Origin of the sequence: Rubrimonas cliftonensis, from assembly GCF_900107585.1 — a bacterium.
GTDB lineage: Bacteria > Pseudomonadota > Alphaproteobacteria > Rhodobacterales > Rhodobacteraceae > Rubrimonas > Rubrimonas cliftonensis.
On record NZ_FNQM01000014.1, the window covers coordinates 1 to 55,663 of the forward strand.

A 55,663-nucleotide genomic window follows, 5' to 3' on the forward strand; every position below is an offset into this window, starting at 1 on the left:
TTCCAAAGCCTGCCTGACGATCAGCGGTTGTGGCAAAAAGGCCAAACGCGGGTTCGCAATTTCAATCACTTAGCCAATCTGTTGTCGAACTTGGGAGATCTACACCGGTCACCTACCGCAGTCGCAAGATCCGACTGGGTCGCGGACCTTGCGGTCTTTCTCTAATAGAAGCGGAATGTCACCATTCTACGCAAATGCGCGCGTTCGTTGGAAGGGACGGGACTCGGGTAAAACGTTCTCACCCACAATGCCGCACCACAAGAAGTGGTACTTTTTCTCAAAACACATTGGACTGAATTAATTTAAGAAAAGTTCCATAGTGTATTGCGCCGCTCTGAGCAATTGAATCTTTGAAAATTCAACATAGAAAAGTTTATTTGCCGATGACAAAAAGCAGCCGTCTGTCAATTTTGACGAAGATTAAGAGTCACAAACATGACGTCGGCTGCTCCGGTCAAAGGATGCGTGGCGTAATCAAGGCCCCATTCATCAAGACGGGCGTCCTCCAACGCCTCCAGAAGGCCTCCTCGCGTCAAATTGCGACCGGCCGCCATGAGCGCCTCGGCCGTCGCAGCACCGATGCGTTCGCCATGCGCGATGATCGGATGTCCACCTGTCTCAATTGCGCGCCGCACGATCCACGGCGTCTCGACCACGGCGAAAAGAGGGTGGCCTCCCTCGAGGGCCCCGCCTGCCGCCTGGAGAGCGGACCATGACAGCCATACGGGCCCCGGCCAGCCGCGCGCCGCGTTCAGTCCATCCTCCGAAAGGATCACAAGTGCGTCACGATCCGTGGCCGCGTCTTTGCGCGCACCCGGCGAGATTCGGATTCGCTCCGACATGGCGGGGGATTCCAGCCGCAGCGCCAGGCCGAGCGCCTCGGCGTCCGCGCGCTCGCGGGTGTCTGGCGTGGCGATGATAGTCACCGAAGCTGGATCAGCCGCCGCGATCGCTCCGGCGAGCGCGGCGCGCACGCCCGCCCGCGACGGCGTCGCCGCGCGAACGATGCTGGGATCCTCGTCGCCTTCGAGAGCTCCCAGAGGAAACAGCGTGGGCACTCCCAAGGCAGCGTAGCCTGGCACGGCCTCGACGCGGGGGCTGAGTACCGCCAGCATACTCGGCGGAGGCGCCCCGTCCCGAAACGTCACGATCTCGACGGACCGTCCCCAGACGGTGCCGCCGCCCAACGCGTCGGCGAGTCCTGAGCGGATCGCCACGGCGAGTTCTTCCGTCAGAACGGGCGAACCAGGCAGTTCGGGCAAGCCGAACGTAACACTGTTGGCCGTCGCGCCGGTCCGCTGCTCGGCGCCAATGCGCTCGAGGTAGTCTTGCAGAGCGGCAATTTCGCCTTGACTGAAGGCGTAGCGCGGCATCAGGCGGCTCAACGCGCGCCCGCTGCTGTCGACGCCCTCGACCACCGCTCGCGCAAAACGCGCCTCGTCATATGCAAGACGGTCGATGGTTTGTCGCGATAGGACGCTCCAATCAATCGGCGGCGCGTCGCCCTCGACCCCGCCGCGCCCATCACGTCCGTGGCAGGAATGACACGGCGAGCGTGCGAGACGCCGCGCGGTCGCGCCATCCTCCAGCCCGACGACCGCTCCGGTAAAGATCGCCCGCCCATCAAGCGGTTCGGCGGCAGCGGCGGCGGCGCAAAGGAGCGACGCAGTTGCTGCAAGCCGCGCCAAGCAGGTCACGTTCCGAGGGTTGCAACTAGGTTGCGCAGTTCGTCAGCCGACGGCATCGAGAGCGAGCGGTAGAAGCGCCCGCTCTCCAGATCGCCGATCAGAAACACCGGGTCGTGCAACTCGAGATCGACGAAGTCGGCGTCGAAGGCCTCAAGCAGCCGGTCGATCTCGCCCGGGGCGCCGGTGAGCCAGAGCCAACGCTCGCTCGCGCCGAATGCGTCCGCCGCCTTGCGCATCATCGCCGGTGTGTCGCGGCCAGGATCGATCGTGATCGACAGAAGTCGTACTTCTTCCCCGGGAGGAAGCATTCCGTCCAGTTCCGCCATCACGTCGTTTCCGATCGGGCAGATAGAGTTACAGAGCGTGTAACTGAAATTGATCACCAGCAACCGCCCGTCCGTCAATGCGCCCTTCAAGCGATGACGCTCCGCGTTCTGATCGATCAGTTCGACATTTGGCGTTGAAAGCCGCTCAAGCGCGAAGTTTCCCTCTACGGGCGCATCCGACGCATTCCCTGATGACAGCACGAGCCATAGGCCCGCCGCGCAAACCGCAGAGGCGGCGAAGGCCAGGGCGACTGGCTTTTTCATCGTGTCTCTCCCGTTTCGTCAGCGGCAGTTTCGACGGCCTTGATCACCAATGCGGCGCTCAGCGCGAGGGGCGACGGCAGGTCGAGCGGGTGCACTGTGTAAGGCCCGGCGTGCGGCAGCGTTACGGTGGCGCGAAGCACGCCGGTGGAGTCAGCTTCCGCGACCACCCGTCCGGCCCAGCTTGAGACCATGCTTGGAAAGGCCAGCGTCAACCGACGCACCGGTAGCGCGGCATCGTCCGGCCCGATCACGTGCAGGGCAATCTCGTGCTCGGCTCCGGCGATGGGCGCGGCGGAGCTCGCGCGGCTCAGCCGCACCGGGGTCAGCGCCTCGCGCTGCGCGTGACCACTGACTTCGAAAGGCAGGCAGGTCGAAAGTTGACCGGTATAGGTTGTCAGAACCAATTCTTGCGCTCCGGGCGCGAAGGCCCAGACGGTCTCAAACACTCCTGGCTCGACTTCCTCGAAGCGGCGCTCGGCGACGGCGACAGCCTGCGGCTGGCCGCCGCGCAGGCGGATAGACCGCATCGGCGGCATCTCGACCGTCGCACCCACCTCCTCGGCCAACCAGGCCGTCTGCCGTTCTGCATCGACCGCGAGAACTTGTGGGCGGGGCGGTAGCGGCGCGAGAAGGCGCGAGGGACCCTGCTCGACCACAGGCCGCGCCGAGCGGGCTCCCATATCGGATCGCTGCACGGTCGCCGCGCTGCCGACCGCTACTGCGGCGAGATCGATCGCGCCAATGAAACCGCCGTCATGACTGAGTATGAACGCTCGGTGATCGGTGAAGGCGACCTCAGAGACGGTCGCATCGATAAGCTCGATTGACTGGACAACGCGACCGAGCGCCATGTCAATCAACGCGACGATGGCGTCCCCCGGGCTCCAGACGACGCCGATCCGCGCGTCTGGCCCAGTCGAGATGCGCGCGAATGGCGCGCCGAGCGGGATCGCGAAAGCCATCTCCGGCGCGTCGTGGAAGCGCAACTCGGCCGCCGCGCTATGCGCCATCACGGCGATCGCGCCGACGCCGCCGAAAAAGCTCACATCAGCGATCGGAGCCGAGAACCGCGCGCGCATCAGCGTCTCACCAGTGGTCGCGTCGAGCATGACCGCCTCACCCTCGGCGGTGAAGGCGCCGAGCGTATCGTCCGCATCGTCGAGACGATGCCGGATCTCTACGGGCCCGCGCCCCAATTGAAGCGCGCTCATCCGCGCGCCGTCAGGCGCGATCCGATGGAGACGGCCCGCGCTGTCGCCGGCCCAGATGTCGCCCCTGCGCGAGACGGTCAGCGCGGCAACGCCCGGAAGCTCATCGACCAAGGTCTCGCTCTCTGGCCCGGTCAGTCTCGCAGCCTCGATCCGGCCGGATCCGGGCCAGGCGAACACCGCGCGCATGTGCCGGTCGTCGATCGCCATGGCTGCGGGCATCGTCTCGAGCCGGTGCGCAGCGACCATGTTCGATGAATAGAGATCGAGGGCTGGATCCACCACCGACAGCGTGGCGTCGCGATTCAGCGCGACGACCAGTAGACTGTTTAGGTCCACTGCGCCAAGCGGGATGCGCCGTGTCGCGCGGAAATTTTGAGCCGCGCGCGCGCAGCCTGCATCGCCGCGCTCGACGGGGCGGACCCAGCCGAGCAGATCGATCCCACGGGGCGGGCGGCCTGTCGCAGGGTCGGTCAACGCCACACGCAGCCGCACCGGCGCGCCACCTTCGGCCTTGACTACGACCCCGCTGACCGGGTCTCGCAGCGAAAGGGAGGCGGTTAGGCTCGCCAGCTGCTCCGCCCACGACGCTCCTGCGCTGGCCGCGATGATCAGCGCGGCCAGCGTCCCGCCAAACAGCCGGACCTGTGTCATCACTCTGGCCTGCGCGCGCAGGATGTCGCTTCGGGATCGTCGATATCCTCGACGACATCGAGCAGACCCCAAACGCCTCCCGCGCGCAGGTGCAGCGGGCCGTCGAACCACAGATAGCAGCCCGGCTCCGCCGGTTTGGTCAACGAGACGGTAATCGCCTTGCCCGGCGCCAGCAGCGCCGCCCGGGGGAAGCCGAAACTGGGGAATAGATCGTTGTAATCCTGCCCAATCGTCGCGAATGCTCGCTGCCGCGCCCGCCCGCCCGGATGCACGACATGCACGACGACCTCCTCTCCGGCGGCGGCGCGGAGCACCGGAACCGGCGCGTCATCCCAAGTCGGAATCTCCTTCGGCTTCAGCCGGAAAAACTGGTCGCCGAACTCGGCCCGGTTCAGATCCGAATGGCTCTCAAGCGGGAAGGAATGGGTATCGCGCAGCCGCACATGGAACGGCTCGGAGCGATAGCTCGCCCCCTTATCACCGAAATCGTAACTGTCGTCGCAAACCTTGCAGTCCTTCATCAGGTCGAGGTCGATCCCTGCCACGACATAAGCGTCGTCCGAGCCCGGATCACGCAGGTTCAACCCATCCTGCCAGAACAGCGTGAATTGCCGGATCGCGTGTCGAGCGCCATTGGGGTCGACGACGTCGAGACGCGCCGTCCACATCGGTCGCGACGTCTGAGCCGCGCCGCGCAGAGGCTGCGGCGCGATCACGAAAGTATCGCAGCGCGTCACGACGCCCGGCGCGCGCAGCCACTCAGCGGCGATCTCCGGCCGGATGTCAGAAAGACGCAACGCCGGCCGCACGCCCCGCGGACCGATCAGCTTGTTGTCGCAGCCGAGGGCCGTGCGCGGCGCGCGTAACTCTGTCGCCCGCGCTCCGCGCGGCGCAACCGTGACCGCGCCTACCAGACCATGGGTGGGATGGCCTATCACGTCGCCGAAGGACTTCAACGGAAGCGCGCCGAAGGCGTAAGGTAGATGGTTCGCGTCGAGCTTCGCGAGAGTTCCGTATTCGAAGATGTTCTGGTTTAGCGCCTGCACGCGGCCGACATAGTCCGACAGGGCGCGGTCTCCGATCTCGACCACTCGGCGCTGCGTCTCCGCATCGATGACGCCGCCGGCTCGCAGCACGTCGATCGCGTCGGCCATCGGCAGGACGATACGGTCCTCCAGACGCGGCCCGACGGAGAGTTCTATGGCCATGATGGACGCTGGATCGCCATCGGCGGGCGCGGTTGGCGGCGTCGGGCCGACGCGCTGAGGGGTGATGCGCGCCCTAAGCGCGGGATCGCGGAGCATCGGTTCGAGCGCCGGCGAGGCGCCAGGTTCAAGCAGCGCCCCGTCCAGCGTCTGCGCGAGGCGCTCGGTTACGACGGCCCGGTCTTCTTGCAGCGCGACGATCTGCTCGCCGAGGATCTGCGCGTCAGCAGCGCCGAGTTCGGGCCGTGCGGGCAACCGCGCGACGCCGTCTGGCAGCGTCGGCCCGCCCTCTGCGCCCAGACGTGTCAGAATGAGGTCGGGCAGGAGGATGTTGACGGCGTCGGAGACGCGCAGCGGCGCAGTGGTTCCGATCCCGGCCGGCGCGTAGACCAGTCCCGCATAGAACTCCAGCTGCTCGATCTGCGCCAGCCGCGGCCCCGGCTTTTCGAGGAGATCCGGGCGATCCTCAATCGAAAGGACCGCCGTGCCCATTTCCGCTGCATGCCTGTCGACGCCGGCGAGCGCCCAGACCGGATTGTCGCCATAGGGGCGCGCATAGGCCGACTGGCGCGTGAGCACGGGCAGCGGGAAGGATAGGGCGAGCCGGGCGGAGGGAATTGCGTCGCGCCGTCGATCCGTTCCGGCTGTCGCGAAGATCGTGCCGTCCGGTCGCTCGTTCTCGCTCCACGCCCGCTCGACGTCGAGCGACACGATGGGCGTCATGTTGGCGTCGCCGGGGATGTCCGACAGGCCCGGCGACGCCCCCCTTCGGCTGCGCAGCGCGTTCAGCACCGTCATGTGCACGCAGTCGCCCGCGTTCACGTTGATCACCAGCGGTTCGGGCCGGTGATATGTCGCGCGGATCAGATCGACGATCCGGGGCAGCGGGATCGCGGTCCAGTTCGCGCGATCCTCAATCTGGACGTCGGTCACCCTCTCGGGGCGCTCGGGATCGACCAAGGCACGCGGATCGACCAGCGCGAAGAACAGCCCGTTGCCGTCGAGAAGCTCTTCAGAATAGGGCGTTCCGGGTTGCCCGGACGGCGTCGTACCGCGGAACACGGTCTCGGCCTCGATGGCGACGATCGCCGCATAGACGCGCGGTGCGCCTGGTTCGCATTCGGCAACTGGACGATAATCCGGGATCGCCGTCTCGGGATCCGGCGGGGTTCGAAGCCGCCCGAAAAGCTCGGCCAGACGCTGAGCGGTCAGATCCTCGATCTCGACGCGCCCGGCTCGTTCGAGCCGTTCGACGAGCGGCGCGAGTTGGTCGGGCGGGGCGGCCTCGATGGCGTCGATCGCCTCGTTGCGGAAGCGCGTGAGCGGCTGGACCACGGCTCCTTCTTCATCCGCCCCACCCTCTCTTGGCTCCTGGGTCGGCTCTGCGGGCGGGGCTGAGCGGAGCGCGCGCGGCGCGGTCAGCAACGCTGCGTCCGGGCCGAGTTCGGGCCGCCTCCGCAGCGTCTGCCCGAGCGGATCGGCCAGCAGCGGGTCGAGCCTTCGGCGCAACGCGTCGGGGACGATCGCGCCCGGATCGTCGCGCGTCAGTGATTCGAGCTCGACCGCGCGCTCCGACAGATCGCGTTCGAGCGCGCGGAACAGCTCGAAGCGCCGGGTCTTTGCGCCGACGCGCACCAGCCCCCACGCCCCGTTCCAGAGCGCGTCCTGCGAGCCGAAATGATAGGGCGTGTCCAGCGTGCGCAGTTGCAGCCGCGTCAGACGTTGCAGCGCCCGAACATCCTCCAGACGCGTCGCGGCCGAGACTGTCTCGCCGGTCCGCGCTTCGGCGCGCGCGACCAGTTCCTTCGCAACGGCTTCGAAGTTGGTGTCGTAGAGAAACGCGCTCTCGAACTCGAAATGTTCCGAGATGCCGACTTCCTGCGCTGCGATCCGGCCGTCATTGTTGAAGCAGAGCGCGATCTGCTCCTCCATGTCGCGCCAGAAGTTTCGGTCGGCGGTGGCGGAAAACCCTTGCCATCCATGCCGCTGCCATGCCCGATACTGATCGGGCCGACCCGCTGAGGCCATGCGAACCCCCGAAAGCGGCCCGCCCTCCAGCTCGCAACGTCGCGCCAGCGTGGCGACCGGCGTGTCGTCCTGCCAGGGCCGCGTTTGCGCGGCGGGGAAGGCCTGGTCGACATTGCGCGGCCAAGTGTAGCCCTCCAGCGTGAAGGTGTGCTGAACCTCCTGCGCCCCCTGGATCAACCGGAACTGCAGATGATCGCCGTCGAAGGCTTCGATGATCGGCGTCGCCGGGTCTCCGTGCAGCGCGCTGAGCATCACGTTGGCGAAGTCGCCCTCGTCGCCCGGACGCTGGCGGCTGATCGAGCAGCGCTCGGTCACGCCGGACAGCAGGGGGGAGACCCAGTCTTCCGGCTTCGCCTTCAGGTTGCAATCCGGACTGGCGCTCGAGTCCACGCCAATCCTCAGCGGCAGCGGCTCTCCGCGATAGTTGATCAGATAGGGGTCGTGATGATCGACCGATATACTCTCGGGTCGCTGCGGCGGCGCGACCGGACTGGCGAGGCGAGCGCGCGGGTCGTCGGCGGCGTAGCCCGCTGCGGCGGCGCGATACTCGGTCAGATGTTTGAGCAGATAGTCGTCCGCGGCGAGCGATGCGCCCTTGTGGATCACGCGGAGGTCAGCCAGCAGATTTGTCGTCAACCCAGTCTTATGATCGGAGCGGTCGCCGGGCCGGGCCGCGGCGAGCCACGCGGGCGGCGTGTCGCCGTCTTCGGCGAACCAGAACCCGTCCGAGTCCTCACCGAGAGCGGAATCGCAGAACGCCTCCATCCGGGGCGCGCTTTTCGCGATCCCGTAGCGCGCCTCGCAGAACAGCGTAACCATACCCTTCATGCGCCGCTCGCGCGCCGCCAGCGCCTCGATGTCATCCTCGTCGGCGAGGGTCTTGGACAGCGTATCGATCTCCGCGGCGCTCATTGTGTCGCGCGGGTCATAGAGCAGGGCGAAATCGGCGATCGACAGGGCGTATTCGCGGTACTCAATCAGATCGCCGGGCTCGGGCGTCAGATTCACGATGACCTTGCGCGCGCCGATATCCGCCTCGCCCGCCACGATCATGCTGCGATCCGCCCGAGGCGCTGTGCAGGACAGCGGAGAGTCGTCGCAGATCTGCGCCGTCGCCGGCTCGATCAGCAGCGCGGTGTAGAAGCCGTGCTGCTGGATAGAGGACGGGCCGAAATGGTCGTGGCTGAACACGGTGCGAAGAGTGCGGTCGGCGTTGCCCGCCTGCGCGCCAGCGCCGTCGTCGGGCGCGCGGATGTCCGACAGGATCGGGTCCGCGAACCAGCGCTGGGTGGTGGTCTGGAAGAGATCGGGCTGTGCGCCGCGCTTCATCCGCCAGATCTGCTTGTCGAAGGCGCTAGACACTTTCCACAATCCGGTCTTCTCGTCGAAGACGCACAGACCTTCGAATTCACGCATCGCCAACTCGCCCGGCGCGCGGTTGGAAGTGACGTCGCTCGCCGAGGGCGTGTTCTTGGCGGCGCAGATGCGCACCGCGATCTCGTCAGGCGCGAAGGTGCCGTCCTCGTAGTTGAAGCCGTTGCCCGATCCGTCCGACGAGGTGACATCGAACTTCACCAGATGGATGTGTTGGCCGATCGTGTCCGTCGGCGTCTTGACCTGGAAATCGTCGAGCTCAAGCTCCTTGGGCAGTTCGTTGGTGTGGCGGAACTCGATGCACTCGCCCGACAACGCGCGGAAGAAGAACGGCTCCTCGCTCGCCGTCACCTTGGGCGAGATGCGGCCCTTGCCGTCCTTGTAATCGTCGGATTTTGCGGTCAGCACGTTGATGCGCGCCTGCGGGTCATGCCAGCCGGCGCGGTTGGTGATGAGATCGACCTGCACTGCCGAAGCCTCGTAGCGGCGATAGCCGATCACCGCTGGGTCTGGCGCGAAGGTTGGATCCAGCAGCCCGGCGACGAAGGGATCCTGTTCCAGCATTAGCCCGGCAACGCTGAGCCGCCCCATCCCGGTCGGCGCTCCGCACGGGTCTGCGAAGGGCGCGCCGGGCTTGGCCGGCGCTGCGTTTACGGTGAACAGCCCTGAGCCGCCGAACGTCTTGTAGCCCCCTTCCTCGGCGACGAAGGTGGCGGGCGAGCCGTCGGGCGCTCGCACATCGAGCGCCGCGCCGCCGCCATGGACGGTTCCGTCGTGGTGAAACGCCATCGCGGCCCGTTCGATAGGCTCGCCGTCATAGGCGAGCAGGTCGAGTTCGGCTTCCTTGAACTTCATCGACATGTCGCCAAGCGCCAGAGCCGCCGCGATCACCTGGCTCTGTAGCGCCTCGCGGTCCGCTAGATCCGAGTCGGTCAGGGCGTCGGCGAGGTTGCGGGCCTGAGACGGCTTGGCCAGCCTTTCCGTCACATTGGGCGGCGCTTCGAACGGCAGGTCGCGCTTGGCGTTGTCGGTGACGACATGGCGCGGCAGCCCGCCGTCGAGATACTCTCCGGTGACCAGATCGCCGGAGAGCTTGCGGGCGATGTCCATCGGCGCCTGCGGCGGGCGATGCCCCGGACGCCCCGCGATGTAGAACGGGTACCCGGGAAAGGCGGTGATCTCCGTCCCCTCGGGCGCCGGCTCCGTCTCGACCACGGCGACGGTCGCCCCGGCCCCGTCCTCCGCGACAGTCAGCGTCGCCTGACCCTCGTCATAGGTCGGCAGGACAGGCCAGGGCTGGCCGCGAAGCGGCGTCACCGCGGGAATCGGCGTCCCGACATTGCGGGGCGTCAGCCCGTCGCCGGGCGCGATCCACCGCCCGGTCGCCTGGTCCACCGATCCGGGGCGCTTCATCGCGCGGATGTCGGGATGCATCTCGGCGAGCGAGAGGGTCGGCTCCCACTGACCGTCTGGCAGCTTGCGCGTCCCATCCTCAAGCGTGTCGTGAACGCGCCAGAGCTCCCACATGCCTTGCGCGAAATGCGGGTAGAGGTGGCAGTGGAAGATCGAGTCGCCCACCGTGCGGTTGCGATTGCCCGAACCGAGCGTGTCGAACCAGCCGGTCTCGCCTGCCCGCGCGCCGCGCCGGTAGACCTCCATGCCGCCGCCATAGATGTCGTAGCTGAACCCCTGCTGCGGCGCCACGGTCTGGCTGTCGAGATAGGCTCCGCGGCCGCCGTCATTTCCGGTGAACCATTGATGCGCGTGTAGATGGAAGACATGCGTCTCCTTTGGCCCCGCATGGTAATTGCGGAACACCACGGCGTCATTGAGATAGGAATGGTGGACGTTCGAAGGATCGTCGCTGAAGTGCTCCAGCAGCGCCGGATCACCGTTGGCCCAGGATGTGAGGAAGAACTCCTCGTACAGACATTCGAGACAATTCGCGGCCGGACCGATGCCTTTTCGGTTCGCCAGCAGCATCCCACCCATGCCGCCCGCACCGTAATTGATCCCGAAGCCGTCCCGCACCCCGGCGAGCTGGCCGCCGCTAAAATCTCCAAGTTCCTCGAAATTGCGCGGATAGAAGGTCTTAAGCTCGTCGTGGAAGAAGACCGAGAACTCGCGGAAGCTGAGCGCGGGCTCCTCTTCGAAGGCATCGCGCCAGATTACCGCGTTGAGGTCTGAATGGATGATCTCGAAGGCGTCTTCCGCGTCGTCGACCGCGCGCAGCATGTTGAGCACGGGCACGCCGCTCTGACCTGAGACGGGGTCGTCGAGAGTCAGTTCGTAGCGTGTCTCGTCGGCGATCTGCGCAGCGTCGACGGCGTGGCGCACGCCGACGCCGGCGGGGTTCCAGACCCTCTCGAAAGCGGTGCGCGTGATCTGACTGCGATACCAGCGCGCGTCTGTCTTTTGCACGTTCACGGCGCCGAACAACCCGTGCGTGAGACTGCCGCCGTCACCCTGCCCGCCCGAGGGGGCGCCGGTGCTCGCCATGAAGAATGGCCCTTCGCGCTCGACGAGGAAAAAGCAATCGACCGTCTCGCCGGGCGCGATCACGCCAAGGCCCGTGCAGGCGTCATGCGGCTCCGCGCGGATCGCCCGCCGGGCGGCGTCGAGGCGGGGCGTCCCGTCAGGGTTGCGCGCGAAATTGATCGCGGCGAGACCCTGGATAGCGAGGTTCGCCCCACGGGAACGGGGCCAGTTCAGATCGTCTTCGGGGCGGCGCGGATCCTCGCTCTGCTTGATCGCGCAGGCGACTTCGCCGTGTTTGATCTGGTGGGCTTCGCCTTGCGAGACCCATTGACGAAGCTTGTGATAAAGCAAGCCGAACGGCCCGCCTTTGGCGCTCCCCTCGGCACCGCAGTAGTCTCCCGAGAAAGACGGATCGTGCTCGCGCAGCAGGTTCGACAGGCGGATATGAAGAACGTCGCCGACATTGGCGCGCAGCGTGAGCGGGCGAGGCCGCTTGCAATCCTTGAGCCGGACTTCGCCCGGCGCAAGCTCGCCGCGCCAGCCCTCGACGCCGGTCGTCTTGTCGCACGCATCGGCGTCTATCGCGTCGGGCGCGATGGCGACGGGGGTGAGGTCGCGGCGCAGCGCGTAGATCATGCCATAGGGGTTGAACGACCCAAAACGGTTGTAGACCAGCATCTGGTCGACCGCCGCCACATCGGCGCAGATCGTCCTGCCGAACCTGCCGCGCTGCGCGTCGCCCACCAGCGTCGAGACCGCGCCGTGGACAGGCGCGCAGGTCATCGGATTTTCGATGCTCTGGGCGACGGCGGGCAGGGTGGCGGAGAGCGAAAGCGCAACAATCGAAATAATGCGCCCGACGGACAAATAGTGCATGCCTGATCTCCAATGTGAAGCGTTGTAAAATACCACCTTTACACCAACACCGGGTGTAGATTACCACAAAGTCGGTTGAGAGGGATGCGTAATCTGAGATCAATAATCTGAAAGCATATCAGATGTTTAACAGAGGCAGTTTGCGCAAGATGTCCCCGAGACGCCTTTCAGGCAGACCGAACCGATTCGCAATCGGGTGGCGCTGCATATTGAGGGTGGCGGCGCGGCCTGCGTCAGGTAATGCCCCGTAGAATCCGTCTGAATACACGGGCGATAGTACGCAAGCCGGGATCGTCATCCGTCGACGCCTTTTGGCGTAGCCTCCCGACCAAGGTGCCATTGACTGACCGGGCGCGCCGGCGAAATTATTTGTGGGGTTTGCGTCAGCCACGGGCATCGATTGCGCGGTCGCCCTACGTCAAAGGGTTCAAATTGATTAGAGGCGCCGCGTTGCAGCAGTGTGGCCCGTCATGACGACAGTCCCCCCATGAGACCGCTCGCATATCGTGGCGTAAAGCTGGTCCTTGCGGCGGTCGCCTCAGCCGCCCTGTTCGGATGCGCCCGGCCGCCGCTCGACGACCTGGCGAAGGAGTACACTGAAACGCTGGACGAGATCGGCTACGTCGCGGTCTTCCCGCCGCGCGAGGACATCCGCATAGGCGACATCTTCCTGCGTGCAGGCGAGCGCGACAGGCTCGACGATCCCGAAGCCTCAGTCCGCATCCACATTGGAACGATTGAAGAACTGAGTTGCCGCGCCCGCGTACTCGCCGCGTCGCGGCTCGCCTACGCCCCTACCACCGGCGACGGCAAAATGATCTCGCTCGCTCAGCCAGATCTACCGCAGTCGCGCTCTAGCACGCTGCCAGCGGTCGCCTTTCCCCAGGTCGTCTCCGCTGGGGCCGGTGCGGCGGCGGCCGGCGGCGGCGCCTTCGCAGGCCTCGTGTCGGCCAGCGGCGCGGGCGCGGAGCGCGTGGCCATGTCATTCGGCGCTGTACGCCACGCGAGCTCGGCAGCCTGGGCCTTTGACGGCCAGCCCATGCCCGCCTACCAGGCGCCCACCGGCGCGAAGTCGGTCCAAGACCAGCTCGCCGAGTGCGCCGCCCTCCCCGCCTTACGCTCGCGCGGCCGGAGCGCCGGGCTACGCGCCTACCACAGCACTGTGGAAACCTTCTGTCCTCATCTTGGTGCCCTGAACGTGACGGCGGCGGCCCATCGGCGCGCCTGCAGCGACCCCGGCAACAAGTGCGACTTCATCGTCGTCACCGACCTCTACCTCGCTCGGAGCATCGGCTACGGCTACGCCGACGCGGCCTCGGGCAGCTTCTCCTTCGCACGCGGCCAAGCGGCGAACCTCGCCGCCAACGCCACCGCCCCGGAACTCGCCGGCTCTCCCGGCGCGCCAGTTGCGGCCGGCGTGGCGACCGCCGCAGCCGCAATAGCCGCGCCAGGTGCGGCGGCCGAAATCTCCACGGCCCGTAGCTTCGCCTACGCGGAACCGTTTCCGAGGCCTGTCGCAATCGCCCTCAACGCGATCTACATCGACGCCGACCAGGCATGCGAGCAGGAGCAACGTCGGACGACTGCCCCAGGCACAGGCCAGGAGGACCCATCGCCATGACGACGCGACGCGATCAAACCCCGCAGTGCTCCTCCGCACCCGCCCGGCCGCACCCGCAGCTACGCAGCGCGAGCCATTTTCTGATCGGGGCGTTCCTCGTCAGCCTGTCGCCCTCCCTGGCCGTCGCGCAAATGTCCACGCAGCCCGAAGACCCGCGGGACACTGTCTTGCGCCTGCCGGTTGTCTCTTCCGGCGACGTCGTCGCGACCGCCCTGTTCTCCTTTCGCCAAGGCGTCTGGCCGACGTGCCCGGCTGCCGTGCAGCCTCCGTCGAACAATTCTGATACGGTCGAGATTGTCGGACCGGAGGCGCTCCGTCGATCCGACGGGCGCCCAGCCAAGCGCGAATGCTACGCCGATGACGAAGGCAACTGCTACTGCTTCGGCGACTCCAGCCCCACCGGAGAGCCGCCGGTTCTTCTGGTGCTGTCGCGCGACGTCATGGATGGTGTGCGCGCGCTCTGGAACGGCGAGAAGATAGAGGACACGCGCCTCCATCCTCTCGACGTCGAGGAGGCTCCGGCCGTGCAGCGGTTCCAAGCCGGTTCCCTTCGATGATCCTGCGAAAGCCGGCGCTTCTACACCATCGGGTGGGGCACTTCCCTCGCCCTTTCCGGCGGCGCCGCCATGTTGATTTCAGCGGGTGAGCATAACGCATATCTAATTGAGGAAGCCGAAGCCAGTCTCAACCCTCTGAGTTTGAACGCTGTGCTCACGTCACCGAAGCAAATGGCTTCGCTGTTTTCGTGTGTCCATCGGCCAGCCCCTCAATCTCGCGACCGACCTGCTCGAGCCGGGCCACATCCTCGCCGAGTTCGGCCAGCATCCGCCGCATCGCCGGCGTCAGGTCGTTGGTCTCGTAAGCAAGCACCCGCGGCAGATCGCGCCCGAAGACCCCGGCTCCCTGCCGGATCGCCACGCCTTATTCGAGGCAGGACGTCCGCGCCTGGTTGATGGCGCGTGTCCGGCTTTAGCATGTGTAGCGAACGACCGCTCCGACGCCGGCGCTGCAGCATCCGCCCTAAGTGTCGCGGCGGCGCAGAGTGTTGCACGCGCGTGCAGCATAATCAGGGTGTGGCGGGTAAGGGCTCGATCCAGCCCTCCGCCGCGTTCCGTATGAATGACCGTTCCGTGCGCATGCCGGCCGCCCGTCGGCGCATCCTGCGCAACGCGCGCCCGCCTCACGGTTCTTCCTGCGCGGTCGTCTTCGGCTCCCGGATCAGAGATACCCGGCGACGATCTCCGCCATGCGTTCCGGCCCGAGCACGGGCGGCAGCAGCGTCAGCACCTTCCCGTCGCCGCCCACGAGGTAGATGAACGAGCCGTGGCTGTAGACCGGCTGGCCGGCGGGATCCTCGAAGACGACTTCGGCGGAGACCTGGAAGGCGCCCCTGGCCGCCGCCAGCGCCGCCTCGTCTCCGGTCAGCGCCACGAGCCGGGGATGGATGCGCGGCGCGGCGACGGAGAGCGCCTCGGGCGTGTCGCGCGCGGGGTCCACCGTGATCAGCACCGGCGAGAGCGCCGCGGCGCGGTCCCCGAGCAGGTCGAGCGTCTCCGCCATCCGCGGCAGCGCGACCGAGCATATCGCCTCGCACTGCGCGTATCCGAAGAAGAGCAGCATCGGCCGCCCGGCGAAATCGGCCTCGGTGCGGCGCGCGCCGGTCTGGTCGATCAGGTCGAAGCGCGCCGAGATGGTCACGGGGAAGGGCGTTCGGGCGGGCGATCGACCAGCCGACCGCGCGGCGGGCGGGACCGCGGCGGCGACATGCGCCGCCGCCTCGTTCGGGTCGGCATGAACGACGCCGTCATGGGCGCCCGCCCTTGTCGCCGCCAGCGCAGCAAGGCTCGCCAGAGCCAACAGCAGCGCCGCGGCGCGGCGGGCCGGGCCGCGGCGCCTCATTCGAAGAGATACGCCTTGAACGCGGCGTCCTCCTCCAGCCCGAGCCCGAGATGACCATCGCGCGCGATGAGCGCCTGCACGCGGCGGTCATTGCGGAACCATGGTCCTTCCTCGCCCGCGGCCTCGGGGTTGCGGGCGGCCCATGCGTCCGTCCAGCGGTTCGCGGGAAGGAACTCCGCGTCGCCCGGCCCGCGGATGCGCTGGAGGTGATAGACCTTGAACGGGTTGGCCGCGTCGTCGCCGACGAGGTTGCCGTCCACCTCGACCGTCTCGCCGCAATAGGGCAGCAGGTCGTCGACGGCGCCGTTGAAGAGCGCCTGCGCGTTCTTCAGCACGGGCACGATGGCGCCGTCGGCGGCGCGCAGCAGGGCGAGCTGGCGCGCGCCGCCGCCGCAATCGGCAGGGCAGTCCCCGGTCAGTTCGCACAGCGTGTCGACGACGCGGGCCTCGAATCGCGCCGGCTCCTCGCCGGTGAGGCTCCAGGACTGCGCCTCGGAACCCGCCGAGAAGCGGCCCTCCTGCGCCAGCGCCGGCGCGGCGAACAGGGCGAGGATCGCGAGCGCCCTCATTTCTGCGGCTCCGGAATGGCGAAAGGCGGCACGACGTCGAAATCCTCGTGGCTGCGGTTGACGAGGCCGAGGTTCTCCACCACGCGATCGACGATGAGGTAGTTCACCCCGTCGCGGACATGCAGCGCGCCGTCCGCCACGAGCCGGTCGCTCTGGACTTCGAGGATCGCGTCGCCGCCGGTCACGGCCGCGTCGCCCTCCCACTTCAGCACCATGTACACCGTGCCGTCGTCGGCCAGCAGTCCGACCGGAATGCCGCCCGCCGCGCACCACAGCGCGCAGGTGTGGTGCGCCGAGCCGGTGACGCTCTCGGGAAAACCCATCACGCCCGAGAAATAGCACCATGTGTCGATCATCTCGCCCGTGACCTGCACGCGCTCCACCGCCGTCGCCGGTCCCGCCAGCGCGAGAGCGGCCAGCCCGCCCGCCAGCGTTCGCCTCGCCATCATCCGCATCCCGCTTCCCTCCCGAACCGCCCGAGCTTCCCTCCCGAACCGACCGAATCGAGCATAGCGCCCGATCGCGGCGCCGGTGCGTCACCGATGCGCGACCGGGCCCGTGATGCGGCGTGAGAGGGTGCGGCGTAAGGCCCCGCCGGCGCGCTTGACGGATGCGCGCGCGACCTGCCATCACGACGGTGCGAACGGTTCCGGCGCGTGAGAGCGCGGCGGATGAAAAGGGAACGCGGTGCGGCCTCGCAGGGGCCAAAGCCGCGGCTGCCCCCGCAACTGTAAGCGGCGAGCGCGCCCCGAACGCGCCACTGGAGCCCCTCAGCGGGCGCCGGGAAGGCCGGGGCGAGGCTGTGACCCGCGAGCCAGGAGACCTGCCGTCCGCGGTCACCCCATCCCTGTGCGGGGCGCGCAGGGTGAGCGGCTTGCCGCAGCGGTGATGTCTCGTCGCCGTTCGCGCGCGGGCTCGCCCCGATGCGTTGGACAGAACCATGTCCGCCGGCCCGGCCGCAGCGCCGCCCGGCTCGCAGAAGGGGCTCGCATGAAGCGAATCCGTCCCATCCTCGTCCCGCTCGCCATCGCGGCTCCCGTCGCCGCGGCCCCGGCCGCCGCCGCCGCGCAGCAGTCCGTCACGCTCGATCCGGTGGTGATCACCGCCACGCGGTCGCCGCTGGAGCGGGCGCGCACCGGCTCATCGGTGTCGGTGCTCACCGCCGAGGACATCGCCGAGAACCCGGCGCCCACGCTGAACGAGACGCTGGACAGCTTGCCCGGCGTCTCGATCGCGACGCGCGGCGGGCCCGGCACGACGGCCAGCGTCTCCGTGCGCGGGTCGGGTCTGCCCAACCTCGCCGTCAGGGTCGACGGCATCGAGATTTCCGACCCCAGCCAGCCGCAGGTCGCCGCCGACCTTGGGCTGCTGCTGCCCGGCGACGCGACGCGGATCGAGGTGCTGAAGGGCCCGCAGAGCGCGCTCTACGGCGGCGAGGCCGTCGGCGGCGTCATAGACGTCTCCACGGCGCGGGCCCGCGGAACCGGCGTCGGCGCGCAGACTTTCGTCGAAGGCGGTTCGTTCGGGACGGTCTCCGGCGGCGCCACGGCCGGCGCCGGCATGGAGCGGTGGGACTTCACCGTGTCGGCGCTAGGCTTCCGCACGGACGGCATTTCGGCGGCGAAGAACGGGACGGAGGAGGACGGCGCGCGCAACCTCACCTTCTCCGGCGCCGGATCGGTCGATCTCGCCGACTGGCTGACGGTCGGCGGCGCGGCGCGGCGCGTCGAGAGCCGGGTCGATTTCGACGGTTTTCCGGCGCCGGCGTTCGTGCTCGCGGACGAGGACAACGTCTCCGAGACCGACCTGCTCGCCGGCAGGCTCTTCGCCCGCGCCGCGCTGATCGGCGGGCGCCTGACGCAGGAGGTCTCCGCGCAGGGCCTCGCCATCGACCGCTTCAGCGACAGCGAGACGCTGGACAGCCGCTTCGAGGGCGACCGCGTGAAGCTGGAGTATTTCGGAACCTTCGCGGCGACGCCCGGCGTCGACCTCATCTTCGGCGCCGACTGGACGCGGGAGGACATCGCGCTGAGCGACACCTTCAGCGTCGGCGAGACGAAGGCCGACAGCGAGATCGCCGGCGGCTTCGCGCAGGTCGTCGCGGCGCCGCTGGAGGACGTGACGGTGACTGCAGCTCTGCGCCTCGACGAGCATTCCGAGTTCGGCGACTTCACGACCTGGCGGCTCACCGCCGCATGGGAGGCGGCGCCCGGCACGGTGCTGCGCGCCGCCGCCGGCACGGGCTTCCGGGCGCCTTCCAACTACGAGCTGTTCGCGCCGCCCTTTGCGCCCGGCTCGCCGCTGGGCAACCCCGACCTGCAGCCCGAGGAGAGCTTCGGCTACGAGGCCGGGATTGACCAGACCCTGTTCGGCGGCCGCGCGCAGGCGAGCCTGACATGGTTCGACAGCCGCACCACGGACCTCATCGAATACGACCCCGCGCTTGGCTTCACCCAGCAGGACGGCGACAGTTCGCGGCGGGGCGTCGAGGCCGCGGTCGCGGCCCGGCTGACCGACTGGGCCGACCTCTCCGCCAGCTACACCTGGCTGCTCACCGAAGGGGCGGACGGGCTTCGGCTTCAGTTCGCGCCGCGCCACGACGTCGGCGCGCTGCTGACGCTGCGGCCGACGGAGCGGCTGCGGCTGGGTCTGAGCGCGGACTATCTGAGCGGCGTGCGCAGCGGGGCGGACAACCTTGACCCCTTCCTGCTGGTCGGCGCCAGCGCGGGCTACGCGCTGAACGAGTCTGTCGAGGCGACGCTGCGCGTGGAGAATGCGCTCGATCAGGACTATGAGCGCGTGCGCGGCTACGGGACGGCCGGCGTCTCGGTCTTCGCCGGGCTGCGGGCGCGGTTCTGACGGCGATGGGGGCCTTCGCTCAGAACGCGGCGGCGATGCTGGCGGCGCTGGCGCTGGAGGCAGTCGTCGGCTGGCCCGAGCGGCTTCACCGGCGCATTGGCCACCCCGTGACATGGGTCGGCGCGCTGATCGCGGCGCTCGAGCGGCGGCTGAACCGCGGCGGGCCGCGGGCGCGGCTGGCCGCCGGCTGGGGCGTCTGCGTCGGCGTCGTCGGGCTCGCGGCGCTGGCCGGGGCGGCGGTGGAGGCCATGGCGGCGCATGTCCTCGGCGGTGCCGGCCTTGCGCTCGCGCTCGGCGTCGCGGCGTGGCCGCTTATCGCCGCGCGCAGCCTCGACGACCATGTGCGCCCGGTGGCGGTGGCCCTCGCGGCGGAGAAGCTCGACGCCGCGCGCGCCGGCGTCTCGCGGATCGTGGGGCGCGATCCCGAGCGGCTCGACGCCCCCGGCGTAGCCCGCGCGGCGCTGGAGAGCCTTGCGGAGAACGCCTCCGACGGCGTGGTCGCGCCGCTCTTCTGGGGCGCGCTGCTCGGTCTGCCGGGGCTCGCGGCCTACAAGGCCTTGAACACGCTCGACAGCATGATCGGCCATCGTACGCCCCGGCACGTCGATTTCGGGCGCGCGTCGGCGCGGCTGGACGACCTCGCCAACCTTGTTCCGGCCCGGCTGACGGGGCTGCTCATCGCGCTGGCGGGCGGGCGGCCGCGCGCGAGCCTCCGGACGATGGCGCTGGACGCGCGCCGCCACCGCTCGCCCAACGCGGGCTGGCCGGAGGCGGCGATGGCCGGCGCGCTCGGCGTCCGGCTGAGCGGTCCGCGCGCCTATGCCGGCGGCCTGAGCGACGAGCCGTGGCTGAACGGCGCCGCGCCAGACCCCGACGCCGCGGCGCTCATGCGGGGCCTGCGGGTCTATCGCCTCGCGATGGCGCTGGCCGCGGCGCTGCTGCTGGGGGGCGCGACGTGGCTCTGACCGGGCAGGGGCCCCGCGAAGTCGCGTTCGTTGGCGAGCGACGGGACTTTTGCGCGCGCCGTCTCGCTGTCAGTGAGGTCGATCTCGACGACCGCGGCGCCTTCCTCGAAGCCGAGATCGGCGAGCACCGCGCCCCACGGGTCGACGGCCAGCGCATGGCCCCAGGTCTCGCGCCCGTCGTCGTGGCGGCCGGTCTGGGCGGGGCAGACCATGAAGGCCCCGTTCTCGATGGCGCGGGCGCGGATCAGCACCTCCCAGTGCGCGCGCCCGGTGGGGACGGTGAAGGCCGCGGGGGCGAAGATCAGCCGCGCGCCTGCCCTGGCGAGCATCCGGTAGAGATGCGGAAAGCGCAGGTCGTAGCAGATGGTCATGCCCATCGGCCCCCAGGGCGTGGGCGCCAGCACGGCCTCCGCGCCCGGGGCGAATCGCGCCGACTCCAGCCGCGCCTCGCCGTCGCCGAGATAGACGTCGAAGAGGTGGATCTTGTCATAGCGCGCGACCACCTCGCCGCCGGGGTCGACCATCCAGGCGCGGTTGAGGAAGCGCCCGTCCGGGCCGAGCACGGGCGAGGAGCCCGCGTGCAGCCACAGGCCATGGCGCGCGGCGGCCTCGCGGCAGGCGGCGAGCCAGGGGTCGCGCGCCTCGTCGGTCACCTGGGCGCGGGCAGCGTGCTCGTCGCGGTTCATCAGGCCGGCCACCTCCGGCAGGCAGAGCATCGCGCAGCCTTCGTCCGCCGCGCGCCGCGCCAGGGGCCCCAGCGTCGCGACGTTGCCGGCATGGGTGGTGGTCGAGCGCATCTGCGCGAGCATCAGGCGCAGGCGGTCCCGCGGCGCCGGGGTCTGCGGATGGGCTCTCTCGGGGGCGACGTCCTGCATGATCAGCGCTCCATATGGTCACGGGATGATTTCGCGCCGCAGGCTGCGGCGCAAGGGTCGAGCAAGGAGGAACGGCCATGAGCGGAAACGGCTTCGCCGGCGCGCTGGTGACGGTGTGCGACAGCTGCGGCTGGTCCGCCGACGCGGCGCCGGGCGATACCCCTGGCGCGGCCTTCGCGGCGGAAGTCGAGGCCGCCGCGGCCGGGCGGGGCGACGTGCGGGTGCGTAGGTTCTCCTGCCTGATGAACTGCGAGCGCGGCTGCAGCGCGGCCGTCTCCGACGTCGCAGGCGCCAAGGTCGCCTATGTGCTGGGCGATTTCACGCCTAACGCCGACGCGGCCCGCGCGCTGGTGGACTACGCCGCGCTCCACGCCGCCTCCGCCTCGGGCGTGATCGCCTTCAGGAACTGGCCCGAGGGCGTGAAGGGCCGCTTCGTGGCGCGCCTGCCGCCGCCGCCCAAGCCGTGAAGCGCCTCGTTCCGCTCCTGCTCCTGCTCCTGCTGCTGACGGCGGCGGCGCCGGCGAGGGCTTCGGAGTCGGCGTCCGGGCCGCAGCGGGTCGTGAGCATGAACCTCTGCGCCGACCAGCTTGCGCTGATGCTCGGCGCGCCGGGGCAGGTCGTCTCGGTCTCGCGCTGGGCGCAGCGGCCCGAGGCGTCGAACCTCGCCGGGCAGGCCGCGGCGCTGCCCGCCAACGACGGTCTGGCGGAACAGATCTTCGCGATGCGCCCGGACCTCGTGCTGACAGGGCCGTTCTCCAACGCCGTCACGAAGCGGATGCTGGAGCGGCTGGGCGCGCCGGTCGCCGTGGTGCCGTCCGCGAACTCCTTCGCCGAGGTTTCCGAGGCGATCCGTGTGACCGGCCGGGCGATGGGGCGCGAGGCGGCGGCCGAGGCGCTGGTCGCCGACTACGAGGCCGAGCTTGCGGCGGCGCGGGCGCGGGCGGCCGACCTGCCGCGGGCGCTGGCGGCGACGCACTATCCCAACAGCTACACCTCCGGCGCCGGCACGCTGGCGGCGGCGGCGATGGACGCGGCGCGGCTCGACAACGCCGCGGCCTCGCTTGGGCTGAACGGCCCGTCGCCGCTGGCGCTGGAGCGACTGGTGATGCTGGAGCCGTTCCTGATCCGCAGCCGCCACATCTCCGGCGAGCGCGAAGGCCGGGCCTACGAGAACGCGACGCATCCCGCGCTGGCGGCGCTCGTCGCGCGGGGCGGGGCGGTGCTGGCGGAGCGCTGGCAGGTCTGCGGCACGCCGTTCGTGACGCTGGCGATCGACGCGCTGGCGGCGGCCCGGCGATGAGCGGGCGCGCGGTTCTCGCGGCGCTCGCGGCGCTCGTCGCAGCGCTGTTCGCGCTGTCGTTGACGACCGGGCCGGCGGGGCTGGGGGCTTGGGAGGGGCTGCGCGCGCTGGCGCTGGGCGCGGACGGCGGCGACGCCGCCGCCGCTCTCGTGATGCGCGAACTGCGCCTGCCGCGCGCCATCCTCGGGCTCGCCGTGGGGGCGACGCTGGGGCTCTCGGGCGCGGCGCTGCAGGGCTACCTGCGCAATCCGCTGGCCGAGCCCGGGCTGATCGGCGCCTCGGCCGGCGCGACGCTCGGCGCGGTGCTGACGATCCACACCGGGCTCGCGGCGGCCTTCGCGCTGGCGCTGCCGCTCGCCGGGCTCGGCGGCGCGCTCGTCGCGGTGGCGGCGGTGACGGCGCTGGCGGGGGGCGAGCGGCCCTCGGGCGGCGGCGCGCTGACGCTGATCCTCGCCGGGGTCGCCGTCACCTCGCTGATGGCGGCGCTGACCTCGCTGGCGCTGAACCTCTCGCCCAACCCGTTCGCGGCGGTCGAGATCGTGTTCTGGATGCTCGGCTCGCTGACCGACCGCTCGATGCTCCACGTCCAGCTCGCGCTGCCCTTCATGGCGCTGGGCTGGGCGCTGCTGGCCACGCTGGGGCGCGGGCTCGACGCGCTGACGCTGGGCGAGGACGCCGCCGCCTCGATTGGGACCAACCTCGCGCGGCTGCGGCTCTGCGCCGTGCTGGGGACGGCGGCCTCGGTGGGCGCGGCGACGTCTGTCTCCGGCGCGATCGGCTTCGTGGGGCTGGTGGCGCCGCATCTGATGCGGCCGCTGGTCGGCGCGCAGCCGTCGCGGCTGCTGCCTGCGGCGGCGCTGGCGGGGGCGGCGCTGGTGCTGGCGGCGGATGTCGCGGTGCGGCTGATCGCGCCGGAGCGCGACCTGAAGCTCGGCGTGGTGACGGCGCTGATCGGCGCGCCGTTCTTCCTGTGGCTCGTGTGGCGGGCGCGGGAGCGGCTGACATGAGCCTGCTGGCGCTGGAGGGCCTCTCGGTCTCGCTGGGCGGCCGGCGGGTGGTGGACGGCGTGAGCCTCGCCGTCGCGCCGGGCGATTTCGTCGGGCTGATCGGGCCGAACGGCGCCGGCAAGTCGACGCTGATGCGCGCCGCGCTGGGGCTGCTGCCGGCCGCAGGCGGGCGTCGGCTCGGCGGCGAGGACGTCGCGCGGCTGAGCCCGCCCGAGCGCGCGCGCCGCGCCGCCTGGCTGCCGCAGGAGCGAGAGATCGCCTGGCCGGTCAGCGTGCAGACGCTGGTGGGCCTCGGCCGCGCCCCGTGGCGCCGGCCCGGCGCGGCCTTCTCGGAGGCCGACCGCGCCGCGGTCGCCGACGCGATGGCGCGGGCCGACGTCGCGCGCTTCGCCGACCGGCCCGCCACGGCCCTGTCAGGCGGCGAGCGGGCGCGCGTGCTGATCGCGCGGGCGCTGGCGCAGGCGGCGCCGCTGGTGATGGCCGACGAGCCCGCCGCCGGGCTCGACCCCGCCCACCAGATCGCGCTGATGGAGACGTTCTCGGCGCTGGCGGCGGAGGGCCGCGGCGTGGTCGCCTCGATGCATGATCTGGGGCTCGCGGCGCGCTGGTGCGGGCGGCTGGCGCTGCTCGACGCCGGGCGGCTGGTCGCCTTCGGGCCGCCTGCCGAGGTGCTGACCGAGGCGCGGCTCGCCGCCGTCTACGGCGTGCGATGCCGGCTGGACTGGATCGAGGGCGCGCCGTCGGTCACGCCGCTCGGGCGCACGGCGAAGGACGCGCCCGCCACGCTCGAGCTCAGCGGGCCAGCGGCGCCCGGCGGTAGCTGACCGCCTCCGCCACATGGGCGCGGCCCACGCCCTTGGCGCCGTCGAGATCGGCGATGGTGCGGGCGAGCCGCAGCGCCCGGTGATAGCCGCGCGCGGTGAGCCGCAGCTTGTCGGCGGCGCGGTCGAGCAGCTCGCGCCCCGGCCCGTCCGGCGCGGCGACATGCGCCAGCGTCTCGCCGTCGGCCTCGGCGTTGGTCGCGACGCCGAGCCCGGCGTAGCGATCCCGCTGGATCGCCCGCGCCGCAGCCACCCGCGCCGCCACCGCCGCGCTCGCCTCGCCGGCGGGCGCCCGTGAGAGGTCGCCCGGCGGCACGGCGGGGGTTTCGATCTGGATGTCGATGCGGTCGAGCAGCGGGCCGGAGAGCCGCCCCTGATAGTCGAGCCCGCAGTTCGGCGCCCGCGAGCACGCCATCGCCGGGTCCGCCAGATGGCCGCAGCGGCACGGGTTCATCGCCGCGATCAGCTGCACGCGGGAAGGGTAGCGGACATGGGCGTTGGCGCGGGCCACCATCGTCTCGCCGCTCTCCAGCGGCTGGCGCAGGCTCTCCAGCACCGGGCGCGCGAACTCGGGCAACTCGTCGAGGAAAAGCACGCCGTGATGGGCGAGCGACACCTCCCCCGGCGCCGCGCGCCTTCCGCCGCCGACCATGGCGGCCATCGAGGCGGAGTGATGGGGCGATCGGAAGGGGCGGGCGCGGCTCACGCGGCCCTGCGCCAGCAGGCCCGCCACGGAATGCACCATGGAGACCTCCAGCGCCTCGCGCGGCTCCAGCGGCGGCAGGATGCCGGGCAGTCGCGAGGCGAGCATCGACTTGCCGGCCCCCGGCGGGCCGATCATCAGCATGTTGTGACCGCCGGCGGCGGCCACCTCCAGCGCGCGACGCGCCCGCGCCTGTCCGCGCACGTCGGCGAGGTCGGCGATCGCGGGGTCGTCGGCGACCTCCGCCGGCCTCGGAGCGGCCAGCAGCGCGCGGCCGGAGAAGTGGTTGATCAGCGCGATGAGGTCGGCCGGCGCCAGCACCTCTGCGGCGCCGACGAGCGCGGCCTCGGGACCGCAGGCCTCGGGGCAGACGAAGCCCCGCTCCGCCTCGGCCGCCGCCAGCGCCGCCGGCAGCGCGCCGGCCACGGCCGTCAGCCGGCCGTCGAGCGACAGTTCGCCCATCGCGGTGAGCGCCTGCGTGCGTTCGGCGGGCAGCACCTCCATCGCCGCCATCAGCGCCATGGCGATGGGCAGGTCGAAATGCGCGCCCTCCTTCGGCAGGTCGGCCGGCGCCAGGTTCACCGTGATGCGCTTCGGCGGCAGGGCCAGGCCGATGGCGGTGAGCGCCGCGCGCACCCGTTCGCGGCTCTCGGCCACGGCCTTGTCGGGCAGGCCGACGAGGGTGAAGGCCGGCAGGCCGGAGGACAGCGTGCACTGCACGTCGACCTCGCGCGCCTCGACCCCCTGGAAGGCGACGGTGTAGACGCGCGCCAGCATGGCTTTCTCCCCAGGCCGCCGCGCGGCGATGACCGCCAAGCGAAGGGGCGACGGGCACAACGCGCAGCGCGGGCGGAGATTTGTCAAGGCGCGCCCGCGCGGCCCGGCTCAGGAGGGCGACAGGCCGCTCTCGACGGCGCGCCGGCGCGTGGCGTCGCGCAGGGCGCGCGGCGGCGGGAGCGCGAGGGCGGGGGCGGTCTCGCCGCGGGCGGCGAGATCCTCCACCAGCGCCTTGCGGCGGGCCAGCAGCGCCTCGATCTCGGGGTCGCGCGCCGTCGCGCCCTCCGCCAGCGCGGCGGCCATCTCCGAGAGCCGCGCGAGGTCGCGCCGGATGCGCGCGGCGTCGGCGCGCGCGGCCCGGCTTCCCGGCGCCGCGAGCGCCGCAAGCTCGGCCTTGAGCGTCCAGGCCGCGTCGAGCCCCGCGCGGGCGCGCCTGACGGCCAGCGCCTCGGCGATCTCGCCGTCGAGCCGCTTCAGCGCCCGGCGCGCGGCGTGGCGCGGGGCCAGCGCGCCGGAGACCGGGCCGTAGCCGTAGATGCAGATCGGCGCCGCCATCAGGAACGACTGCGGCGAGACCCAGACCAGCCCCGCCGCGCAGAGCATCATGAAGGCGAGCCCGGCCACCCCCGCCCTGTTCAGCCAGACCTGCCGCGGCGTGGGAAGCGGCGGCGCCGAAGACGGCAGCGGCTCGGGCGGGACGCAGGCGAAGCTCGACGGCAGGGCGATCGCGTCGAGCCGGCGGCGCAGGGCGGCGGCGTCCATCGGCCTCGGCGCCGAGCCGGGCGCGCCGGGCGCGGGAAAGAGCTTCACGCGGCCGGCGGCCTCGATCCGGCACCATGGGCACCTCGCGAGGCTGCCGAAATGGACGTGGCGCGGATCGGCGCCGCAGACCTCCAGAGCGCCTTCGGCCGCCGCCAGCGCCGCGACCCATTCCTCGGCCGACGGGCGGCGCCCCGCCTCGCCGGGGGCGAAGGCGCGCTCGAAGAGCGCGGCGATCCCGCGCGGCGTCTCGTCCGGCAGCGGCGCGCTGGGCGGCGGTGAGAGCGGACCGGGCCGCTTCGACCACGCGTAGGCGCAGCGTGCGATGGCGTCCTCCACTGCGAGATCGCCGCCCTCGCTGACGCCGGTGAAGGGGTGGCGACCGAGAAAGAGCAGCTGGAACAGCACGACGGCCAGCCCGAAGGCGTCATGGTCGGCCGTGCGCGTCACGCCGGCGAGGGAGCGGCCCTGCAGTTCGGGGGGCGTGTATTCCGGCACGCCCACGGCGCAGAGATGCGTCACGCCGCCGTCCGCCACCTGGAAGCTGTCGGCGTCGATCAGCGCGACCAGCGCATCCTGTCCGATCAGGAACCCCGAGTGGTTGACGTCGCCGATCACGCAGCCGGCGCGGTGGGCAGCGGCGACGGCGCGCGCGGCGTTCAATGCGGCGCGCAGGACGAAGCGGTAATCGGCCTCGGGAAAGGCGCGCTTGCGGGCGCCGGGGGCGTATAGCTCGTGCAGCGGCGCGGCGCGGGCCACTTTCGCCATGAGGAAACCGGCGAAGCGGCCCGTCTCGTCGTGCAGCGCCGCCTGCGGAAACGCGACCCGCGGCGCGTCCGCGGCCATTCCGCCGCCGAGCATCGCAGCGATCTTGGCCTCCCGCGAGGCCGCGATCCCGGGGCGGTAGAGCTTGGCGGCGAGGGCGGGGCGGCGGGCGACCGCGAAGACCTCGCCTTCGCCGCCGCCGCCGAGCCGCCGGCCGAGCCGCACCGCGCGGCCCTCGCTGAACCAGCGTTCGCCGGTCACGGCGCGGCCAGCGCGGCGAGCACCAGCGTCCGGTCGTCGTCGGTGCGCGCCGCCACCGCCGCGCCGCCGAGATAGCGCGCCAGCGCCTGCGAGAGCGCGGCGTCGCGGCCGGGCGCGGGCAGCGCCGCCACCGGGCGCGCCATCCGCTCGAAGAAGGGCGCGTGCGGCGTCTCCGTGGCGAAGTCGAGCACCAGCCGCTCGATGCCGTCGGTCAGGAGCGCGAGCGCGTCGACGGTTCCTTCGAGCCGGCCGGTCCGCAGATCGAAGGGCTCGTCGGTGAGGAAATGCGTCTCGCCGGCGTGCGCGCCGGCGGCGGGCCATGACAGCGCGCGCCACGCGCCTGCATCGCGCGCGACCACGGCGCCGTCCCCGACATGGGCCCAGAGCGTCGTCGCGCCGTCGGAGACCGCGATCAGCAGCGTCGCGGCGCAGTCCCGCGGGGCGAGGCCGCAAGTTTCGGCGGCGGCGGCGACCGCCGCGCGCGCGGCCTCGGCCCAGCGGCGCAGGTCTTCCTCGCGCGCCTGAGAGAGGCTCGGCTGCGCGCCCAGCGCCGCGCTGGCCTCGCGCACGACGGCGCGGGACGCCAGCGCGGCGCCGGCGCCGCCGCGCGGCGCGCTGCCGGCGCCGTCCGCCGCCGCGACGATGATCGCGCCGCCGCGCAGGCGCACGCAGAGCGCGTCCTGACCGCGCTCGGCGCGCCGCGCGTGGCTCTCGCCGCGCACCCGCGCCGCGGCGACGCGCCAGCCCGGCCTGAAGCGCGCGCCGTCCACCCGCCCCGCCCCGGCCGCCTCAGCCCGCGACGGCCCAGCCGTCCGGCGCGGTCGGGTTCTCAAGCGGCGCGGCCTCCCCCGTGCGCGAGCGCGACACGGCGCCGAGCGAATTCGAGAGCCAGGCGAAGAGCTCGCGGAACGCCAGCCCCTTCAGCATCAGCGGCGCACGCACGCTGAGGCTGGCGAGCGCCGCCATGTCGGCGCCCTCCACCCCCACGGCGTGGAACATGAACTCCTTGCCCGCCTCGCCGGCGGCTATGGCGCGCTTAGCCTCCGCCACGCCGTCGGTGGGGGCGCCGTCAGTGATGAGGAACACCCAGGGACGGTAGAACGGCGCGCCGGCCTCGCGGTAGCGCGCCTTGCGCGCGCGCAGCAGGTCGAGCGCGCGCAGGATGGCCGCGCCCATGGGCGTGTTCCCGGAGGCCTCCAGCAGCGGCGGCTGGAACGCCTCGGCGCCCGCGTAATCTGCGCGTACGGCCACGGGGCCGAAGGTCACCACGGCGATCTCGACGCGCTTCATCGCCAGCGGGTCGAGCGACAGCGCCTCGTGGAAATGCATCAGCCCCGCGTTCAGCGCGTCGATCTTCTCGCCCGCCATCGAGAGCGAGGTGTCGAGCAGCAGCACCACCGGGCAGCGCGGTTCCGGGTTCTCCACGAACTCGTCGCCGCCGCCCTCGCCGAAGGGTTCCTGATCGAGCCCGGTCATCGCCTCTCTCCCGTCCAGTCCTCCGCGTCAGACATAGCGCCGCGCCGCCGCAGGGGCGAGCCGGCGCTTGCGAGCCCATGCCGCCCCGGCGGATAAGGCGTGAGGCCCGGCGCGCATCGACGCGGAAAGGGCGCATGAGGAGGAACCGCATGTCCGAGACCCTGTTCACCCGCCGCGCCGCCATGGCCGCGCCGCTGGCCGCCGGCGCCGCGCTCGCCGGCCTCGCGCGCCCCGCCGGCGCCGCCGCGCCGATGCTCGGCGCAAGCGCCGGCGGCTTCCGGCGTTTCCGCATCGGCGCCATGGAGGTGACGACGCTGCATGACGGCTACATCACGCTCGGCGGCCCCTACCCGATCTTCGGCGAGGACCAGTTTCCCGAGGACGTGGCCGAACTCGCCGAGGCCAACCGCCTGCCGACCGACCGCATGGCGATCAGCTTCACGGTCGCGCTCGTCAACACCGGATCGGCGCTGATCCTGTTCGACGCCGGCAACGGCGCCCTGCGCCGGCCCGACGCCGGCAAGCTGCTCGGCGCGCTCGCCGCCGCCGGCCATGCGCCCGAGCAGATCGACGTCGTCGTGATCACCCACATGCATCCCGACCACATCGGCGGGCTGATGGAGGCGGGCGCGCCGGCCTTCCCGAACGCCCGCTACGTCACCGGCGCCAGGGAGTTCGACTTCTTCTCGCAGAACGCGCCCGAGAACCTCTCGCCGCTCATCGAGAGCAACGTCCGGCCGCTGGCGGAGAAGATGACCTTCGTCGAGGCGGGCGGGAGCGTCGTCTCCGGCGTCGAGGCGGTCGAGGCGTTCGGCCACACGCCGGGGCACATGGCCTGGCACATCGAGAGCGAGGGCGCGCGGCTGATGATCACGGCGGACGCGGCGAATCATTTCGTCGCCTCGCTCCAGCGGCCCGACTGGCATGTGCGCTTCGACATGGACAAGGAGGCCGCCGCCGCGACGCGCCGGGCGCTGTTCGGCATGATCGCGGCGGACCGCATCCCCTTCGTCGGCTATCACATGCCGGGCGCGGCGGTCGGCTATGTCGAGGAGATGGGCGAGGGCTTCCGCTACATCCCCGAGAGCTACCAGCTCGCGCTCTGAGGCTGGCGGCGCGCCGTCCGCGGCGCGCCGCGCCTCGATCAGACGGCGCCGACGTATTCGCCGCGCGCCGGGTAGTCGTTCTTGATGGCGAAGTCGAGCGCGCCGACCAGCTCGGAGAAATGCGGCCGCACGAACGGCATGGTCTGCACGGAGCCGTAGTATAGCGTCCGCTGCGGCGTCGCCATGAAAAGGCCGGGCTCGGAGAAGAGCGCCGGCTCCTCGATCCCGATCGAGGTCTTGCCGCGCGACGTGGAGATGTAGAGCCCCCATTCCCGCGCCTTGGCGAGCGGCAGGTCGTAGGCGAAGCGCAGCCCGTCGGCGCCGATCTTGTCGGCCATGGCGCGCGCCCGCTCAGCGCCGTCGGAGCTGACGGCGACGACGCCGACGCCGCGCTCGGCGAAGTCGGCCACGCGCTTCTGCAACTCCGTGAGGTAGGTCGCGCAGATCGGGCAGTGCAGGCCGCGGTAGAAGCAGATCACCGTGCCGCGTTCGGACGCCTCGGCGGCGAGGTCGAAGGGGCCGTGGTCGAGGGTGGGCAGGGCGAGGTCGGGGGTCTTCTGGCGGGGAATGAGCATCGGCTTTCCTTGAGCGGTTGAGGTTGCGACGTCACAATAGCGCGTATAGGGTCGGATAAATCCGATATAACCGACGAGAAAGCCGGAATGGAGCGCATCGACCGCCTGACGACGCTGATGACCCGCTTCAAGCTGAGCGTGCGCCCCGCGCCGCCGGAGGAGGCGACGCTGGCCGCGACGGCGGACGCCGACGGCGCGCCCGACATGGTGCTGTTCCGCGCCGCCGCGCCGTTCGGCGCGGCGCCGGCGGCGCGGGTGCTGTTCTCGGCGTCGGTCGACTGGGGCGGGCCGGCCAATCCCCTCATGGCGGCCCTGCCCCCGACGGTGGCCTTCGACGTGTCGGAGGACGCGGAAAGCGCAGGCCTCATCCGGCTCATGGGGTCCGAGATGACGGCGCGGCGCTGCGGCGCGCCGTCGGTCGTCAGCCGTCTGGGCGAGGTGCTCATCGTGCGGATGCTGCGCGCCCAGATCGAGGCCGGCGCGGCGCAGCCCGGTCTGCTCGCCGGGCTGGCGGACCCGCGCCTCAGCCGCGCCATCGTCGCGATCCATGACCGGCCCGGCCGCGCATGGCGCAACGAGGATCTTGCGCGCGAGGCGGGGCTGTCGCTCAGCCGCTTCTCGGAGACCTTCCTCGCCGCCGTCGGCGAGCCGCCGGCCGGCTATCTGCGCCGCTGGCGCCTTACGCTGGCGCGGCAGGACATGCTGGCTGGCGACCGGGTGGAGGCCGTCGCGCGGCGCTACGGCTTCGCCTCGCCGGAGGGCTTCGCGCGGGCGTTCCGCAAACGCTTCGGGGCAAATCCGGTGACGCTGCGGCCGCGGGCGGCGTGAGGCGTCAGTTCCAGTCCATGCTGCGCCGCCAGCGCTCGTAGAGCTTCTCGCCGATGGCGCAGTCCGTGCCCGCGGCGGCGGGCGCCGCGGCCGGCGTCGTCCCGACGTCGGCGGGCGGGCGCGGCGCCGGCGCGGCGATCTCCAGAATGAGCTTCTGGCGGATGGCGCTGGCGAAGCGCTCCACCCCGAGCACGGGGATCACCAGCGCCAGCGGCCCGCCCACGACGCAGTCCTGATAGTAGATGTCGAGGTCCGGCACCGAGAAGATCGGGTCCGGCGGCCCGAGCATCAGCGGCAGGCCGTTGACCTCCACCCCTGCCGCAAGAGCCCGGTCGCGCGCCTGCGTGACGGGGCCGCCCATGTTGTTCGGGCCGTCGCCCGAGATGTCGATCACGCGCCGGTCCGCGGGCGGGGCCTCGGCGAGCAGGCCGGTCGCGAAATCAAGCGCCGCGGTGATCGACGTGCCGCGGCTGGTGGCGATGTCGGCGAAGCGCAGCTCCTCGATCACCGCCTGCGCGTCGTCGGGTCCGGCGATCACGGTCCAGGGCGCGACGACGCGCTGGGTCCAAGGCCCGCCCCACTCGACATAGGCGACGGCGATCCGGCCGCGGCGGCCGCGGGCGATGGCGTCCATCACCGCGGGGTCCGACAGCGCGGCGATGTAGCCCTCGCGCTGGGCGCGCTGCTCGGCCCCGTCCATCGAGAGCGAGATGTCGACGGCGAGAACCAGCGCGACGTCCACCGGCGCGCCCTGCGCGCCGGCCTCGCCGACCTCGCCGAGCGCAAGGGTGAGCAGCAATGCCGTCATGCCTCTCATGCGCAAAGGGTAGCGCGCCGACGCGCCGCTGTCTGCGGCCAAGTTGCGGGCGATGGACGGCGCGCGCGGCGGCGGCGTAGGCTGATCGGGCAACGCCCGCCGGAGCCGCCCATGCGCACCATCCACAGCGAGAAGCACCGCCTGCGCGCCCCGCAGACCGAACTCAGCGGGGGTCGGCTCGTGCGCCCCTTCGAGTGCCCCGAGCGGGTCGAGCACATCCTCTCCCGCATAGCGCAGACCGGCCTCGGCCCGGTCGAGCCGCCGGTGGCGCATGGGCTGGGGCCGGCGCGGGCGATCCATGCGCCCGACTACCTCGACTTTCTCGCGACGGTCTGGGAGCGGTGGCGGGCCGCCGGCCATGAGGGCGAGGCGATCCCGACCGTCTGGCCCTCGCGCCGCATGGGCAGGCGGGGCGCGCCGCAGGCCATCGACGGGGCGCTGGGCTGGTACGCGCTGGCGGGCGAGACCGCGATCAGCAGTGGGACATGGGAGGCCGCGCAGGCGGCGGCCGACGTCGCCGTGACGGCGGCTGACCTCGTGCTGGGCGGCGCACGCTCGGCCTTCGCACTGTGCCGCCCGCCGGGCCACCACGCCGCGCAGGACATGTATGGCGGCTACTGCTTCCTGAACAACGCCGCCATCGCCGCGCAGCGGATGCGCGAGGCCGGCGCCGAGCGCGTGGCCTTGCTCGACGTGGACTTCCACCACGGCAACGGCACCCAGGCGATCTTCGAGGACCGCGCTGACGTGCTGTTTCTGTCGCTGCACGGCGACCCGGCGCAGGAGTTCCCGCATTTCCTCGGCGGCGCTGACGAGACGGGCGTCGGCGCGGGCGAAGGCTTCACGGTCAACTATCCGCTGCCCCCCGGCACGGGCTACGCGGCATGGGCGGAGGCGCTGGAGGATGCGCTTGGGCGGGTGGCGGCGTTCGGGGCGGACGCGCTCATCGTCTCGCTGGGCGTGGACACCTTCAGGGGCGACCCGATCAGCTCGTTCCGGCTGGAGAGCGACGACTTCGCCGACTACGGCCGCCGCATCGCGCGGCCGGGTCTGCCGACGCTCTTCGTGATGGAGGGCGGCTACGCGGTGGCGGAGATCGGCGTGAATGTCGTCAACGTGCTGACCGGGTTCGAGGGCTCATGAGCGGGCGGGTGATCGTCTTCGCCCAGCAGAAGGGCGGCGCCGGCAAGACCACGCTGCTGACGCAATGCGCGGCGGCCTGGATGCAGGAGGGGCGGCGCGTGGCGGCCGTGGACCTCGACCCCCAGCGCAGCCTGACGGGCTGGGTCGACGCGCGGGCGCGCGCCGGCGTGCAGGACGTGACGCTGTTCGAGAGCTCCGAATGGCGCGCGGGAACCGACATCCGCCGCGCAGGGGCCGAGGCCGATCTGGTGCTGGTGGACTGTCCCGGCGCCGTCGACGTGCTGCAGCGCGCGGTGATGCGCGACGCCGATCTCGTCGTCGCCCCGGCGCAGCCCTCGGCGCCCGACGCCTGGGCGACGCGCGCCACCCTGCGCATGGCGGAACGGGAGGGGGCGCGGGCGCTCGTGGCGCTCAACCGCGTGCCGCCGCGCGGCGGGCCGGGCGCGGAGATCGAGGCGATGCTGAAGGCCGACGGCGCGGAGATCATGGAGAGCCGCGTCGGCGCGCGCATCGCCTTTGCGCAGGCGTTCCTCGAAGGACGCGGCGTGACAGAGGGCGCGCGCGCCGGCCGCGCCGCCGACGAGGTGCGCGCCCTCGCGGCCGAGATCCTCGCGGAGCTGGAGCGCGAGCCGCCGCGGCGCCGCTGAGCGGGGCGCGTCGCGCTCAGTCGTAGTTGCGCTGGTCGTCGATCACCTTGCCGTCGTTGGGCAGGTCGCCCGGCTCCACCAGCCGCACGGCGCCGTGCAGCTTCACGGTCTGGTGCAGCGTCTCGCCGAGCGCCGCCGCGAGGCCCTCGCTGGGATGGGCGGTCTCCACCGCCAGTTCGAAGACGTCCTTCTCCCCGTCGCGCGCGATGGTGATGCGGGCGCGCAGGGCCTCCCTGTGGCGGGCGAGGACGGCGGCGACCTGCTCGGGCCGCACGAACATGCCCTTGATCTTGGCCGTCTGGTCGGCGCGGCCCATCCATCCCCTGATGCGCATGTTGGTGCGGCCGCAGGGGCTCTGGCCGGGCAGCACGGCTGAGAGGTCGCCGGTCGCGAAGCGGATCAGCGGATAGTCGGCGTTCAGCGCGGTCACGACGACCTCGCCGACCTCGCCATCGGGCGCGGGGTCGCCGGTGCCCGGGCGCACGATCTCCACGATCACGCCCTCGTCGACGATCATGCCCTCCATCGCCTCCGACTCATAGGCGACGAGGCCGAGCTCGGCGGTGGCGTAGCATTGCAGGCAGCGCACGCCGCGGTCGGCGTACTCCTGGCGCAGCGACGGAAACAGCGCGCCGCCCGAGACCGCCGCCTTCCGGATCGAGAGCTTGCGGCCCATCTCGTCGGCCCGGTCGAGGATGATCTTCAGGAAGTCGGGCGTGCCGACATAGGCGGTGGCGCCGACGCGGCTGGCGACCTCCACCTGCTGCTCGGTCTGTCCGGGGCCGGCGGGGATGCACGCGGCGGAGATGGCGGCGATGGCGCTCTCCATCATGTGCCCGGCCGGGGTGAGGTGATAGGCGAAGCAGTTCTGCACGATGTCGCCCATGCCGAAGCCAGCGGCGTGCAGGAACCGGCCGAGGCGCCACCAGTCGCGCCCGTCGCCGCCGGGCTCGAGGATGGGGCCCGGCGACATGAAGATCCGCGCCGTGTGGTAGGGCGCGCGGGTGGCGAGCCCGGCGAAGGGCGGGTCGGCCGCCTGCATCGCCGGCAGGTCGGACTTGCGCAGGATCGGCAGCGCGGCCAGCGCGCGGCGATTGATGACGGCGTCCACGTCCACGCCGCCCAGATGGTCGAGCATCCCCGGCGCGTGGTCGAGCGCGAACTCCAGCACCCGGCGCAGCTCGGCGAACTGCTCGGCGGCGCGGTCGGCCGGATCGCGGATCTCCAGAAAATCGAAATGGCTCATGGCGCCGCGTCTCCCCCCGGCCTGCAGGCGCAGAGCCTTGCGGGGCCCGCGTTCAGATATGGTTAGCGATGTCGGGCGATCCGCTCAACTGAGCCAGCGCTTGCGGCGGCGGTAGCTGCGCACGTCGCGGAAGCTCTTGCGGCCCTCTTCGGACATGCCGAGGTAGAACTCCTTGACGTCGGGGTTCTCGCGCAGCTGGGCGGCGGGGCCGTCCATCACGACGCGGCCCGACTCCAGGATGTAGCCGTAATGGGCGTAGCGCAGGGCGACGTTTGTGTTCTGCTCGGCGAGCAGGAAGCTGACGCCCTGCTCCTCGTTCAGCCGCTTCACGATGCCGAAGATCTGCTCCACGAGCTGCGGCGCCAGCCCCATCGACGGCTCGTCGAGCAGGATGGTCTGGGGGCGGCTCATCAGGGCGCGGCCGATGGCGCACATCTGCTGTTCGCCGCCGGAGGTGTAGCCGGCCTGCGAGCGCCGGCGCTCCTTCAGCCGCGGGAAGTAGTCGTAGACGAGGTCGAGGTCGCGCGCGATGGCGGCGCGGCCGTCGCCGCGCGTGTAGGCGCCGGCGAGCAGGTTCTCCTCGACGGTGAGATGGGCGAAGCAGTGCCGCCCCTCCATCACCTGGATCACGCCCTTGCGCACGAGTTCCGACGGGTTGAGCCCGGCGATCGGCTCTCCGCGATAGGTGATCGAGCCCTTGGTGATCTCGCCGCGCTCGGACTGGAGCAGGCTGGAGATCGCCTTGAGCGTGGTGGTCTTGCCCGCCCCGTTGCCGCCGAGCAGCGCGGTGATCCCGCCGCGCGGCACCGAGAGGCTGACGCCCTTCAGCACCAGAACGACGTGATTGTAGATCACCTCGATGTTGCTGACCAAAAGCAGCGTCTCGGCGGCGTCGGAGGTCTCGGCGAGGGCGGCCATGCGGGGTCTCCTGCTGCGGGTGCCGATGCGGCGGAGCCGGGCGCTCCGGAGGCGCCCTCCGCCGGGCGCTCCCCCGAAGGCGGGCGGCCCCGGCGCGGAGGCCGGGGCGGCGCATCTCTCAACGGCGGCGCCGTGACGGGCCGCGCCTTCAGTTGCAGTCGCGCGGCGTGATGCCAGCCTCGGACGCGTAGGCGCTGCTGTCGGCCTCGATCAGGGGGTCGATCACCTCGCGGTCGCTGTCGATGAAGTCGGTGATGATCGACCACTTCCGGTCGGCCGCGCTCCACTGCTGGATCATGCCCTTGCCGGGGCCGCCATGGTTGGCGCAGCTCACCTTCACCGGAACGGTGAAGTTCGGCAGGCCGAGTTCGGCGAGCCGCGCCTCGTCGACGTCGAGCGCCTCCATCCCGTCGCGCATCATCTCGGGCGTGATGGCGGAGACGCCGTGCATCTCCTGCGCCGTGCGCGCCGCCTCGGCCGCCCACATCGCCGCGACGAGGCCGCGGTTGTAGAGCACGGTGCCGAGGTTGGAGCCGTCGCCGGCCGCCTTGCCCGTGTCCACGACATGCCTGCGGATCTCGTCGTAGATCGGGAAGTCGTCGCCCACGCCGTGGAAGGTGACCGCCTTGTAGCCGTCGGCGCCGTCGCCCGCAGGGATCACGTCATTCTCCGAGGCCGACCACCAGACGCCGATGAAGCGGTCCATCGGGAAGCGGATCGACGCGGCCTCCTGCACGGCGACCTGGTTCATCACGCCCCAGCCCCACATCGTCACGAAGTCGGGCCGGTCGCGGCGCACCTGCAGCCATGTCGCCTTCTGCTCCTGGCCGGGGTGGTCGACGGGCAGCAGCGACAGCTCGAAGCCGTGCTTCTCGGCGAGGCTCTCCAGCGTGCGGATCGGCTCCTTGCCGTAGGCGCTGTTGTGGTAAACGAGCGCGACCTTCTTGCCCTGAAGCGAGCCGCCCTCGACGTCGAGCATGTGCTTGACGATCACCGATGCGGCGTCCCAGTAGGTGCCGGGATAGTTGAAGATGTAGGGGAACACCGCGCCGTTCGCCGCGGAGGTGCGGCCGTATCCCATGGTGTGCAGCGGGATCTTGTCCTGCGTCGCCTTGGGGATCAGCTGGTAGGTGATGCCGGTGGAGAGCGGCTGGTAGACGAGCACGCCCTCGCCCTTGGTGCTCTCGTAGCACTCCACGCCCTGTTCGGTGTTGTAGGCGGTCTCGCAGGTAAGGTAGCGGATCGGCTCGCCGCCGATGCCGCCGTCGCGCTCCTGCAGCAGCGTGAAATAGTCGGCGTAGCCGTCGGCGAAGGGGATGCCGTTGGGCGCATAGGGCCCGGTGCGGTAGTCGAGGCCGGCGAACACCAGTTCGGCGCTGGCGGGGCCGGCGAGGGCGGTCGCGGCGATGAACGCGGCGATGGTCTTTTTCATGCGTCTCTCCCTGTGTTGTCTTTGCGCCTTGGGGCGGGTGGTCAATGCGGAAACGGCCAGATGCGCAGACGCTCCTTCACGATCGCCCAGAGCCGGGCGAGCCCGTGCGGCTCGGCGATCAGGAAGGTGATGATCAGCGCGCCGAAAGCCGTGATCTCGATGTACTTGGCGAAGGCGGTGCCGAGGTCGAAGCCATCCACCAGCACGGTCTTGAGCAGGATCGGCAGCAGCACGACGAAGCCCGCGCCGAGGAAGCTGCCCATCATCGAGCCCAGGCCCCCGATGATGATCATGAACATCACCTCGAAGGACGCGTTGATGCCGAACGCCTCGCCCACCTCGACGGCGCCGAACAGCACCGCGAAGTAGAGTGCGCCGGCCATGCCGATGTAGAAGGATGACACGCCGAAGGCGCTCAGCTTGGCCTTCAGCGGGTCCACGCCGATGATCTCGGCCGCGATGTCCATGTCGCGGATCGCCATCCAGCTCCGCCCGATGCGCCCGCGCAGCAGGTTCTTGGCGATGAGCCCGAACAGCACGACGAAGGCGAGGCAGAAGAGGTAGGTCGCCCACGGGTCCGTCGCCGGCCCGGTGACGGGCACGCCGAAGGCGAAGCGCTCCGGCGCCGTGATCTGGCCGGTGGCGGAGTAGTTGTAGAACCACGGGATCTTGTTGAACAGCCAGACGAGGAAGAACTGCGCCGCCAGCGTCGCCACCGCGAGGTAGAACCCCTTGATGCGCAGGGAGGGCAGGCCGAAAAGCATCCCCACCATCGCCGTGATCAGCCCGGACGTGATCACTACGAGGCTCATGTCGAGGGACGGGAAGGCGGTCATCAGCTTGTAGGCGCTGTAGGCGCCCACCGCCATGAAGCCGCCGGTGCCGAGGCTGACCTGCCCGCAATAGCCCGTGAGGATGTTCAGCCCGATCGCCGCCAGCGCATAGACGAGGAACGGCAGCAGGATCGACTTCTCCCAGTAGTCGTCGATCAGGAACGGGACGACGAGAAAGGCGACGGCCATCAGCGCGAGGAACGCGAACCGGTCCTGCGCGATCGGGAAGATCTGCTGGTCGTCGGCGTAGCTCGTCTTGAAGTCGCCGGTCTCGCGGTAGATCACGCGCGCTCTCCCCTTCGCGCGGCGCGGCGGCGCAGGGCGCGCAGACCGCCGCGCAGCATCACCAGCAGCCCGAGGACGACGATGGCGGCGAGCAGGAAATGGATGGTCATGGCTCAGACCCTCTCGATGATCTTCTCGCCGAACAGTCCCTGCGGACGCACGAGCAGGAACGCCAGCGCCAGGACATACGCAAACCAGTTCTCGATGGCGGTGAACCAGGAGGCGTTGAGGCCGAACAGCGCGTTCATCACTTCGCCGAGGTAGATCTCGGCCCATTTCTCGCCGACGCCGATGATCAGCCCGCCGAGGATGGCGCCGGGGATCGAGGTGAAACCGCCGAGGATCAGCACCGGCAGCGCCTTGAGCGCGATCAGCGCGAGGCTGAACTGAACGCCGGATTTCGAGCCCCACATGATCCCCGCCACCAGCGCCACGGCGCCGGCGATGGACCAGACGATGACCCAGATGGTGCGCAGCGAGATGCCGACCGAGAGCGCCGCCTGGTGGTCGTCGGCCACCGCCCGCAGCGCCCGGCCGATGCGCGTGTACTGCGAGAAGAGCGACAGCGCGACCACCAGCACGGCGGCGACCGCGGCGGCCGCGATCTCCAGCTTCTCGACATAGAGGCCGTAGCCGTCGAGCAGGAAGTCCGACGCGCCGCGCGGCAGCCCGACGTCGAGCGGCTTGACGTCGGAGCCCCACAGGATGTCGCCGACCCCCTCCAGCACGAAGGCCAGCCCGATGGTCGCCATGAACAGGATGATGGGCTCCTGATTGACGAGGTGGCGCAGCACGAAACGCTCCACCGCGAAGGCGACGGCGACCATCACGGCGACGGTCAGCGGTATGGCGAGAAACGCCGGCACGCCGAAATCGTTCATGAAGCCGGTCAGGAACAGGCCGGCGAACAGCGCCATCACCCCCTGACTGAAGTTGAAGATGCCGGATGACTTGAAGATCAGGACGAAACCCAGCGCCACCAGCGAATACATCACGCCGGCCAGCAGCCCCGACAGCGTGACCTCGTAGAAGAACAGCCGGTCGCGCTCGTCGATCGACCCGAGCCAGAACAGCCCGTAGGCCGCGTAGGCGGCGAGCAGCAGCAGCCCCACGCCCTCGGGCGAGGCGAGCCGGAGGCGCGAGAGGCTTGCCATCATGGCCGGGGCTCCTGTCGCGAGCGCAGCGCCGCGAGCGCCAGCGACTCCGCCCAGAGATCGGCGCCGTCGTCCAGCCGCAGCATCCAGTCCAGCGGGATCTCCGACGAGCCTCCGGCCACGCCTGCGGCGGCGAACACCGCGCCGACGATGGTGGCGCGGCCGCAGCTGTCGCCGGCGGCGCGGATGTTGGCCTCGACCGCGCCGCGATAGCCGCCGGCGTGGGCGAGGATGTGGAAGATCACCGGCGCGCTCTGGCGGATCGGGCAGGCGCGGCCCGCGACCCCGGCGAAGGCCGCCGCGTCGCCGCCGTCGAGGATCGCCGCCCGCAGCGCCTCCCGCTCCGCCCCCGAGGCGGCCGCGGCGCCGGCCTCCGCGGCTTCGCGCGGCGTCGCGCCGTCGATGGCCGCGCCGAGCGCCGCCATGACGGCGGGCGCGAAGGCGCGGGCGTCCGGATGGTTCGCGGTCGCGGCGAGGAACGCGTCCACATCCTGAATGCCTGCGACGGCGGGGGCGACGAGGCGCGACAGGCCGGGGATCTGGTCGTCCTCGGCCCCTGCGGGCTCGCCCCCCCGCTCGATGTTGGCCAGCAGCATCTTCGTGGGCCGGTCGGCGTAGCCGCGCCAGGCCCCGCAGGGGCCGAAGGCTGCGACGAAGCGGGCGGCGTGGTCCTGCGCGTCGAAGCCGCGGCGCGCGATGATCGACTGCGCCGCGACGCGAAGCTGCGCGCCGTAATGCGAGACCTCGCCCGCCCGCTTGCCGCCATGGACGAACACGCCCTTGCAGCCCTCGAAATCGGCCGCGTCCGGCGTGCGGAAGGCCAGAGGCGACAGGCTGGCGACGCGGTCGGCGTCATAGAGCCAGTGCAGGCCGAGCGCCGCGGCGTCGGCGGCGTAGGCCCCGAACAGCGCATAGGCGGCGCGCTCGCGCCGGGTGCCGCTCGCGACGCTTCTGGCAAGGCTATTCATGGGCCACTCCGAGATAGGCGTCGATGACTTCGGGATTGGCGCGCACCTCGGCGGGCGCGCCGTCGCCGATCTTGCGGCCGTAGTCGAGCACCACGACGCGGTCGCTGAGGTCCATGACCACGCCCATGTCGTGCTCGATCAACGCGATGGTGGTGCCGAACTCGTCGTTCACGTCGAGGATGAAGCGCGACATGTCCTCCTTCTCCTCGACGTTCATGCCCGCCATCGGCTCGTCGAGCAGCAGGAGTTTCGGCTCCGCGGCGAGCGCGCGGCCCAGTTCGACGCGCTTCTGCAGGCCGTAGGGAAGGGCGCCGACGGGCTTCTTGCGGATGTGCTGGATCTCCAGGAAGTCGATGATCCTCTCCACGGCCTCGCGATGCGCGATCTCCTCGGCCTCGGCCGGCCCCTTCCACAGCGCCTGCCACAGCATGTTGCGCCGCATCATCGTCAGCCGCCCGGTCATGATGTTGTCGAGCGTGCTCATGCCCTTGAACAGCGCGATGTTCTGGAACGTGCGGGCGAGGCCCTGGCGCGCGATCTGGTGCGGGCGCATCGGGCGGCGCTTCTCGCCGCGGAACCAGACCTCGCCCTCCTGCGGGTGGTAGAAGCCCGAGATGACGTTGAGCATCGAGGACTTGCCGGCGCCGTTCGGCCCGATGATGGCGCGGATCTCGCCTTCGCGGATGTCGAAGCTGATGTTCTTCAGCGCCTCAACGCCGCCGAAGCGCAGGGTGATGTTCTTCACCTCCAGAAGCGTACCGCCGGCCTGGCGCCCGCCCGACAGGTGGGCGGCGAGCTGCGCGTCCATGTTCACGCCGCAATCTCCCGCGCCGGCTCGACCGTCTCCGCGTCGATGATGCGGACGGTGGCGCTGATGCGGCCCTTGCGGCCGTCCTCGTAGCTCACCTCGACGTCGGCGAAGACCTCCGTCGCGTCCGAATAGAGCGCGTCGATCAGCGGCTGGTAGCGCTCGGCGATGATGCGGCGGCGCACCTTCATGGTGCGGGTCATCTCGCCGTCGTCGGGGTCGAGCTCCTTGTGCAGGATCAGGAAGCGGCGCACCTGGCAGGCGCTGAGCAGCGGGTCCGAGGCGATCGAGCGGTTCGCCTCGGCCACCTGCGCGGCGATCTTCCCGGTGACGCGCGGGTGCTGGGCGAGCTCCTGATAGCTGGCGTAGGCGACGTTGTTGCGCTCCGCCCAGGCGCCGACGCTGTCGAGGTCGATGTTGACGAAGGCGCAGACATGGTCGCGCCCGTGGCCGAAGCTCACCGCCTCCTTGATGTCGGGGAAGAACTTCAGCTTGTTCTCGACATATTTGGGCGCGAACAGCGCGCCGGAGGTGAGTTTCCCGACGTCCTTGGCGCGGTCGATGATGCGGAGTTGCCCGGTGTCGGGCTCGAAGAAGCCGGCGTCGCCGGTCGCGACCCAGCCCTCGGCGTCCTTGGTCTCGGCGGTGGCCTCGGCGTTGCGGTAGTACTCCATGAACACGCCCGGAGAGCGGTAGAACACTTCGCCGCTCTCGCCGATGCGCAGTTCGACGCCGGGGCTCGGCACGCCGACCGTGTCCGCCCGCACGGCGCCGTCGGGTTGCTGGGTGATGAACACGCTCGCCTCGGTCTGGCCGTAGAGCTGCTTGAGGTTCACGCCGAGCGAGCGGTAGAACTCGAAGATCTCCGGCCCGATCGCCTCGCCGGCGGTGTAGCCGACGCGGATGCGGCTCATGCCCAGCGCATTCTTCAGCGGCCCGTACACCAGCGCCTCGCCGACGCGATACCACAGCCGGTCCGCCGTCGAGACGGGGCGGCCGTCGAGGATCGCGCAGCCGACCCGGCGCGCATGGCCGATGAAATGGTCGAACAGGCGCTTCTTGATCGGCCCGGCGTCCTCCATCCGGATCGTGACGCTCGTCAGCAGCGTCTCGAAGATGCGCGGCGGCGCGAAGAAGTAGCTCGGCCCGATCTCGCGCAGGTCGGTCATCATCGTCTCGGCGCTCTCGGGGCAGGCGACGCAGAAGCCGGTGACGTAGGCCTGTCCCATCGAGAAGATGAAGTCGCCCACCCACGCCATCGGCAGATAGGCGAGGATGCTGTCGCGGTCGGTCAGCCCGTCGAAGGCCGCCGAGGCGCGGGAGGTCTTGAGGATGTTGTCATAGGAGAGCACGACGCCCTTGGGCTTGCCCGTGGTGCCGGAGGTGTAGAGCATCACGCAGGGCTCGGCGCCGGTCTGCGCGGCGACGACGGCGTTGATCTCGGGCTCCAGCCGCGCCGCATGCTCGCGGCCCTTCGCCTGCGCCTCCGAGAGCGCGGTGAGCCGGCCATGGTCGTAGCGACGCAGCCCCCTCGGGTCGAGATAGAGGATGCGCTCCAGCATCGGCAGCCGGTCGGCGATGGCGAGCAGCTTGTCCACCTGCTCCTGATCCTCGACCACGGCGAAGCGCACCTCGGCATGGTCGAGCACATAGGCCATCTCGTCGGCGACGCTGTCCTGATAGAGCGGCACCGGCTGCGCGCCGCAGCACTGGCTGGCGATCATCGACCAGTAGAGCTGCGGTCGGTTGGTCCCCACCACCGCCACGCGGTCCCCGGGCGCGAGGCCCAGCTCGCGCAGCCCCATGGCGAGCGCCCGGACTTCCTCGCGCGCCTCGGCCCATGTCCAGCTCGCCCAGACGCCGAGCGCCTTCTCGCGCGCGGCCGGGCGGTCGCCGCGCACCGCGGCGTTGCGGTCGAGGAGCTTCGCGAAGGTGTCGCAAGCGTCCTCGGGCGTCTGGTGCGACAGCGCCACGGCGTCTCCTCTCCCTGCGGCCCGAAGGCCAGCCGCGGCGTCTCTCGCGGACACTCGCGAATGCGACAGTCTCTCTGAGCGGGCGCGGGGGTCAAGACTTATCGCGCAGCGGGTAGCCCCGGCGCCGGCGCGGCGCAGCATTCGCGCGCCCGCCGTGGCGGTCGGAGCGGGGCGCGCTAGCTGAGAGCCATGCGCAGCAGGGAGATGGAAATGCAGCCCACCCTCACGACCGCCGGCCTCGTCGCAGCCTGCTGCCTTGTCGCCTTGGCTGCCTGCGCCGCCCGGGCGCAGTCTCCGCTTGACGGGGAACGCATCCGCGCCGTCGTCTCCGGCAAGACCATCGCCGGCGGCATGCTCGACGGCGGCCCCTACAGCGAGTTCTACGGCGAGGACGGGGTGATACGGGGCGAGGGATACACCGGCGCCTGGACGGTCGAGGGTGACGCGATGTGCTTTGACTACGGCGAAGGGCCGGATTGCTGGTCGGTAGGCCTGAGCGGGGACGAGATCCTTTGGATCAGGGACGCAGAGGTGCTTGGGACCGGCCGCGCCGTCGAGGGAAACGTCAACGGCTATTGAGGGCGCCGCGCCGGTCTGCGCCGGAGGGCGGCTGACGCCGCCTTCCGGTTAGGCTTCACGCGCTCGTCACGCGGCCTGGCTGTCGATCTGGCGCGGCGCGTTGCGCGCGATCTCGATGCGGCGCGGCTTCAGCGCCTCGGGCACTTCGCGGACGAGTTCGACATGCAGCATGCCGTTCTCGACGGTCGCGCCGACCGGCTTCACATGCTCGGCGAGCTGGAAGCGGCGCTCGAATGCGCGCTCCGCGATGCCGCGATGGAGATAGGCGGTCTTTTCCCCCTCCTCGCGCGACTTGCGGCCCGAGATCAGCAGCTGGCCGTCGCGGCTCTCGACCGAAAGATCGTCCTCCGCGAAGCCCGCCACCGCTATGGTGATGCGGTAGGCGTCCTCCCCGGTCTTCTCGATGTTGTAGGGCGGGTAGCTCTGCGAGCCGAGGTCGTGGCTCATGGCCGCGTCCAGCATGGCGGCCAGCCGGTCGAAGCCGACGGTGGAGCGGTAGAGCGGGGTCAGGTCGATGGTGCGCATGGATCATATCCTCCAGTGAGCGATACGGTTCCGGACGACGGCGCTCCGGATGGACGCGCCGTGCTCCGATCGCCGACGCCCGTCACGGGCCGCCGGCCATGCTTAGGTGGTTGCGCCGATTTTCCGCGTCAAGACCCCGTCGGCGCGGCCGCTCGGGGCGCGCTAGGGCCCGACGGTGAACATGGCGCCGTCGGCGCCGATGAGCTGTTCCATGAGCGGGCCCAGGAACGGCGCCACGTCGACGACCAGAGCCCGACGGCCGCCCGCGCTCCCCTTGTCCGGGTCGCCGCTCTGGGCGGAGACGACGGCGACCAGCGTGGCCGAGCCGTCGGCCCCGCGTGCGAAGACCGGGGCGCCCGACGCCCCGAAAGTCACGATGCAGTCCAGCGCGGTGATCGTGCCGGCGCGGCCGATCACGTCGCACGCTTCGTCGATGCTGGGGGCATGGGGCCGGTTGCGCGCATAGGAGACGATCGTGAGCGGGCGCGACTCGCGCCAGCCGCGCGTCGGAAAGGGCGGCGCGGCCTCGATCGGCCGGTCCAGCGCCAGCAGCGCCACGTCGGCGGCGATGTTCCGCGCCTCGGCCTTGCCGCTGAAGCGGTAGTCCGGCGGGATAGCCGCGGCGGAGACGCGGCGGAAGCCCGCGTGCCCGCCGCGCATCAGTCCGGCGACGAACTTGATCTCGGAGAGCGGCGTCGGCGCCTTGGTGCGCGGGTTGAACAGGCAATGGGCCGCGGTGGCGACGATCCGCTCGCTGATCAGCGTGCCCGTGCAGAACCGCGAGCCGGCGATGTTGACGCGGCCCACGCCGAGCCAGGCCGGCGCCTCCTCCGTCGTCATCAGGCGCCGCGTGTCCGCCGACGAGACGCCGCCGAAGGCGGCGAACGCCGCCGCCGCCGCCAGCACGGCGGCCAGACGCCGAGCGCGCGTCGCGCCTTTCAGCGTTGCAGCCTGCATCGTCCCTTCTCCCCCGCCGCGCCGCGCCGCCGGCGTCCTACAGTCCCGCAGCCGTCAACTTGGCGGGTTTCGGTCCACCGGTCGCCCAGTCCAGGAGTTCGACGGTATGGACGACGGGAGCGATTCGCGTCGAGGCGATCTGCGCGATGCAGCCGATGTTTCCCGCGGCGATCACCTGCGGCGCGGTCGCCGCGAGATTTGCCGCCTTCCGCTCCTTGAGCTGCGCCGCGATCTCGGGCTGCGTGAGGTTGTAGGTGCCGGCCGAGCCGCAGCAGAGATGGCTCTCGGCGGGCTCCACCACCTCGAAGCCCGCGGACTTCAGCAGGGTCTTGGGGTGCGCCCTGATCTTCTGCCCATGCTGGAGCGAGCAGGCGGCGTGATAGGCGACGCGCAGCGCGGGGGCCTTGTCGGGCGCGGAGAGCTCCAGCGCGACCATCACCTCGGATATGTCGCGGGTGATGGCGGAGACCCGCGCGGCGTCGCCCGCAAGCCCGGCTTCGGTGCGGAACATGTGGCCGTAGTCCTTGACCGTCGTGCCGCAGCCGGAAGCGTTGATCACCACCGCGTCGAGGCCCGCGCCGTCCATCTCCCGCACCCAGGCGCGGATGTTTCGCGCCGCCGTCGCGTGGGCGAGGCCGGTCTTGCCCATGTGGTGGGTGAGCGCGCCGCAGCAGCCCTGGCCCTCGGCCACCACCACCTCCACGCCGTGGCGGGTGAGCAGGCGGATGGTCGCCTCGTTGATGTCGGTGTCGAGCGCACGCTGCGCGCAGCCGGTCATCAGCGCCATGCGGGCGCGTCGCGGCCCCTGCGCGGGGAACACCTGCGGCCGGTCCATCGGCGAGGGCGGGGGCAGCGTCGCGGGCGCGAACTCGACCATGGCGCGCAGTTTGCGCGGCAGGAAGCGCGCGAAGGGCTTCGCCGCCCATGCGCCGAGGATGGCGAGCCGGAAGCGGGTCGGGTAGGGCAGCACCACCGACAGCAGCCAGCGCAGGGCGCGGTCGTCCCACGGGCGGCGATAGGTCTTCTCGATATGCTCGCGGGCGTGGTCGACGAGGTGCATGTAGTGCACGCCCGAGGGGCAGGTCGTCATGCAGGCGAGGCAGGAGAGGCAGCGGTCGATATGCTTGACCGTCTTCTCGTCGGCGGGCCGCCCCTGCTCCAGCATCTGCTTGATGAGGTAGATGCGGCCGCGGGGGCTGTCGAGTTCGTCGCCGAGGGTGACGTAGGTCGGGCAGGTCGCCGTGCAGAAGCCGCAGTGGACGCATTTGCGCAGGATCTGGTTGGAGCGCGCGACCTGCGGATCGGCGAGCTGCGCCTCGGTGAAGGTGGTCTGCATCAGGTCTCTCTCTGGTCGGCGAGGCGCCGTAGCGCGACGCGCGGTTCGATGCGGAGCGGCGGCGACCCGACGAAGCCGAACGGCGCGATGGCGCGGGTCACGGCGCCATGCGCCCCGGGTTGAGCTTGCCGGCGGGGTCGAACTTCGCGCGCAGGCCCGCCGAGAGCGCCGCGACCGGCGCGGGCTCGGGGTGGAACGGGGCCACCGCGCGGCGCGTCGCCTGGCCGGCGCGAAAGAGGGTCGCGTGGCCGCCTCGGCGCGAGACCTCAGCGCGGATCGCGGCCGCGCCGGCGTCGCCGTCCTCCGGCGTCAGCAACCAGACGAGCCCGCCGCCCCAGTCGTAGAGCGCATCCTGCGCCGCGCCGGCCTCGCGCAGCGCCGCCACAGCCTTCGGCCCGTCTGACGGCCTGAGCGAGAGCCGCCAGACCGCGCCCTGCGCGCCGGCCAGCGGCGTCGCGTCGCGCACCGCGGCCCAGCGCGCGGGGTCGTCCATGACGATCTCCGCCTCGCCGAACGCCGCCAGCGCCTTGCGCAGCTCCGCCGCCCGGTAGGCGACCGACGCCTCGAACCCCTCGATGCGCGCCAGCGTCTCGCCGGCGGCGTGGGCGGCGCCGGTCACGTCGAAGGGGCTGCCGAGCGCCATCGACAGCGCTGCGATGGCGCGCGCTTCGTCCAGACCTCGCAGCACCAGCGTCGCGGAGGTCTCGGGGATCGGCTGGAGCTTGAAGGCGACCTCGGTGAGCAGGCCCAGCACGCCATAGGCGCCGCACATCAGCTTCACGAGATCGTAGCCGGTGACGTTCTTCATCACCCGGCCGCCGTTCTTCAGCACCGTGCCGCGCCCGTCCACCAGCCGCACGCCGATCAGGCTGTCGCGGCAGGCGCCGGCCTGGATGCGGCGCGGGCCGGAGGCGTTGGTCGCGGCGACGCCGCCGAGCGTGAGCGGGCCGTCGGAGCCCAGCAGCGGGCGCGGATCCATCGGCTCGAAGGGCAGGCGCTGGCCTTCCGCCGCAAGCATCGCCTCGATCGCGTCGAGCCGGGCGCCGGCGCCGGCCACCAGTGTCAGCGCCTGCGGCTCGTAGAGCGTCACCGCGTCCAGCCGCAGCGTCGAGAGCGGCGCCGCCTCGACGGGACGGCCGAGCGCCAGCCGCGCGCCGCCGCCGACGATCTCGAACGGGCCGCCGTCGCGGACGGCCTCGGCGGCCTCGGCCTCGGAAGCCGGCGCCAGCGCCTCGGCGAGGCTCACGCCGACAGCCCGCGACGGGTGGCCGCGACCGTCATTCCGCCGCCATGCGGTGGCCTTCCACCGTCGCCAGCGGAAAGACCTTGCCGGGGTTGAGCAGCCATTTCGGGTCGAACACGTCCTTCACCGCCATCTGGGCGGTCATGTCGTCGGCGGTGAACTGGGCGGTCATCAGCTCGCGCTTCTCCACGCCCACGCCATGCTCGCCGGTGAGGCAGCCGCCGACCTCGACGCAGAGGCGCAGGATGTCGGCGCCGAACGCCTCGCATTTCTCCAGGTCGCCGGGCTTGTTGGCGTCGAACATGATCAGCGGGTGCATGTTGCCGTCGCCGGCGTGGAAGATGTTGGCGACGCCGAGCCCGTACTGCGCGCTCAGCGCCTCGATGCGCGACAGCACTTCCGGCAGCGCGCCGACCGGGATCGTGCCGTCGAGGCACATGTAGTCCGAAATCTGGCCCATGGCCCCGAAGGCGGACTTGCGGCCGAGCCAGATCGCCGCGGCCTCCTCGGGCGTCGCGGCCTCGCGCACGGCGAGCGGGGCGTGACCCGCGGCGATGGCCCTGATGCGGGCGAGCTGGTCGTCGATCTCGGCCGGGCTGCCCTCGACCTCAACGATGAGCAAAGCGCCGGCGTTCAGCGGATAGCCGGCCTGCGCGAACTCCTCGCAGACACGGATCGCCGGGCCGTCCATGAACTCCAGCGCCACGGGGATGACGCCGGCGCGGATGATGTCCGCCACGCAGGCGCCGGCCACCGCGCTGGTCTCGAAACCGAACAGGATGGGGCGGGCCCCCTCGGGCGCGGCGAGGATGCGCAGGGTCGCCTCCGTCACCACGCCGAGCTGGCCCTCCGAGCCGCAGATCACGCCCAGCAGGTCGAGGCCGGGCGCGTCGAGATGGGCGCCGCCGATCTCCATCACCTCGCCTTGCATCGTGACGAAGGTGACGCCGAGCAGGTTGTTGGTGGTGACGCCGTATTTCAGGCAATGCGCGCCGCCGGAGTTCATGGCGATGTTGCCGGCGATGGCGCAGGCGAGCTGCGAGGAGGGGTCTGGCGCGTAGAAGAAGCCGTCGCTCTGCACGGCCTGCGTCACGGAGATGTTGGTGACGCCGGTCTGCACGCGGATCACGCGGTCCTCAAGGCTCGTCTCCAGCACGCGGTTGAGCCGCGCGACGCCGAGGATCACGCTGTCGGCGGTGGGCAGCGCGCCGCCTGCGAGCGAGGTGCCCGAGCCGCGCGGCACGACGGGCACACCCTCCTCCCAGCAGACGCGCAGGGCGCTCGCGACCTCCGCGGTCGAGCGCGGCAGCACCACGGCGAGCGGCGGGCAGCGATAGGCCGAAAGCGCGTCGCACTCGTAGGCGACCAGTTCCTCCGACGCGTCGATCACGGCGTCTTCGGGCAGCACGGCGCGCAACCGCGCCGCGACGGCGCTGCGGCGCGCGAGGATGTCGGGGTCCGGGGTCGGCATGCGCATCGGCTGGGCTCCCAAGGCGGTCTTCCGCGAGCATCATAGCGCTTCATCCGCGTCACGCCATGGCGGCGGCGTGGTCCTCCGAAGCAATTCAATAATCTGTGTCTTTCGAAGTAAACGGGCGCACCGCTAACACTCTGTTGAACACCCAACACTAGAGTTTTCGGGATATTTTGATGCGGGAGGCGGCTTTGAAACAGCCCTATTCAGCGGTGCTGATCGCCGAAACTGCAGCCGAGGGCCTGCTCGTGCTGCGTGAGGATGGAGGCCGCACCCTCAGCGCCGTGTGGTGCAACCGCGCCTTCGAGCGCGAGAGCGGCATGTCGCTCGACGAACTGCGCGCCGCGCGGCTGACGCCTCTCGATGGCGCCGAGGCCCCGGCGGGCCGGCGCGTCCGCGAGGCCGCCCTCCAGGCGCGCGAGGAGACCGAGGCGCTGCGCCTCGTCCTGTCGAGGCTGGAGGCTTCGGGTGACATGGAGGCGCACTGGCTGGCGGTGGCAAGCGACCCGTGTCCGCCGGGCGCGTCCGACGCCGAGCGCGCCGAGCGGGTCGCCGCGGCCGTGCGCACGCTCGCAGGCCACCAGGCCGATCGGCAGCGGCTGGACTGCATCGGTCACCTGATCGAGAACGCGCAGGATCTCATCACCATCACGGATCTGGATTTCCGGGTCATCTGGGCCAACGACGCCTTTGTGCGTCGCTCGGGGTATGCGCTGGGGGACGTCGTCGGACGGTCGCACTGCGAACTTCTAGACAAGACGGGACAGAGCTTCACGGGACCGCAGGCCGCGATCAAGGCGTTGATCTCGGGCGCCTATCGGCAGAACGAGACGCGCAACAGGGCGCGTGACGGGGAGATCTACTACGCCGACACCCGCATCACCGTGCAGCGCGACGCCGACGGAAGGCCGGTCCGCCTTCTCCTCATCGAGCGCGACATTACCGAGACAAGGGCGCTGCGCGAGAAGCTGCGCGCCGAGCGGGACGACCTGGAGCGCCGCGTCGCCGAGCGCACCGCGATCATCGCCCGCCAGAGCGACGCGCTCGCCGCGGCGCTGAAGCGCCAGCAGGAGGTGAACGAACAGCAGTTCGAGTTCGTCCGGATGGCCAGCCACGAGATTCGCACGCCGATGAGCATCATCAGCCTCGCCGCCCGGCGCGCGCGCAGGGCGCTGAAGGCGGGCGATGCGGTCGACCACGAGCGACGGATGCAGATGATCGACGAAGCGCTCGCGCGGCTCGGCATGCTCATTGACAGCACCCTGCAGATCGCGAGGGCGGAGGCGGGCCATTTCGACTGCCGGCCCGAGCCGATGGACTTCGCGGCATTTCTGCGCGCCGCCGTCCACAGCGCTTCGGAGGGTTCCGAATCGCACGCTTTCGTTCTGGATGCGGACGGCGTCGACGAAGCCTGGATCGACGGCGACGCCGCCCGACTCGCCCATGTGTTCGACAACCTGTTCGGCAACGCAAGGAAGTACTCGCCCGCCGCCGACCGCGTGGACGTGGCGCTGCGCCGCGAAGGCGACCGGCTGCGGGTCGACGTGCGCGACTACGGCCTCGGCATCGGCGCCGAGGATCTGTCGAAGCTGTTCAGGCGCTACTTCCGCGCTGCGACGGCGACGGGCATCGCCGGCGCCGGCATCGGACTGTCGCTCGCCCATGATCTCGTCACGGCCCATGGCGGATCGCTCTCCGTGCGAAGCGTCGAGGGCGAGGGATCGACCTTCACGGTGGACCTGCCTCTGCGCTCCTCCCCGCAGCGGTGAGCCGGGCGCCGGCCGACATGGGCGCGGCCCGAGACGCGGCCGTGAGGGTGGGCCCGCGCAAACGTCGCCATCGGACGCGCGCGCGGCGCTTCAGGGCGGGGGGCGGAGCGGCGCCGACCTCGGCGCCGCTCCGCGCCACCGTGCGCCGGCGTCATTCGACCGGCTGCAGCAACCCTTTTTCGGCGGCGAGTTCGCGCATCCTGTTCTGGAGCTTCTCGAAGGCGCGGCTCTCGATCTGGCGGATGCGCTCGCGGCTGACGTTGTAGACCTCGCTGAGCTGCTCCAGCGTCACCGGCTCGTCCTTCAGCTTGCGCTCGGTGAGGATGTGGCGCTCGCGTTCGTTGAGCGCGCCCATGGCGCTGATCAGCAGGTCGCGCCGCTGGTCGAGCTCCTGCCTTTCGGCGAAACGGGTGGCCTGGTCGGCGTCGTCGTCGGTCAACCAGTCCTGCCACTCCGCCGCGCCCTCGCCCTCGGCGGAGACCGGGGCGTTGAGGGACGCGTCGCCGCCGCCGCCCAGACGCCGGTTCATCGACACGACCTCGTCGACGGTCACGCCGAGATCGGTCGCGATGCGCTCGACGTTCTCGGGCCGCAGGTCGCCCTCCTCGAGCGCGCCGATCCGGTTCTTGGCCTTGCGCAGGTTGAAGAACAGCTTCTTCTGCGCCGCCGTGGTGCCCATCTTCACGAGGCTCCACGATCGCAGGATGTATTCCTGGATTGCGGCGCGGATCCACCACATCGCATAGGTCGCCAGCCTGAAGCCCTTTTCGGGGTCGAAGCGCTTCACCGCCTGCATCAGGCCCACATTCGCCTCGGAGATCACCTCCGCCGTCGGCAGGCCGTAGCCGCGATAGCCCATGGCGATCTTGGCGGCGAGGCGCAGGTGCGACGTCACCATCCTGTGCGCCGCCTCGCTGTCGCCGTGGTCGGCCCATGCCTTGGCGAGCATGTATTCTTCCTGCGGCTCCAGCATCGGAAACTTGCGGATCTCGGAGAGATACCGGCTCAGCCCCTGTTCCGGCGACGGGGCCGGAAGATTCGCGTAAGTCATGGTCCCCTCCGAGCGTCTCGCGCGATCGCGTTCCGATCACAACGTCAATCCGTCAGTTATGAACGCGCCATTAACGCGGCAAGGCCGTTAAAGTTTCCTTAAGGAAACAATCAGGTGAGCGAGGTCGTCCGGCGGCGCGGCCTGGAAGCGCACGGGGCGCCCGTCGTCGGGATGGCGGAAGCCGAGCGTCGCGGCATGGAGCGCCTGGCGCGGAAACCCGTCCAGCAGCGCATGGCCGCCGCGCCCGCGCCCATAGGTCTGGTCGCCGGCGAGGGGGTGGCCGACATGGGACAGGTGAACCCTGATCTGGTGCGTCCGCCCGGTCTCGAGCCTGCAGCGCAGCAGTGCGGCGACGGCTTTTCCGGCCGGGCCGAAGCGCTCGACGGTCTCGACGCGCGTGACGGCGCGGCGGCCCGTGGCGTCGACCGCGATCTTCTTGCGGTCGCTGCGGCTGCGGGCCAGCGCCGCCTCGACGCGGATGATCCCGCCGGGCTCGAAGGACACCGCGGGCAGCCCGGCGAGGCGCGCGTCGGCGCGGTCCGGGGCGCCGCGGACCACCGCGAGGTAGCTGCGCTCGAGGTCGTGGGCGGCGAACTGCGCCGACAGCGCGGCGTGGGCGGCGTCCGTCTTGGCGACGACGAGCAGGCCCGAGGTTTCCTTGTCGATGCGGTGCACGATCCCGGGCCGCGCGACGCCCCCGACGCCGGAGAGGCTCGCGCCGCAATGGTGCAGCAGCGCCGCGACCAGCGTGCCGCGCTCCGCTCCGGGGGCGGGGTGGACGACCATGCCCGCCGGCTTGTTGACGACGATCAGCGCGGCGTCCTCATGCGCGATGTCGAGCGGGATCGCCTCGGGCGCCGGGGTCGCGGGCGCGATCGGGGGCGGCGTGAGGGTGTAGACCTCTCCCGCGCGCGCCTTCAGCGCCGGGTTCGATGCGACCGCGCCCGAGGCGTCGCGCACGGCGCCCGCCGCGATGAGCTGGGAGATGCGCGAGCGGCTGAAGCGCGCCTGCGCGTCGGCCAGAGCCTTGTCGAGCCGCGCGGGGGCCGCCACGGTGAGCGTGAGCGACGCCGCGCCCTCGGGCGCGGCGTCGTCGCCGTCATCATCCGACCATGCCTCCACTTCGGGAACTTCGCTCAATGGCTGACCTCCGCGCCGACAGGACCCGCCCGCCGCAGGCGTCGCCGGGGATCGACGACGACGACGAGCCGCCCGAGCCGCCGCGCCTGCGCGCGCTGCGGCGTCTGGTGACGCTGCTGACCATGACGGCCATCGTCGGCGTCGCCGTGGTGGCCGGAACGTTGGCGCTGCGGCTCTCGCAGCCGTTGACGCCGCCGCTCTCGCTCGAGGCGGTGACCGCCGAGCGGATCGCGGCGCCGCCGGGCGAGACCGTCACGGCCGCCGGCGCCGCGCCGGGCGCGCTGATCCTCGTGACGCGTGACGGAGAGGGCGTCGAGCGCATGCGCCTCTACGACGCCGGGACGGGTGAACTCGTCAGAACGGTGACGATAGAGCGCGCGGCGCGCTGACGCGGCGGCGGCTCCGGCGGTGGACAACGCGCGCGCGGGTCTGCCACGATCAACCTCCCGCGTCGGTCGCGCGCATGCCCATGCGCCGTTCGGGCCGTCGCGCCCCAGCACGGAGGCGTTCCTGATGTATGACGCCATCATGGTTCCCGTTGACCTCGCTCATGCGGACAAGCTCGACAAGGCGCTTTCAGTCGCCGCCGACCTCGCAAAGCTCTACGCCGCGCCAATCTGCTATGTCGGCGTCACCGCGGCGACGCCGGGTTCTGTCGCCCATTCGCCAAGGGAATACGAGCAGAAGCTGGGCGCCTTCGCGCGCGCTCAGGCCGAGGCGCGCGGCGTGGAGGCGACCTCCCGCGCCCTGGTGTCGCATGATCCGGCGGTCGACCTCGACGAGGCCCTGCTCGACGCCGTCCGCGAGACCGGAGCGGATCTCGTCGTCATGGCTTCGCATGTTCCCGGCCTGCTCGACGCGGTCTGGCCGTCGCATGGCGGGGCGCTCGCGTCCCACGCCTCCACCTCGGTCATGCTCGTGCGATGAGCCTGCTCCGGAGCGCGCTTGACACGCGCCGCCATGGCCCTTAGCTACGCCCCACCAGCGACGGAGTCCCCTTCGTCTAGTGGCCTAGGACACCACCCTCTCACGGTGGGAACAGGGGTTCGAGTCCCCTAGGGGATGCCATCGCGGGTGCTAACGTGCTGATCTTGCAGTAGGTTAGCCGCCCGCGTTCCGCGTCTTCGCCGGCTTCGTTCCATTTCGGGTCTTGCGCACGGCCGCACGGGCGGCTTCGGCTAGGCGGATCGCGTCTACTTGGCTCTGGTATGCGGCGGCCTCGGCGCTGAGGTGCTCGTGGCCGAGGTCCGCGTCGATCGCGCGGCATCCGGCTTCGGCTGCGTCTGGGCCGATGGTGTGGCGCAGACCGTCACCGCTGCGGCCGGAGAGGTCGGCGGCGACGCAGGCGGCGCGGAACGAGTCGCCGAAGCACGCCGCGCTACGCGGGCGGTCAGTGTCGGTCGCGAGACAGATCTTTGCGCTGGGGCGCGCCGCGAGCCAGGCGTGGTCGCGGGCGCGACGGGCGTGGCCATCGTCCCGCTCTTGGGCTGGCGCCAAGTCGCGCGACCGTCGGCGAGGATCGTCACCGTGCCCATCGCCAAGAGATCGGCGCTGCGCGGCGCGAGGCCGCAGAGCACCTCCAGCGCGAAGCGCAGCCGTGTGCCAAGTGGCCAGCGCACGAGAAAGGCCGCCGGCGTCCGTGCCTTATGCGGGATGGGCGGCGGGCTCGGGCGCGGGGGCGCTAGGCAGGCGTGTCAGCTTCCCGCCGGGCGCGCGGAGACACCACACGGTCTCCCCGGAGCGCCGGTAGGTCAGTTGCAGGCGCGGCAATGTCAAGCGCCGTCCCATTCGTGCCCTCGGCTTGCTGCTGCCCGTCAGGAGGCAGGCTGAGGTCGACGGCGCCGAGTTCGGCGACGCGCTCGACCCGCGAACGCAGAACCGGTTCAAATGGATGGCGTCCTGGGTCGCGGTAATCCCGATCAGCGCGGCTGGGGCGGGCGCGATCAGCCACACGCACCGTCGGGACAACGGGGCACGGCCGAGGATGCGGCGGTCAACCGCGCCGTCGATGTCGTGCTCGCCTACACCGATCTGGACGCCGTGACCCCGATAGCCGCTTTCGGCGGCGTCGCGCCGGCAGGCGACGTGTCGTCCGTCG

General features: G+C 71.0%; 49 protein-coding genes, 1 tRNA gene and 1 riboswitch (1 of these 51 cut by a window edge). Of the genes, 20 read left to right on the forward strand and 30 right to left on the reverse strand.

Translation table 11 applies throughout. The features are described 5' to 3' along the window. Positions 1 to 404: 404 nt before the first annotated feature. The 4 genes from BLW43_RS16845 to BLW43_RS16860 are packed head-to-tail and all read right to left on the reverse strand — an operon-like array spanning position 405 to position 9,857. On the reverse strand, positions 405 to 1,688 hold the full coding sequence (locus BLW43_RS16845) for a c-type cytochrome (RefSeq protein ID WP_139284107.1): 1,284 nt from the start codon (positions 1,686 to 1,688) through the stop codon (positions 405 to 407). Positions 1,689 to 1,693: 5 nt separating this feature from the next. Then, on the reverse strand, positions 1,694 to 2,278 hold the full coding sequence (locus tag BLW43_RS16850; protein WP_093255254.1) for an SCO family protein: 585 nt from the start codon (positions 2,276 to 2,278) through the stop codon (positions 1,694 to 1,696). Further along, entirely contained in the window at positions 2,275 to 4,140 is a 1,866-nt protein-coding gene (locus BLW43_RS16855) for a hypothetical protein (protein WP_093255255.1), read from the reverse strand. Before BLW43_RS16855 ends, BLW43_RS16850 begins: the two co-directional genes overlap by 4 nt. After that, entirely contained in the window at positions 4,140 to 9,857 is a 5,718-nt protein-coding gene (locus tag BLW43_RS16860) for a hypothetical protein (protein WP_139284108.1), read from the reverse strand. The genes BLW43_RS16855 and BLW43_RS16860 overlap by 1 nt, the downstream gene beginning before the upstream one ends. 729 nt (positions 9,858 to 10,586) lie before the next feature. On the opposite strand from BLW43_RS16860, the gene BLW43_RS23015 reads away from it, so the two are divergent. The 4 genes from BLW43_RS23015 (at position 10,587) to BLW43_RS16870 (ending at position 14,279) form a co-directional block, all read left to right on the forward strand. Next, positions 10,587 to 10,934, forward strand: a complete 348-nt coding sequence (locus BLW43_RS23015) for a hypothetical protein (RefSeq protein ID WP_139284109.1) — start codon at positions 10,587 to 10,589, stop codon at positions 10,932 to 10,934. Between the two features lie 141 nt (positions 10,935 to 11,075). Further along, positions 11,076 to 12,107 carry a hypothetical protein gene (locus tag BLW43_RS23020; protein WP_139284110.1) on the forward strand — a complete coding sequence of 344 codons (1,032 nt, stop codon included), beginning with the start codon at positions 11,076 to 11,078 and terminating at the stop codon, positions 12,105 to 12,107. 481 nt (positions 12,108 to 12,588) lie between these two features. Continuing rightward, on the forward strand, positions 12,589 to 13,722 hold the full coding sequence (locus BLW43_RS16865; protein ID WP_093255257.1) for a hypothetical protein: 1,134 nt from the start codon (positions 12,589 to 12,591) through the stop codon (positions 13,720 to 13,722). Then, the gene (locus BLW43_RS16870; protein ID WP_093255259.1) at positions 13,719 to 14,279 is read left to right on the forward strand and encodes a hypothetical protein; all 561 of its coding nucleotides are present in this window, start codon (positions 13,719 to 13,721) and stop codon (positions 14,277 to 14,279) included. Before BLW43_RS16865 ends, BLW43_RS16870 begins: the two co-directional genes overlap by 4 nt. Before the next feature lie 154 nt (positions 14,280 to 14,433). On the opposite strand, the gene BLW43_RS16875 is transcribed toward BLW43_RS16870, so the two are convergent. The 4 genes from BLW43_RS16875 to BLW43_RS16890 all read right to left on the reverse strand — a co-directional run bounded on the left by BLW43_RS16875 (position 14,434) and on the right by BLW43_RS16890 (position 16,636). Further along, positions 14,434 to 14,640 (reverse strand): hypothetical protein, encoded by a 207-nt coding sequence (locus BLW43_RS16875; RefSeq protein ID WP_093255260.1) that lies wholly within the window; start codon positions 14,638 to 14,640, stop codon positions 14,434 to 14,436. A gap of 300 nt (positions 14,641 to 14,940) precedes the next feature. Then, positions 14,941 to 15,621, reverse strand: a complete 681-nt coding sequence (locus tag BLW43_RS16880) for an SCO family protein (protein ID WP_093255262.1) — start codon at positions 15,619 to 15,621, stop codon at positions 14,941 to 14,943. Next, positions 15,618 to 16,190 carry a hypothetical protein gene (locus BLW43_RS16885; RefSeq protein ID WP_093255263.1) on the reverse strand — a complete coding sequence of 191 codons (573 nt, stop codon included), beginning with the start codon at positions 16,188 to 16,190 and terminating at the stop codon, positions 15,618 to 15,620. The genes BLW43_RS16880 and BLW43_RS16885 overlap by 4 nt, the downstream gene beginning before the upstream one ends. Continuing rightward, complete coding sequence (locus BLW43_RS16890) at positions 16,187 to 16,636, reverse strand: hypothetical protein (protein ID WP_217632218.1); 450 nt, start codon at positions 16,634 to 16,636, stop codon at positions 16,187 to 16,189. Before BLW43_RS16890 ends, BLW43_RS16885 begins: the two co-directional genes overlap by 4 nt. 181 nt (positions 16,637 to 16,817) lie before the next feature. Beyond that, a riboswitch (cobalamin riboswitch) is annotated at positions 16,818 to 17,035 on the forward strand. A gap of 145 nt (positions 17,036 to 17,180) precedes the next feature. On the opposite strand from BLW43_RS16890, the gene BLW43_RS16895 reads away from it, so the two are divergent. Then, positions 17,181 to 19,049, forward strand: a complete 1,869-nt coding sequence (locus BLW43_RS16895; RefSeq protein WP_175478967.1) for a TonB-dependent receptor plug domain-containing protein — start codon at positions 17,181 to 17,183, stop codon at positions 19,047 to 19,049. 5 nt (positions 19,050 to 19,054) lie between these two features. Then, entirely contained in the window at positions 19,055 to 20,014 is a 960-nt protein-coding gene (gene cbiB, locus BLW43_RS16900) for an adenosylcobinamide-phosphate synthase CbiB (protein ID WP_093255268.1), read from the forward strand. Here cbiB and BLW43_RS16905 read toward each other — a convergent pair. Beyond that, entirely contained in the window at positions 19,954 to 20,889 is a 936-nt protein-coding gene (locus BLW43_RS16905) for a carbon-nitrogen hydrolase family protein (protein WP_093255269.1), read from the reverse strand. The two genes, cbiB and BLW43_RS16905, sit on opposite strands and share 61 nt — an antisense overlap. A gap of 77 nt (positions 20,890 to 20,966) precedes the next feature. Here BLW43_RS16905 and BLW43_RS16910 point away from each other — a divergent pair, with 77 nt between their 5' ends. From BLW43_RS16910 to BLW43_RS16925, 4 genes are read left to right on the forward strand one after another with little or no spacing between them, the layout of a single operon-like run. Further along, positions 20,967 to 21,356, forward strand: a complete 390-nt coding sequence (locus BLW43_RS16910) for a DUF1636 family protein (RefSeq protein ID WP_093255271.1) — start codon at positions 20,967 to 20,969, stop codon at positions 21,354 to 21,356. Continuing rightward, entirely contained in the window at positions 21,353 to 22,189 is an 837-nt protein-coding gene (locus BLW43_RS16915; RefSeq protein WP_245731102.1) for an ABC transporter substrate-binding protein, read from the forward strand. The genes BLW43_RS16910 and BLW43_RS16915 overlap by 4 nt, the downstream gene beginning before the upstream one ends. Then, complete coding sequence (locus BLW43_RS16920; protein WP_093255272.1) at positions 22,186 to 23,196, forward strand: FecCD family ABC transporter permease; 1,011 nt, start codon at positions 22,186 to 22,188, stop codon at positions 23,194 to 23,196. Before BLW43_RS16915 ends, BLW43_RS16920 begins: the two co-directional genes overlap by 4 nt. After that, positions 23,193 to 24,020: an ABC transporter ATP-binding protein gene (locus BLW43_RS16925; RefSeq protein WP_093255274.1), complete on the forward strand. Its 828-nt coding sequence runs from the start codon at positions 23,193 to 23,195 to the stop codon at positions 24,018 to 24,020. The genes BLW43_RS16920 and BLW43_RS16925 overlap by 4 nt, the downstream gene beginning before the upstream one ends. Here the strand turns inward: BLW43_RS16925 and BLW43_RS16930 are convergent. The 4 genes from BLW43_RS16930 to BLW43_RS16945 form a co-directional block, all read right to left on the reverse strand. After that, complete coding sequence (locus BLW43_RS16930; protein ID WP_093255275.1) at positions 23,989 to 25,497, reverse strand: YifB family Mg chelatase-like AAA ATPase; 1,509 nt, start codon at positions 25,495 to 25,497, stop codon at positions 23,989 to 23,991. The two genes, BLW43_RS16925 and BLW43_RS16930, sit on opposite strands and share 32 nt — an antisense overlap. Before the next feature lie 108 nt (positions 25,498 to 25,605). Continuing rightward, the gene (locus BLW43_RS16935; RefSeq protein ID WP_093255277.1) at positions 25,606 to 27,282 is read right to left on the reverse strand and encodes a hypothetical protein; all 1,677 of its coding nucleotides are present in this window, start codon (positions 27,280 to 27,282) and stop codon (positions 25,606 to 25,608) included. Further along, positions 27,279 to 28,052, reverse strand: a complete 774-nt coding sequence (locus BLW43_RS16940) for a PP2C family serine/threonine-protein phosphatase (protein WP_175478968.1) — start codon at positions 28,050 to 28,052, stop codon at positions 27,279 to 27,281. Before BLW43_RS16940 ends, BLW43_RS16935 begins: the two co-directional genes overlap by 4 nt. A 19-nt stretch (positions 28,053 to 28,071) precedes the next feature. Next, positions 28,072 to 28,758 carry a vWA domain-containing protein gene (locus tag BLW43_RS16945; RefSeq protein WP_093255280.1) on the reverse strand — a complete coding sequence of 229 codons (687 nt, stop codon included), beginning with the start codon at positions 28,756 to 28,758 and terminating at the stop codon, positions 28,072 to 28,074. A gap of 149 nt (positions 28,759 to 28,907) precedes the next feature. Here BLW43_RS16945 and BLW43_RS16950 point away from each other — a divergent pair, with 149 nt between their 5' ends. Next, positions 28,908 to 29,864 carry an MBL fold metallo-hydrolase gene (locus BLW43_RS16950; RefSeq protein WP_093255281.1) on the forward strand — a complete coding sequence of 319 codons (957 nt, stop codon included), beginning with the start codon at positions 28,908 to 28,910 and terminating at the stop codon, positions 29,862 to 29,864. Positions 29,865 to 29,902: 38 nt separating this feature from the next. On the opposite strand, the gene BLW43_RS16955 is transcribed toward BLW43_RS16950, so the two are convergent. Beyond that, a complete protein-coding gene (locus BLW43_RS16955; RefSeq protein WP_093255283.1) occupies positions 29,903 to 30,439 on the reverse strand; it encodes a peroxiredoxin-like family protein in 537 nt (178 codons plus the stop codon). Positions 30,440 to 30,526: 87 nt separating this feature from the next. On the opposite strand from BLW43_RS16955, the gene BLW43_RS16960 reads away from it, so the two are divergent. Next, the gene (locus tag BLW43_RS16960; RefSeq protein WP_093255284.1) at positions 30,527 to 31,267 is read left to right on the forward strand and encodes an AraC family transcriptional regulator; all 741 of its coding nucleotides are present in this window, start codon (positions 30,527 to 30,529) and stop codon (positions 31,265 to 31,267) included. Positions 31,268 to 31,271: 4 nt separating this feature from the next. Here BLW43_RS16960 and BLW43_RS16965 read toward each other — a convergent pair whose 3' ends face one another. Continuing rightward, positions 31,272 to 32,075 (reverse strand): DUF1194 domain-containing protein, encoded by an 804-nt coding sequence (locus BLW43_RS16965; protein WP_217632219.1) that lies wholly within the window; start codon positions 32,073 to 32,075, stop codon positions 31,272 to 31,274. Between the two features lie 120 nt (positions 32,076 to 32,195). Between BLW43_RS16965 and BLW43_RS16970 the strand changes: the two genes are divergently transcribed. Next, positions 32,196 to 33,227 carry a histone deacetylase family protein gene (locus tag BLW43_RS16970; RefSeq protein ID WP_093255288.1) on the forward strand — a complete coding sequence of 344 codons (1,032 nt, stop codon included), beginning with the start codon at positions 32,196 to 32,198 and terminating at the stop codon, positions 33,225 to 33,227. Continuing rightward, positions 33,224 to 33,874: a ParA family protein gene (locus BLW43_RS16975; RefSeq protein WP_093255290.1), complete on the forward strand. Its 651-nt coding sequence runs from the start codon at positions 33,224 to 33,226 to the stop codon at positions 33,872 to 33,874. Before BLW43_RS16970 ends, BLW43_RS16975 begins: the two co-directional genes overlap by 4 nt. 16 nt (positions 33,875 to 33,890) lie before the next feature. Here BLW43_RS16975 and BLW43_RS16980 read toward each other — a convergent pair whose 3' ends face one another. From BLW43_RS16980 to BLW43_RS17015, 8 genes are all read right to left on the reverse strand, one after another. Then, complete coding sequence (locus BLW43_RS16980) at positions 33,891 to 35,120, reverse strand: phenylacetate--CoA ligase family protein (RefSeq protein WP_093255292.1); 1,230 nt, start codon at positions 35,118 to 35,120, stop codon at positions 33,891 to 33,893. A gap of 84 nt (positions 35,121 to 35,204) precedes the next feature. Beyond that, positions 35,205 to 36,038, reverse strand: a complete 834-nt coding sequence (locus tag BLW43_RS16985) for an ABC transporter ATP-binding protein (protein WP_093255294.1) — start codon at positions 36,036 to 36,038, stop codon at positions 35,205 to 35,207. A 148-nt stretch (positions 36,039 to 36,186) separates the two neighbouring features. Continuing rightward, a complete protein-coding gene (locus BLW43_RS16990) occupies positions 36,187 to 37,470 on the reverse strand; it encodes an ABC transporter substrate-binding protein (RefSeq protein WP_093255296.1) in 1,284 nt (427 codons plus the stop codon). Between the two features lie 41 nt (positions 37,471 to 37,511). Then, positions 37,512 to 38,588, reverse strand: a complete 1,077-nt coding sequence (locus BLW43_RS16995; protein WP_093255297.1) for a branched-chain amino acid ABC transporter permease — start codon at positions 38,586 to 38,588, stop codon at positions 37,512 to 37,514. A gap of 113 nt (positions 38,589 to 38,701) precedes the next feature. After that, positions 38,702 to 39,745, reverse strand: coding sequence for a branched-chain amino acid ABC transporter permease (locus BLW43_RS17000; RefSeq protein WP_281243557.1), 1,044 nt, complete (start codon positions 39,743 to 39,745; stop codon positions 38,702 to 38,704). Beyond that, positions 39,742 to 40,710 carry an ADP-ribosylglycohydrolase family protein gene (locus BLW43_RS17005; RefSeq protein WP_093255299.1) on the reverse strand — a complete coding sequence of 323 codons (969 nt, stop codon included), beginning with the start codon at positions 40,708 to 40,710 and terminating at the stop codon, positions 39,742 to 39,744. Before BLW43_RS17005 ends, BLW43_RS17000 begins: the two co-directional genes overlap by 4 nt. Beyond that, on the reverse strand, positions 40,703 to 41,518 hold the full coding sequence (locus BLW43_RS17010) for an ABC transporter ATP-binding protein (RefSeq protein ID WP_093255301.1): 816 nt from the start codon (positions 41,516 to 41,518) through the stop codon (positions 40,703 to 40,705). Before BLW43_RS17010 ends, BLW43_RS17005 begins: the two co-directional genes overlap by 8 nt. Before the next feature lie 2 nt (positions 41,519 to 41,520). Continuing rightward, positions 41,521 to 43,485: an AMP-binding protein gene (locus tag BLW43_RS17015; RefSeq protein ID WP_425441191.1), complete on the reverse strand. Its 1,965-nt coding sequence runs from the start codon at positions 43,483 to 43,485 to the stop codon at positions 41,521 to 41,523. A 216-nt stretch (positions 43,486 to 43,701) separates the two neighbouring features. On the opposite strand from BLW43_RS17015, the gene BLW43_RS17020 reads away from it, so the two are divergent. Further along, the gene (locus tag BLW43_RS17020; protein WP_139284111.1) at positions 43,702 to 44,070 is read left to right on the forward strand and encodes a hypothetical protein; all 369 of its coding nucleotides are present in this window, start codon (positions 43,702 to 43,704) and stop codon (positions 44,068 to 44,070) included. Between the two features lie 66 nt (positions 44,071 to 44,136). Here the strand turns inward: BLW43_RS17020 and BLW43_RS17025 are convergent, their stop codons facing one another. The 5 genes from BLW43_RS17025 to BLW43_RS17045 form a co-directional block, all read right to left on the reverse strand. Then, a complete protein-coding gene (locus BLW43_RS17025; protein WP_093255307.1) occupies positions 44,137 to 44,595 on the reverse strand; it encodes an Hsp20 family protein in 459 nt (152 codons plus the stop codon). A gap of 162 nt (positions 44,596 to 44,757) precedes the next feature. Further along, positions 44,758 to 45,552, reverse strand: coding sequence for a trypsin-like serine peptidase (locus tag BLW43_RS17030; RefSeq protein ID WP_093255309.1), 795 nt, complete (start codon positions 45,550 to 45,552; stop codon positions 44,758 to 44,760). Positions 45,553 to 45,589: 37 nt separating this feature from the next. Beyond that, positions 45,590 to 46,888 (reverse strand): glycolate oxidase subunit GlcF, encoded by a 1,299-nt coding sequence (gene glcF, locus BLW43_RS17035; RefSeq protein WP_093255311.1) that lies wholly within the window; start codon positions 46,886 to 46,888, stop codon positions 45,590 to 45,592. A 97-nt stretch (positions 46,889 to 46,985) separates the two neighbouring features. Further along, positions 46,986 to 48,116, reverse strand: coding sequence for an FAD-binding protein (locus tag BLW43_RS17040; RefSeq protein WP_093255369.1), 1,131 nt, complete (start codon positions 48,114 to 48,116; stop codon positions 46,986 to 46,988). A gap of 49 nt (positions 48,117 to 48,165) precedes the next feature. Continuing rightward, positions 48,166 to 49,608, reverse strand: coding sequence for an FAD-linked oxidase C-terminal domain-containing protein (locus tag BLW43_RS17045; protein WP_093255313.1), 1,443 nt, complete (start codon positions 49,606 to 49,608; stop codon positions 48,166 to 48,168). Between the two features lie 188 nt (positions 49,609 to 49,796). Here BLW43_RS17045 and BLW43_RS17050 point away from each other — a divergent pair, with 188 nt between their 5' ends. Next, the gene (locus BLW43_RS17050) at positions 49,797 to 51,374 is read left to right on the forward strand and encodes a sensor histidine kinase (protein WP_175478969.1); all 1,578 of its coding nucleotides are present in this window, start codon (positions 49,797 to 49,799) and stop codon (positions 51,372 to 51,374) included. Between the two features lie 151 nt (positions 51,375 to 51,525). On the opposite strand, the gene rpoH is transcribed toward BLW43_RS17050, so the two are convergent. Together rpoH and BLW43_RS17060 are read right to left on the reverse strand one after the other, a co-directional pair. After that, on the reverse strand, positions 51,526 to 52,425 hold the full coding sequence (gene rpoH, locus BLW43_RS17055; RefSeq protein ID WP_093255317.1) for an RNA polymerase sigma factor RpoH: 900 nt from the start codon (positions 52,423 to 52,425) through the stop codon (positions 51,526 to 51,528). A gap of 87 nt (positions 52,426 to 52,512) precedes the next feature. After that, positions 52,513 to 53,478, reverse strand: a complete 966-nt coding sequence (locus BLW43_RS17060; protein ID WP_245731107.1) for an RluA family pseudouridine synthase — start codon at positions 53,476 to 53,478, stop codon at positions 52,513 to 52,515. 86 nt (positions 53,479 to 53,564) lie between these two features. Here BLW43_RS17060 and BLW43_RS17065 point away from each other — a divergent pair, with 86 nt between their 5' ends. From BLW43_RS17065 to BLW43_RS17085, 4 genes are all read left to right on the forward strand, one after another. Beyond that, the gene (locus tag BLW43_RS17065) at positions 53,565 to 53,954 is read left to right on the forward strand and encodes a DUF6476 family protein (protein ID WP_093255319.1); all 390 of its coding nucleotides are present in this window, start codon (positions 53,565 to 53,567) and stop codon (positions 53,952 to 53,954) included. 124 nt (positions 53,955 to 54,078) lie between these two features. Continuing rightward, complete coding sequence (locus BLW43_RS17070; RefSeq protein ID WP_093255321.1) at positions 54,079 to 54,492, forward strand: universal stress protein; 414 nt, start codon at positions 54,079 to 54,081, stop codon at positions 54,490 to 54,492. A gap of 65 nt (positions 54,493 to 54,557) precedes the next feature. Next, positions 54,558 to 54,633: transfer RNA gene (locus BLW43_RS17075), tRNA-Glu, on the forward strand. 819 nt (positions 54,634 to 55,452) lie between these two features. Continuing rightward, a protein-coding gene (locus tag BLW43_RS17085; protein WP_139284112.1) for a hypothetical protein crosses the window boundary here: on the forward strand, positions 55,453 to 55,663 show its start. It continues 263 nt past the right edge of the window; only the first 211 of its 474 coding nucleotides appear in the window; the start codon lies at positions 55,453 to 55,455; the stop codon falls past the right edge of the window.

Bases quoted from the DNA above. Each gene is read 5' to 3' on its own strand.
- BLW43_RS16970 (WP_093255288.1), top strand. From the start codon at position 32,196: ATGCGCACCATCCACAGCGAGAAGCACCGCCTGCGCGCCCCGCAGACC.
- BLW43_RS16950 (WP_093255281.1), top strand. From the start codon at position 28,908: ATGTCCGAGACCCTGTTCACCCGCCGCGCCGCCATGGCCGCGCCGCTG.
- BLW43_RS17010 (WP_093255301.1), bottom strand. From the start codon at position 41,518: ATGGACGCGCAGCTCGCCGCCCACCTGTCGGGCGGGCGCCAGGCCGGC.
- BLW43_RS17030 (WP_093255309.1), bottom strand. From the start codon at position 45,552: ATGCAGGCTGCAACGCTGAAAGGCGCGACGCGCGCTCGGCGTCTGGCC.
- cbiB (WP_093255268.1), top strand. From the start codon at position 19,055: ATGGGGGCCTTCGCTCAGAACGCGGCGGCGATGCTGGCGGCGCTGGCG.
- BLW43_RS16955 (WP_093255283.1), bottom strand. From the start codon at position 30,439: ATGCTCATTCCCCGCCAGAAGACCCCCGACCTCGCCCTGCCCACCCTC.
- BLW43_RS16965 (WP_217632219.1), bottom strand. From the start codon at position 32,075: ATGACGGCATTGCTGCTCACCCTTGCGCTCGGCGAGGTCGGCGAGGCC.
- glcF (WP_093255311.1), bottom strand. From the start codon at position 46,888: ATGCAGACCACCTTCACCGAGGCGCAGCTCGCCGATCCGCAGGTCGCG.
- BLW43_RS17045 (WP_093255313.1), bottom strand. From the start codon at position 49,608: ATGCGCATGCCGACCCCGGACCCCGACATCCTCGCGCGCCGCAGCGCC.
- BLW43_RS16890 (WP_217632218.1), bottom strand. From the start codon at position 16,636: ATGGCGAGGCGAACGCTGGCGGGCGGGCTGGCCGCTCTCGCGCTGGCG.
- BLW43_RS16885 (WP_093255263.1), bottom strand. From the start codon at position 16,190: ATGAGGGCGCTCGCGATCCTCGCCCTGTTCGCCGCGCCGGCGCTGGCG.
- BLW43_RS16910 (WP_093255271.1), top strand. From the start codon at position 20,967: ATGAGCGGAAACGGCTTCGCCGGCGCGCTGGTGACGGTGTGCGACAGC.
- BLW43_RS16990 (WP_093255296.1), bottom strand. From the start codon at position 37,470: ATGAAAAAGACCATCGCCGCGTTCATCGCCGCGACCGCCCTCGCCGGC.
- BLW43_RS16855 (WP_093255255.1), bottom strand. From the start codon at position 4,140: ATGACACAGGTCCGGCTGTTTGGCGGGACGCTGGCCGCGCTGATCATC.
- BLW43_RS17000 (WP_281243557.1), bottom strand. From the start codon at position 39,745: ATGATGGCAAGCCTCTCGCGCCTCCGGCTCGCCTCGCCCGAGGGCGTG.
- BLW43_RS16880 (WP_093255262.1), bottom strand. From the start codon at position 15,621: ATGAGGCGCCGCGGCCCGGCCCGCCGCGCCGCGGCGCTGCTGTTGGCT.
- BLW43_RS17070 (WP_093255321.1), top strand. From the start codon at position 54,079: ATGTATGACGCCATCATGGTTCCCGTTGACCTCGCTCATGCGGACAAG.
- BLW43_RS23015 (WP_139284109.1), top strand. From the start codon at position 10,587: ATGGTGGACGTTCGAAGGATCGTCGCTGAAGTGCTCCAGCAGCGCCGG.
- BLW43_RS17025 (WP_093255307.1), bottom strand. From the start codon at position 44,595: ATGCGCACCATCGACCTGACCCCGCTCTACCGCTCCACCGTCGGCTTC.
- BLW43_RS17005 (WP_093255299.1), bottom strand. From the start codon at position 40,710: ATGAATAGCCTTGCCAGAAGCGTCGCGAGCGGCACCCGGCGCGAGCGC.
- BLW43_RS17020 (WP_139284111.1), top strand. From the start codon at position 43,702: ATGCAGCCCACCCTCACGACCGCCGGCCTCGTCGCAGCCTGCTGCCTT.
- BLW43_RS16985 (WP_093255294.1), bottom strand. From the start codon at position 36,038: ATGGCCGCCCTCGCCGAGACCTCCGACGCCGCCGAGACGCTGCTTTTG.
- BLW43_RS16895 (WP_175478967.1), top strand. From the start codon at position 17,181: ATGAAGCGAATCCGTCCCATCCTCGTCCCGCTCGCCATCGCGGCTCCC.
- BLW43_RS16850 (WP_093255254.1), bottom strand. From the start codon at position 2,278: ATGAAAAAGCCAGTCGCCCTGGCCTTCGCCGCCTCTGCGGTTTGCGCG.
- BLW43_RS16980 (WP_093255292.1), bottom strand. From the start codon at position 35,120: ATGAGCCATTTCGATTTTCTGGAGATCCGCGATCCGGCCGACCGCGCC.
- BLW43_RS16905 (WP_093255269.1), bottom strand. From the start codon at position 20,889: ATGCAGGACGTCGCCCCCGAGAGAGCCCATCCGCAGACCCCGGCGCCG.
- BLW43_RS16925 (WP_093255274.1), top strand. From the start codon at position 23,193: ATGAGCCTGCTGGCGCTGGAGGGCCTCTCGGTCTCGCTGGGCGGCCGG.
- BLW43_RS16960 (WP_093255284.1), top strand. From the start codon at position 30,527: ATGGAGCGCATCGACCGCCTGACGACGCTGATGACCCGCTTCAAGCTG.
- BLW43_RS16870 (WP_093255259.1), top strand. From the start codon at position 13,719: ATGACGACGCGACGCGATCAAACCCCGCAGTGCTCCTCCGCACCCGCC.
- BLW43_RS16920 (WP_093255272.1), top strand. From the start codon at position 22,186: ATGAGCGGGCGCGCGGTTCTCGCGGCGCTCGCGGCGCTCGTCGCAGCG.
- BLW43_RS16930 (WP_093255275.1), bottom strand. From the start codon at position 25,497: ATGCTGGCGCGCGTCTACACCGTCGCCTTCCAGGGGGTCGAGGCGCGC.
- BLW43_RS17065 (WP_093255319.1), top strand. From the start codon at position 53,565: ATGGCTGACCTCCGCGCCGACAGGACCCGCCCGCCGCAGGCGTCGCCG.
- BLW43_RS16975 (WP_093255290.1), top strand. From the start codon at position 33,224: ATGAGCGGGCGGGTGATCGTCTTCGCCCAGCAGAAGGGCGGCGCCGGC.
- BLW43_RS16945 (WP_093255280.1), bottom strand. From the start codon at position 28,758: ATGACCGGGCTCGATCAGGAACCCTTCGGCGAGGGCGGCGGCGACGAG.
- rpoH (WP_093255317.1), bottom strand. From the start codon at position 52,425: ATGACTTACGCGAATCTTCCGGCCCCGTCGCCGGAACAGGGGCTGAGC.
- BLW43_RS16865 (WP_093255257.1), top strand. From the start codon at position 12,589: ATGAGACCGCTCGCATATCGTGGCGTAAAGCTGGTCCTTGCGGCGGTC.
- BLW43_RS16860 (WP_139284108.1), bottom strand. From the start codon at position 9,857: ATGGACATCGCCCGCAAGCTCTCCGGCGATCTGGTCACCGGAGAGTAT.